The organism is Gemmatimonas sp. (assembly GCF_027531815.1).
Classification (GTDB): domain Bacteria; phylum Gemmatimonadota; class Gemmatimonadetes; order Gemmatimonadales; family Gemmatimonadaceae; genus Gemmatimonas.
This window is the reverse complement of the sequence record NZ_JAPZSK010000005.1, coordinates 1-56,775: the sequence shown is the minus strand read 5'-3', so window position 1 is coordinate 56,775 and position 56,775 is coordinate 1. Positions and strand designations below refer to the sequence as shown.

At 68.7% G+C, this 56,775-nt stretch carries 53 protein-coding genes (1 of these 53 only partly in view); 17 read left to right on the top strand and 36 right to left on the bottom strand.

Going from position 1 to position 56,775, the window contains the following annotated elements; translation table 11 throughout:
- Both O9271_RS06490 and O9271_RS06485 read left to right on the top strand, forming a co-directional pair.
- A protein-coding gene (locus tag O9271_RS06490; RefSeq protein WP_298267378.1) for an outer membrane beta-barrel protein crosses the window boundary here: on the top strand, positions 1–96 show its final stretch. Its footprint begins 531 nt before the window's first position; 96 of the gene's 627 nt are visible here — the last part of the coding sequence; its start codon lies beyond the left edge, outside the window; the stop codon is at positions 94–96.
- A gap of 136 nt (positions 97–232) precedes the next feature.
- Positions 233–2,023, top strand: coding sequence for a hypothetical protein (locus O9271_RS06485; protein ID WP_298267375.1), 1,791 nt, complete (start codon positions 233–235; stop codon positions 2,021–2,023).
- A 288-nt stretch (positions 2,024–2,311) separates the two neighbouring features.
- Here the strand turns inward: O9271_RS06485 and O9271_RS06480 are convergent, their stop codons facing one another.
- The 23 genes from O9271_RS06480 to O9271_RS06370 all read right to left on the bottom strand — a co-directional run bounded on the left by O9271_RS06480 (position 2,312) and on the right by O9271_RS06370 (position 22,793).
- Positions 2,312–3,712, bottom strand: a complete 1,401-nt coding sequence (locus O9271_RS06480; RefSeq protein WP_298267373.1) for a glycogen-binding domain-containing protein — start codon at positions 3,710–3,712, stop codon at positions 2,312–2,314.
- Between the two features lie 62 nt (positions 3,713–3,774).
- Complete coding sequence (locus tag O9271_RS06475; RefSeq protein ID WP_298267370.1) at positions 3,775–4,494, bottom strand: hypothetical protein; 720 nt, start codon at positions 4,492–4,494, stop codon at positions 3,775–3,777.
- On the bottom strand, positions 4,491–5,180 hold the full coding sequence (locus O9271_RS06470; RefSeq protein WP_298267367.1) for an isoamylase early set domain-containing protein: 690 nt from the start codon (positions 5,178–5,180) through the stop codon (positions 4,491–4,493). The genes O9271_RS06475 and O9271_RS06470 overlap by 4 nt, the downstream gene beginning before the upstream one ends.
- Before the next feature lie 96 nt (positions 5,181–5,276).
- Complete coding sequence (locus tag O9271_RS06465) at positions 5,277–5,822, bottom strand: RNA polymerase sigma factor (protein WP_298267365.1); 546 nt, start codon at positions 5,820–5,822, stop codon at positions 5,277–5,279.
- 114 nt (positions 5,823–5,936) lie between these two features.
- Entirely contained in the window at positions 5,937–6,542 is a 606-nt protein-coding gene (locus O9271_RS06460; RefSeq protein ID WP_298267362.1) for a hypothetical protein, read from the bottom strand.
- On the bottom strand, positions 6,539–7,597 hold the full coding sequence (locus tag O9271_RS06455; RefSeq protein WP_298267359.1) for an agmatine deiminase family protein: 1,059 nt from the start codon (positions 7,595–7,597) through the stop codon (positions 6,539–6,541). Before O9271_RS06455 ends, O9271_RS06460 begins: the two co-directional genes overlap by 4 nt.
- A complete protein-coding gene (locus O9271_RS06450) occupies positions 7,598–8,518 on the bottom strand; it encodes a carbon-nitrogen hydrolase (RefSeq protein WP_298267357.1) in 921 nt (306 codons plus the stop codon).
- A 132-nt stretch (positions 8,519–8,650) separates the two neighbouring features.
- Positions 8,651–9,742: a hydrogenase expression/formation protein HypE gene (gene hypE, locus O9271_RS06445; RefSeq protein ID WP_343213874.1), complete on the bottom strand. Its 1,092-nt coding sequence runs from the start codon at positions 9,740–9,742 to the stop codon at positions 8,651–8,653.
- Positions 9,699–10,814 (bottom strand): hydrogenase formation protein HypD, encoded by a 1,116-nt coding sequence (gene hypD / locus O9271_RS06440; RefSeq protein ID WP_298267352.1) that lies wholly within the window; start codon positions 10,812–10,814, stop codon positions 9,699–9,701. Before hypD ends, hypE begins: the two co-directional genes overlap by 44 nt.
- Positions 10,811–11,113 (bottom strand): HypC/HybG/HupF family hydrogenase formation chaperone, encoded by a 303-nt coding sequence (locus tag O9271_RS06435; protein ID WP_298267349.1) that lies wholly within the window; start codon positions 11,111–11,113, stop codon positions 10,811–10,813. Before O9271_RS06435 ends, hypD begins: the two co-directional genes overlap by 4 nt.
- A 2-nt stretch (positions 11,114–11,115) precedes the next feature.
- The gene (locus O9271_RS06430; protein WP_298267347.1) at positions 11,116–12,234 is read right to left on the bottom strand and encodes a hypothetical protein; all 1,119 of its coding nucleotides are present in this window, start codon (positions 12,232–12,234) and stop codon (positions 11,116–11,118) included.
- Positions 12,231–13,079 (bottom strand): NifU family protein, encoded by an 849-nt coding sequence (locus tag O9271_RS06425; RefSeq protein WP_298267344.1) that lies wholly within the window; start codon positions 13,077–13,079, stop codon positions 12,231–12,233. Before O9271_RS06425 ends, O9271_RS06430 begins: the two co-directional genes overlap by 4 nt.
- Before the next feature lie 35 nt (positions 13,080–13,114).
- Entirely contained in the window at positions 13,115–13,492 is a 378-nt protein-coding gene (locus O9271_RS06420; protein WP_298267342.1) for a hypothetical protein, read from the bottom strand.
- The gene (locus O9271_RS06415; protein ID WP_298267339.1) at positions 13,492–14,754 is read right to left on the bottom strand and encodes a hypothetical protein; all 1,263 of its coding nucleotides are present in this window, start codon (positions 14,752–14,754) and stop codon (positions 13,492–13,494) included. The genes O9271_RS06420 and O9271_RS06415 overlap by 1 nt, the downstream gene beginning before the upstream one ends.
- A 222-nt stretch (positions 14,755–14,976) precedes the next feature.
- Complete coding sequence (locus O9271_RS06410; RefSeq protein ID WP_298267336.1) at positions 14,977–15,279, bottom strand: hydrogenase maturation protease; 303 nt, start codon at positions 15,277–15,279, stop codon at positions 14,977–14,979.
- Positions 15,266–15,811, bottom strand: coding sequence for a hydrogenase maturation protease (locus O9271_RS06405; protein ID WP_298267334.1), 546 nt, complete (start codon positions 15,809–15,811; stop codon positions 15,266–15,268). Before O9271_RS06405 ends, O9271_RS06410 begins: the two co-directional genes overlap by 14 nt.
- Positions 15,808–17,418 carry a nickel-dependent hydrogenase large subunit gene (locus O9271_RS06400; protein WP_343213877.1) on the bottom strand — a complete coding sequence of 537 codons (1,611 nt, stop codon included), beginning with the start codon at positions 17,416–17,418 and terminating at the stop codon, positions 15,808–15,810. Before O9271_RS06400 ends, O9271_RS06405 begins: the two co-directional genes overlap by 4 nt.
- Positions 17,419–17,469: 51 nt before the next feature.
- A complete protein-coding gene (locus O9271_RS06395; protein WP_298267330.1) occupies positions 17,470–18,441 on the bottom strand; it encodes a hydrogenase in 972 nt (323 codons plus the stop codon).
- 153 nt (positions 18,442–18,594) lie between these two features.
- Complete coding sequence (locus O9271_RS06390; RefSeq protein ID WP_298267328.1) at positions 18,595–19,251, bottom strand: response regulator transcription factor; 657 nt, start codon at positions 19,249–19,251, stop codon at positions 18,595–18,597.
- Positions 19,248–20,951 (bottom strand): GAF domain-containing sensor histidine kinase, encoded by a 1,704-nt coding sequence (locus O9271_RS06385; RefSeq protein WP_298267326.1) that lies wholly within the window; start codon positions 20,949–20,951, stop codon positions 19,248–19,250. The genes O9271_RS06390 and O9271_RS06385 overlap by 4 nt, the downstream gene beginning before the upstream one ends.
- 17 nt (positions 20,952–20,968) lie before the next feature.
- Positions 20,969–21,631 (bottom strand): hydrogenase nickel incorporation protein HypB, encoded by a 663-nt coding sequence (gene hypB / locus O9271_RS06380; protein ID WP_298267324.1) that lies wholly within the window; start codon positions 21,629–21,631, stop codon positions 20,969–20,971.
- Between the two features lie 20 nt (positions 21,632–21,651).
- The gene (hypA, locus tag O9271_RS06375) at positions 21,652–21,999 is read right to left on the bottom strand and encodes a hydrogenase maturation nickel metallochaperone HypA (RefSeq protein ID WP_298267322.1); all 348 of its coding nucleotides are present in this window, start codon (positions 21,997–21,999) and stop codon (positions 21,652–21,654) included.
- A gap of 11 nt (positions 22,000–22,010) precedes the next feature.
- Positions 22,011–22,793: a DUF1641 domain-containing protein gene (locus tag O9271_RS06370; RefSeq protein WP_298267320.1), complete on the bottom strand. Its 783-nt coding sequence runs from the start codon at positions 22,791–22,793 to the stop codon at positions 22,011–22,013.
- A gap of 124 nt (positions 22,794–22,917) precedes the next feature.
- Here O9271_RS06370 and hypF point away from each other — a divergent pair, with 124 nt between their 5' ends.
- Together hypF and O9271_RS06360 are read left to right on the top strand one after the other, a co-directional pair.
- Positions 22,918–25,245, top strand: a complete 2,328-nt coding sequence (gene hypF, locus O9271_RS06365; RefSeq protein ID WP_298267317.1) for a carbamoyltransferase HypF — start codon at positions 22,918–22,920, stop codon at positions 25,243–25,245.
- Positions 25,242–25,916, top strand: coding sequence for a hypothetical protein (locus O9271_RS06360; protein ID WP_298267315.1), 675 nt, complete (start codon positions 25,242–25,244; stop codon positions 25,914–25,916). The genes hypF and O9271_RS06360 overlap by 4 nt, the downstream gene beginning before the upstream one ends.
- Positions 25,917–26,036: 120 nt before the next feature.
- On the opposite strand, the gene O9271_RS06355 is transcribed toward O9271_RS06360, so the two are convergent.
- The 3 genes from O9271_RS06355 to O9271_RS06345 form a co-directional block, all read right to left on the bottom strand.
- Complete coding sequence (locus O9271_RS06355) at positions 26,037–26,813, bottom strand: TetR family transcriptional regulator (RefSeq protein WP_298267312.1); 777 nt, start codon at positions 26,811–26,813, stop codon at positions 26,037–26,039.
- 331 nt (positions 26,814–27,144) lie between these two features.
- Positions 27,145–28,713 (bottom strand): DUF4147 domain-containing protein, encoded by a 1,569-nt coding sequence (locus O9271_RS06350; protein ID WP_298267310.1) that lies wholly within the window; start codon positions 28,711–28,713, stop codon positions 27,145–27,147.
- Positions 28,714–28,737: 24 nt separating this feature from the next.
- On the bottom strand, positions 28,738–29,304 hold the full coding sequence (locus tag O9271_RS06345) for a peroxiredoxin family protein (RefSeq protein WP_298267308.1): 567 nt from the start codon (positions 29,302–29,304) through the stop codon (positions 28,738–28,740).
- A gap of 231 nt (positions 29,305–29,535) precedes the next feature.
- Here O9271_RS06345 and O9271_RS06340 point away from each other — a divergent pair, with 231 nt between their 5' ends.
- Entirely contained in the window at positions 29,536–30,102 is a 567-nt protein-coding gene (locus O9271_RS06340) for a YMGG-like glycine zipper-containing protein (protein WP_298267307.1), read from the top strand.
- Positions 30,103–30,502: 400 nt separating this feature from the next.
- Here O9271_RS06340 and O9271_RS06335 read toward each other — a convergent pair whose 3' ends face one another.
- The 5 genes from O9271_RS06335 to O9271_RS06315 all read right to left on the bottom strand — a co-directional run bounded on the left by O9271_RS06335 (position 30,503) and on the right by O9271_RS06315 (position 36,129).
- A complete protein-coding gene (locus O9271_RS06335) occupies positions 30,503–31,393 on the bottom strand; it encodes a diacylglycerol kinase family protein (RefSeq protein ID WP_298267305.1) in 891 nt (296 codons plus the stop codon).
- A 97-nt stretch (positions 31,394–31,490) separates the two neighbouring features.
- Complete coding sequence (locus O9271_RS06330; RefSeq protein ID WP_298267303.1) at positions 31,491–32,051, bottom strand: peroxiredoxin; 561 nt, start codon at positions 32,049–32,051, stop codon at positions 31,491–31,493.
- 333 nt (positions 32,052–32,384) lie between these two features.
- On the bottom strand, positions 32,385–35,069 hold the full coding sequence (acnA, locus tag O9271_RS06325) for an aconitate hydratase AcnA (protein ID WP_298267300.1): 2,685 nt from the start codon (positions 35,067–35,069) through the stop codon (positions 32,385–32,387).
- A gap of 111 nt (positions 35,070–35,180) precedes the next feature.
- Positions 35,181–35,681 carry a MarR family winged helix-turn-helix transcriptional regulator gene (locus O9271_RS06320; RefSeq protein ID WP_298267298.1) on the bottom strand — a complete coding sequence of 167 codons (501 nt, stop codon included), beginning with the start codon at positions 35,679–35,681 and terminating at the stop codon, positions 35,181–35,183.
- Positions 35,671–36,129 (bottom strand): SRPBCC family protein, encoded by a 459-nt coding sequence (locus tag O9271_RS06315; protein WP_298267296.1) that lies wholly within the window; start codon positions 36,127–36,129, stop codon positions 35,671–35,673. Before O9271_RS06315 ends, O9271_RS06320 begins: the two co-directional genes overlap by 11 nt.
- Positions 36,130–36,315: 186 nt before the next feature.
- Between O9271_RS06315 and O9271_RS06310 the strand changes: the two genes are divergently transcribed.
- Both O9271_RS06310 and O9271_RS06305 read left to right on the top strand, forming a co-directional pair.
- Positions 36,316–36,993 carry a response regulator transcription factor gene (locus O9271_RS06310; RefSeq protein WP_291267128.1) on the top strand — a complete coding sequence of 226 codons (678 nt, stop codon included), beginning with the start codon at positions 36,316–36,318 and terminating at the stop codon, positions 36,991–36,993.
- A 28-nt stretch (positions 36,994–37,021) separates the two neighbouring features.
- The gene (locus O9271_RS06305; protein ID WP_298267293.1) at positions 37,022–38,401 is read left to right on the top strand and encodes an ATP-binding protein; all 1,380 of its coding nucleotides are present in this window, start codon (positions 37,022–37,024) and stop codon (positions 38,399–38,401) included.
- Positions 38,402–38,520: 119 nt separating this feature from the next.
- Here the strand turns inward: O9271_RS06305 and O9271_RS06300 are convergent, their stop codons facing one another.
- Positions 38,521–38,874, bottom strand: a complete 354-nt coding sequence (locus O9271_RS06300; RefSeq protein ID WP_298267290.1) for a hypothetical protein — start codon at positions 38,872–38,874, stop codon at positions 38,521–38,523.
- A gap of 183 nt (positions 38,875–39,057) precedes the next feature.
- Between O9271_RS06300 and O9271_RS06295 the strand changes: the two genes are divergently transcribed.
- The 8 genes from O9271_RS06295 (at position 39,058) to O9271_RS06260 (ending at position 51,237) form a co-directional block, all read left to right on the top strand.
- Entirely contained in the window at positions 39,058–40,383 is a 1,326-nt protein-coding gene (locus O9271_RS06295) for a TolC family protein (RefSeq protein WP_298267288.1), read from the top strand.
- Positions 40,380–41,621: an efflux RND transporter periplasmic adaptor subunit gene (locus O9271_RS06290; RefSeq protein WP_298267285.1), complete on the top strand. Its 1,242-nt coding sequence runs from the start codon at positions 40,380–40,382 to the stop codon at positions 41,619–41,621. The genes O9271_RS06295 and O9271_RS06290 overlap by 4 nt, the downstream gene beginning before the upstream one ends.
- 3 nt (positions 41,622–41,624) lie before the next feature.
- The gene (locus O9271_RS06285; RefSeq protein ID WP_298267283.1) at positions 41,625–44,738 is read left to right on the top strand and encodes a CusA/CzcA family heavy metal efflux RND transporter; all 3,114 of its coding nucleotides are present in this window, start codon (positions 41,625–41,627) and stop codon (positions 44,736–44,738) included.
- 108 nt (positions 44,739–44,846) lie between these two features.
- Positions 44,847–45,083, top strand: coding sequence for a hypothetical protein (locus O9271_RS06280; RefSeq protein WP_298267280.1), 237 nt, complete (start codon positions 44,847–44,849; stop codon positions 45,081–45,083).
- Positions 45,084–45,196: 113 nt separating this feature from the next.
- Complete coding sequence (locus O9271_RS06275) at positions 45,197–46,147, top strand: pseudouridine-5'-phosphate glycosidase (protein ID WP_298267278.1); 951 nt, start codon at positions 45,197–45,199, stop codon at positions 46,145–46,147.
- Positions 46,148–46,236: 89 nt separating this feature from the next.
- Positions 46,237–47,430 (top strand): tetratricopeptide repeat protein, encoded by a 1,194-nt coding sequence (locus O9271_RS06270; protein ID WP_298267276.1) that lies wholly within the window; start codon positions 46,237–46,239, stop codon positions 47,428–47,430.
- Positions 47,431–47,488: 58 nt separating this feature from the next.
- Entirely contained in the window at positions 47,489–48,580 is a 1,092-nt protein-coding gene (locus tag O9271_RS06265) for a tetratricopeptide repeat protein (protein ID WP_298267274.1), read from the top strand.
- On the top strand, positions 48,577–51,237 hold the full coding sequence (locus O9271_RS06260; RefSeq protein WP_298267271.1) for a pitrilysin family protein: 2,661 nt from the start codon (positions 48,577–48,579) through the stop codon (positions 51,235–51,237). Before O9271_RS06265 ends, O9271_RS06260 begins: the two co-directional genes overlap by 4 nt.
- A gap of 191 nt (positions 51,238–51,428) precedes the next feature.
- Here O9271_RS06260 and O9271_RS06255 read toward each other — a convergent pair whose 3' ends face one another.
- Positions 51,429–52,973 carry a hypothetical protein gene (locus tag O9271_RS06255; RefSeq protein ID WP_298267269.1) on the bottom strand — a complete coding sequence of 515 codons (1,545 nt, stop codon included), beginning with the start codon at positions 52,971–52,973 and terminating at the stop codon, positions 51,429–51,431.
- A gap of 68 nt (positions 52,974–53,041) precedes the next feature.
- Here O9271_RS06255 and O9271_RS06250 point away from each other — a divergent pair, with 68 nt between their 5' ends.
- Positions 53,042–53,581 (top strand): CDP-alcohol phosphatidyltransferase family protein, encoded by a 540-nt coding sequence (locus tag O9271_RS06250; RefSeq protein ID WP_298267267.1) that lies wholly within the window; start codon positions 53,042–53,044, stop codon positions 53,579–53,581.
- Positions 53,582–53,713: 132 nt separating this feature from the next.
- Here O9271_RS06250 and O9271_RS06245 read toward each other — a convergent pair whose 3' ends face one another.
- Both O9271_RS06245 and O9271_RS06240 read right to left on the bottom strand, forming a co-directional pair.
- Positions 53,714–53,977, bottom strand: a complete 264-nt coding sequence (locus O9271_RS06245; RefSeq protein ID WP_298267263.1) for a hypothetical protein — start codon at positions 53,975–53,977, stop codon at positions 53,714–53,716.
- Between the two features lie 124 nt (positions 53,978–54,101).
- Positions 54,102–54,956, bottom strand: a complete 855-nt coding sequence (locus tag O9271_RS06240) for an alpha/beta fold hydrolase (RefSeq protein WP_298267260.1) — start codon at positions 54,954–54,956, stop codon at positions 54,102–54,104.
- Between the two features lie 144 nt (positions 54,957–55,100).
- Between O9271_RS06240 and O9271_RS06235 the strand changes: the two genes are divergently transcribed.
- Complete coding sequence (locus O9271_RS06235) at positions 55,101–55,826, top strand: thioredoxin domain-containing protein (RefSeq protein ID WP_298267258.1); 726 nt, start codon at positions 55,101–55,103, stop codon at positions 55,824–55,826.
- A gap of 188 nt (positions 55,827–56,014) precedes the next feature.
- Here O9271_RS06235 and O9271_RS06230 read toward each other — a convergent pair whose 3' ends face one another.
- Positions 56,015–56,374 carry a hypothetical protein gene (locus tag O9271_RS06230; RefSeq protein WP_298267256.1) on the bottom strand — a complete coding sequence of 120 codons (360 nt, stop codon included), beginning with the start codon at positions 56,372–56,374 and terminating at the stop codon, positions 56,015–56,017.
- Positions 56,375–56,775: the final 401 nt, after the last annotated feature.

Genomic DNA, 56,775 nt, shown 5'->3' with positions numbered 1-56,775 from the left:
GGCCGGTTCAACTCGGAAGACGCCATCGGGTTTCGCGCCGAGGGCAACCTGGCGCACAACTGGGCGCTGACGGCGGGTGTGAAGCTGCGCTTCTGACGAGGCGCCGCGTGATCCCGGTGCTGGCGTCGGGTCGGTAGGTTGCATGTAGTACGTTCTGCAGCGGCAGACACTTTCTCCGGACAGTCACGTGGATCAGCTCGCGTTCACCACAGGATCGCATCGCGCCAGCGGCGTGCGACGCACCCGTCTCCGTCTGCTTCACCGGGTGCTGCCGGTGCTTGCCCTCGTGGCGGGCGCCGGCACGGCGCGTTCGGCCGTGGCCCAGGCCAACAACACGCCACCCGCCGCCGCCGACAGCGTCCGCCCGGCGCCGTCGCGTGATCCGCTGCGTGGCTCGGCGAGCAGTGTCGGCGCGGTGGGGTCGCAGGCGCGCGGGCTGCAGGATGCCTTCGAGCGCAACCATCGGTTGGGGCTGCGCTTCTACAACGGCGGCGCCGATGCCACCTGTGAAGTGCCGCTGGGACGCATCTGCTACTGGAACAACAACGGCGATGTGCCGCCGCCGGCCGAGCGCGCCGATGCGAAGCTGGAGCGTGAGCAGCTGATGGAGCTGCTGGGGCGCGCGCAGGCTGCGGACCCCAAGGATGATTGGGTGAGCGGCATGCGCGTGCGCTATGCCATCGAGGGCGGCTTCGTGGACACCGCGCTCGTGGCGGCGCGCGCCTGCGGCGGTACCGAGTGGTGGTGTCAGGCGCTGCGCGGACTGGCGCTGCACAACGCCAACCAGCATGTCGCCAGCGGACAGGCCTTCGAACGGGCCCTCACCGCCATGCCCGCCGACCAGCGATGTGAATGGACCGATATCACCATGTGGCTCGACCCGTTCCAGCACGCGAACTACAAGGCGCTGGGGTGCGAGGGTCGCCGTGCGCGCAACGAGCGCATTTTCCGTCTTGCGCAGCCGCTCTGGATGCTGCCGGGGAACGACCTGCGCAACGAGTTCTACGCGCGGCGCACCATGTCGCGGGTGCACGCGCTGGGGCGTATTCCGTACGACCTGCAGTGGGGCGACGACCTGCTCGAGTCGCAGGTGCGCTACGGCTGGCCCACGGCGTGGTCGGTGCAGAACGGTGGCGTGGCCGACCCGCGCCCGCCGCAGGTGATCGGGCACGAGCCCACGCCCAGCTACGACTTCATGCCCACGGTGGAGGCGATCGAGAACCCGCTCACCTCCACACCGGCCGACTGGGATCCGCGGCGCAAGAAGGCGCGCATGCGCTACAGCACGCGCTACGCGGCGGGCTACGGGGCGCTGCCCCACCAGTTCGCGCGTTTCCGCCGAGGCGACACCACGCTGCTGGCAGGTGGTTACCGGCTCATGCGTGAACTCGAAATGGGACGCGCGCCGTACACGGCGGGACTCACGGTGGATCGCCTCGATGGCACCGCCGCGCGCACGGTGACCAGGGACAGCGCCGGCGCCAACGGGGCGCTGCTGGTGCCGCTCACGAGTCAGGCCATGGCGAGCCTCGAGGTGCTGGCGCCGGTGGGCAAGCGTGCGGCGCGGGTGCGCACCACGGTGCAGCCGCTCACGGGGGAGGTGCGCCTCTCCGATTTTCTGCTGCTGCAGCGCGGTGACCCATCACCGACGCCCAGCCTCGAGCGCAATGCGGGGCAGGCGTATGGCTCGCTCGACATCGAAGGTGGTACGCAGATCGGTATCTATTGGGAGAGCTACCGACCGGCCTCGCCGGACGCGCCGCTGCAGGTGTCGCTCCGCACCACGCGTCTCGGCGCGAGCTTCATGCAGAAGCTCGGCGCCTCCGTTGGCCTTTCGAAGACGCTCACGCCCGTGTCCATCAAGTACAACGACAACGGGCGCCCCGATGGCGGGGCGGGACGCAGCCTCTCCTTCAATTTCCCCAGCGTGCCGGCGGGCGAGTATCAGCTTACGCTCATGGTGAGCGGCGCCGGCATCACCGATTCGACCACACAGCGGATACGCGTGAGACCGGGACGGTGAGGCGGGGCGGCGGGGCGGCGTGAGTCTGCGCCAGCGAGCAACCCGCCAGACGGCAGACGGCAGGAACTACAGCACGCAGTACGCAGGAATGCGGAAGAACAACACGGCGGCGTGCGCTGCGCGCCGCCGCCGATGTCCCCACCGCAAAGGAAATCGGGCGCCCTGCGAAGCAGTGGCGCCCGTTTTGTTCGACCACATCCCTGCCGTACTGCCCACTGTTGTTCCTGCCGTCTGCCGTCTGCTGTTTGCTTTTCGGCGCACACACGCCCCCGCCGCCTCGCCTCCCCCTCACCGCCGCACGATCAGCAGCCCCACGGGACTGCCGAACTCGTCGTTGCCAATGGGGAGCCCCGGCGGCGCAATCCAGGCGCCGCCGTCGGCGCGTACCGCCACACGATGCGCGCCCGGGGGCAGCTTGAGCTCGGCGCGCCAGCGACCATTGGGCAGGCGGCGCAGGCGCGTCACGCTCCACTGCGTGGCGTCGCCCATGAGCTCCACGCTTTCGGCGCGCGGCGCGTCCACCAGCAACACCACGCGCAGCGTGTCGCGCGTGGCCATGGCGCTGTCTTCGGGGCCATGGTCCACCTGCTCGAGTGACGCACTGTCCACCACGCCCAACGTGCGCGTTTCGAAGGCGAGAATGCCGGTGGGCGTACCGTCGTGGTCGCGCCACGGCAAACGCGACAGCCGCACCCCCAGCGCCACCACCGGGGAGAGTCGCGACCGGTGGCGATCGCGCAGCTCGTCGCGCAGCATCGCCCCGCCCAGCGTGGCCGGGTTGGTGGCGGCGGCGCCCACCAGCGACAGCCAGCCGGTGATGGGCTGCACCACGGCCAGCGAGGCCACGGTGGGCACTGCCTGCGCGCGTGGCGCGAGCGCGTCGTTGTTCACCCAGCTTGCCACGGGGGCGGTGACCGACATGAGCCACTGCGTCTGGCCGGTGTTGAAGCCCACCGACGCAATGCCGGTGGCCACATCGCGCCGCTGCATGGTGCGCAGGGAGGCCGTGTTGATCACCTCGCCCGCACTGGATGGCACGCTCATGGACACCCGCGGCACATCGAGTGTCATGGTTTGCGTGGTGACACGCGTGGCACGCTCGAACGACATGCCGAAGGCGAACTCCACGCCCGCGTACGTGGTGACCATGCCCGCCTCGAGTCGCGCCAGCTGTCCTGCATCCACGCGCCGGGTCACGGTGGTGTCGCTGGACATGGCACTCGAAACGGCCGTCATGATGCCCACGTCGCTGCCGCCGCGTGGCGACGGCATGAGCGCGTCGTTGTAGAGCCCCGCCGAAGGATTGCCGTTGAACGCCGAACGGCCGTAGCTCACCGCGCTCCACAGCCGGTTCTCACCCACTCGGGCCCGTGCGCGCAGCGTGAGCAGCCCCTGCGCGTTGGGGCCATTCGAGAAGCCGTCTTCCACGCGCACGTTGCCGCTGGCCAGCGCCGCGAAGCGCACGGGGCCCAGTCGACCCACGGCCTGCGTGGCGCCCAGCCAGACATCGTTGCGCTGCGACAGCGCGCTGCCGCCGCCATCGGGGAGCGACGCCAGTCCGAGCACCGAAAAGGTGGGGGCATCGGTGACCGGACCGATGGTGGCGGCGGGCACCATCGGGGCATCGCCCCGCACCTGCGCCAGCAGCCGCTCGGCAGGGCTACCGACGGCCAGCAGCGCACACGGCATGACCCATCCGCTGCTCGGCAGGGAGCGGCAGCGCGACGCGCGGATGGAACGGCGGCGAGGCGTCACGGGGTGGGTGGGCGGACCGGTTTGCGGTCGGAAGATGTGGACGCCGCCGCTTCGGGCGCCGTCACTACCACGGCCTTAACGTAACGATTCAGGGCGTCGACAGCCATCCCGGGACCGCGCTGCGCGTTCTTGGCCACCGTGGCCTGCAGCCCCAGCAGGGTGTCGTCGGCACGCGGGGCACGGCCAAGCGTGGCGACCGCCTCCTGGGCGGTGGCCGCCGGTACACCGCGGCGCACGAGGTCGGTGAGCACCACCAGGGGAACGACCACCGGCGACCTGGCGCGACTGCTGCGCACCATCTCGAGGGCGCGACGGTCGAGTCCGGCGCGCAGGGCAATGGCGCCGGCCTCGAGCTCATCGTCGCTGCTGCGGTCCCCCAACGCCTGCTTGGCATCACGCAGCGCCAGCGCATGCTCGCGCACCACACGCAGGATGCGCTCGCTCGTGGTACGTCGCGCCGCCCCTTCCAGTGCGCGGTTCACCAGCGGCCGCACCGGCAGTCCGGCTGCGGCCGCATCGTCGAACAGCGCCCGCAGCGCATTGGCGGTGAGCGAATCGAAGCGGCTGCCGTCGAAGGCCTGCTGGTCGCGCCGCGCCACCGCCGTTTGCGAGGCGGGCGCGCGTGCGGGGGGCACGAGAATGGTGTCGGCCGATCCCGCCGGCGTGGTGGCGCTGGCCAGTTGGGCGGCGAGCAGCCACACCGTGGACAGCGTCATTTGCCGCCTCGCCCGTTCACCACCATCGCGTTGGTGGGGCCGAACCCGGCATTCTCCACCTGCGGCGCCAGCGGATCGACCAGCCACCGCTCGCCGTCCACCACGAAGGCGTACTCGTGACGACCGGGTTCGAGCGGCACCTGCGCCGTCCAGCTCCCGTCGGTTCCCTGCTGCACCATGGGGGTCGCGGCGGTGTCCCAGCCGTTGAAATCACCCACGAGCGCCACCGCCCGCGCGTTGTCGGCCACCGACAAGGTGAAGCGCACAGTGCCCTCGCGCGCGGCGGGCGCTGCCGGCGCCGCGGGTGAGGGCAGCGAACGCGCACCCCCCACCGCCAGGGCGCTATCGGCCTCGCGCTGGTGCACGTCGGGGCGCCACGGCCGCGCCACCACGATCATGAGCACGGCTGCCGCCGCCGCTCCCCACCACCAGCGGGGGGGAGCGGTGCGCGAGGACACCCCGGCGGAAGGGGCGGCGCGTGGGACAGCGGCCGCGGGCGCGGCGGCCGCGGCCGCGGCGGCGATCACGGCCCGCACCACCTGCGCCACGTGCTCCCCGCCATGGGGCGCCTGCGCCTCGTACGAGCGGCGAAGCCGAGCGGTGATGGCCTCGGCGTACGGGTCGTGCAGATCGTGCAGATCATGCACGCCCTCGGGGGCCGGACCGTGTCGGTCGTCAGCGGTCACGACGCCTCCCGGGCCCCGCGATGGGCACCCTTGGGGATAGCGGCATGGCGGCGGTGCCGCCCGGGAACGCAGGCATGATCGCAATAATACGCCGTATCACGACGATTGCTCCGGCGAAGCCGACAGCATGGCGCGCAACCGCTCGCTGCCGCGCTTGACGCGCATCTTGAGCGCCGATTCGCCGGCCCCCGTCATGGCGGACATTTCGGCGTACTCGAGCCCCTCGGCGTACTTGAGCAGCAACGCCTCCCGCTGCAGCGGATCGAGTTGCGCCAGCGCCCGGATAAGCACGTCGTCTTCCACACCGGGCGCCAGCCCCGGCGGGGGCGCCGCGGCCGACTCGATGGCGAGGTCGTCCTGCACGAACCGTTTGGTGCGCCGTCCGCGCGACGTGAGGTAGTTGCGGCACTGGTTGGTCAGGATGCGGAAGAGCCAGCCACGGAACTGATCGCGCTCGTCGTAGCGGCCAATGGCCAGATACGCGCGCAGAAAGCTGTCCTGAACCACGTCCTCGGCATCGGCGCGCTCTCCCAGCATGTGGTACGCGAACCGCCAGCACGCGTCGTAATACCGTGCCACCAGCGATCCGAACGCCTCCGGATCACCGGCCCGGGTGCGGACGACCAACTCGGCGTCAGTCATCGTGGGACAACAGCGTACCCTGAGGGGGCGTCACCTCACCCTCGAGACCGACCTGCCCACCCCGACCGCCTCGCGCACCACGCGTGCGGCCGATCACCCCGGGGCCGCGGGCCGTCATCCCCCGAACTGCATGAGGGTGACCACGATCATGAGGACCACGAAGAGCGAGGTGGCCGTGCGGTTCACGCCGCCGATGCGCCGCATCAGGTCGAGCGCTTCGCTGCTGGAGACCCCCTGCATGGATACCAGTCGGCTGGCGGCGCGGGCACGTCGAAAGAGAAACCAGTTGGCGGTCCCCCCGGCGGCGAGGCTCGACGACACGAACACGGCCACGCTCATCACCTGCAGCCACTCGTTTTCCGGCTTCGACAGCTCCACCACCGTTTGCGGCGTGTCCGACCCGGTGAGCCACCGGAAGACGAATCCCGGCACCAGGAAGAAGAGCGTGAAGGGCACGTACAGCTTGCGGTACAGGAACCAGGCGGGCGGGAAGGCGATGGCCGCCGGCCAGTTCCACGTGGGCACGAAGCTGGGATCGGCCAGGAACGGCGCGAGCTTGCGCTTGTACGACGATTCCCACTTGGGACCGAAGTACGCGGCCATGCGCTCCTCGCTGAAGTCGTCGCCGGCGGGCGTCTGTCGCGCCCACCGCGGCAACTCCGGGTCGTTGGGCTTCGATGCCCCGGCGCTCTCCGGTTCGCGCATGTCGTCACCGTTCATGATCCGCTCCGTGCTGCGGGCTGCTGCTGCGACAGGCAGTGCAGTGTGCCCAGCCCCCACACCAGATCCACCGCATGAATACCCACGATCTCGTGCCGGGGCATGAGATCGGCAAGGATATCGAGCGCCCGCCGATCGTTCCGGTCGTTGAACGTGGGCACTATGCATACGCCGTTGGCTACGTAGAAGTTCGCGTAGCTGGCCGGGAGGCGCATGCCGTCCATGATCACGGCGCGCGGGAAGGGCAGGGTGACCACCTCGAGCGGCCGGCCCCCTGCATCGTGCGCCCGCTGCAGGCGATGCAGGTTGCCGAGCGAGCGCGAGTGGTTCTCGTCGCTCGCGTCTTCCTCGTGCGCGAGCACCACGACACCCGGCGCGACGAAGCGGGCGATGTCGTCGATGTGTCCGTGCGTGTCGTCACCCACGCACCCTTCGCCCAGCCAGATGGTGTGGGTGATGCCCAGATACTCGCGAAAGGCGCGCTCGTAGTCGCCGCGGGTGTACCCCGGGTTGCGCACCTGCACATCGCTGAGCAGCCACTCCTCGGTCACGAGCAGTGTGCCGGCCCCGTCCGTCTCAATGCCGCCGCCTTCGAGGATGAGCGGCTGGCCGTTGTCGTGGCGCACGGCGGTGATGACCGGCAGGCCGCTGATCGCCGCCATGCGCGCCGGCACCTCGGCGTCGAGCGCGAAGTTGTCGTACTTGGCCCACGCGTTGAAGCCCCAGCGCACGAGCGCGGTGCTGCCGTCGGCGCGGTGCACGCCGGTGGCGCCCGAGTCACGCAGCCACACGCGATCGGTGGGCTGCAGATGCAGGCGATACTGCCCCTCCTCAACGCCGTGCAGCGTGAGACACGCGCGCGCCTCCTCGGCCACCTGCGCGTTGTGGCAAAGAATTTCCACGCGCTCGAACCGGCCGAGGGCCCGCACGATTTCGGTGTACACCCAGGGAATGGGGGCGAACTTGCCGGGCCAATCGGGCTCGTGATGCGGCCAGCCAATCCAGGTGGCGTCGTGACGCTCCCATTCGGCGGGCATGCGCAGCGCGGTGCTCACCTACTTCCCCAGCCAGCGATTGAGGATGGGGCCGTACGCGTCGATGCGACGGTCACGCAGGAACGGCCAGTTGCGCCGCGTCTCCTCGATGAGCCCGAGGTCGCACGGCGCGGTGAGGATGGCCGACTCGGTGCCCGCCTGGGCGAGGTAGCGGCCAAAGGGATCGCAGATGAACGACTGCCCGAAGAACTCGAGCCCGTCGGTGCCGGGTTCAGGTTCATGCCCCACCCGGTTGGGTGACGCCACGAAGACGCCGTTGGCAATGGCATGGGCACGCTGCGCCGTACGCCACGCATCCACCTGCGCGTCACCGAACGTGGCCTTTTCGGCCGGGTGCCAGCCGATGGCCGTGGGGTAGAACAGGATCTGCGCGCCCAGCAGCGCGGTGATGCGCGCGGCCTCGGGGTACCACTGATCCCAGCAGATGAGCACGCCAATGTCGGCGTACCGGGTACGCCACACACGGAAGCCATTGTACCCCGGGTGGCGGTCGGCACGCTGGTCGCCCGTCACGTCGCCCGGGGCGAAGTAGTACTTCTCCTCGAAGAGCGGGTCGTGCGGGATGTGCATCTTGCGGTACGTGCCCAGCACGCTGCCGTCGGCATCAATGACCGTGGCGGAGTTGCGGTAGAGCCCCGGCGCCTCCCGCTCGTAGTACGGCACCACGATGACGACCGCGAGCGCCTTCGCGAGTGCCTGGAAGGTGTGCACGATGGGGCCGTCGGCGGGCTGGGCGATGTCGAAGCGCTCCGGCGTGACCGACTTGCAGAAGTAGGGGGCGTTGAAGAGCTCCTGCAGGCAGATGATCTGGGCGCCGCGGGCGGCCGCGTCGCGCACGCGCGCCACGGCCCGGGTGACGTTTGCCGTGAGATCATCGGATGCGGTGTCCTGCACGAGACCGATAGTAACGATGGGGGGCATACCCCGAAACTTAGTCAAATCGGAGCGCCGCGAGACCCACGGCACGCCAGCGGCGACCACCTGTCCTCGCGTCCGCACCTCGGCCCCTTCTTGCGGACGGGGCCGGGGCCTGGACCGCACACGGCTAGACGGTCAGCAAATCCGCGGGAGCTGCTCGCCAATCTGCATGGCGATCACCCGCTGGGCACCAATGGCTGTTCGGGCCACCAACATCCCTGGATGTGCGGACGTGACCTCACCGATAATGGCCGCGTTCGCGCCCCGTGGATGCGCCCGCATAGCGGCCAGCACAGCCTCCGCGTGCTCTGGCGGAACAATGGCCAGCAGCTTCCCTTCATTGGCAACGAAGATGGGGTCCATGCCCAGGATCTCGCACGCCGAGGCGACCTGCGGCAGCACCGGCAACGCCGCTTCGCGGATGACGATACCCACCCCGGCAGCACTCGCAATTTCGTTCAGCGATGACGCCACCCCGCCGCGCGTGGGGTCGCGGAGCACGTGGATGTCGGTCGTCACGCTCAGCATGGACTCCACCAGACCGTTCAGCGGCGCACAGTCGCTCACGATGGTGGTGTCGAACTCGAGTCCTTGGCGCACGCTCATGATGGCCATGCCGTGATCGCCAATGGTGCCGCTGACGATCACCCGGTCACCCACCTGCGCACGTTGCGGCGCAATGCGCACGTGGTCGGCGATCACGCCGATACCCGACGTGTTGATGTAGCAGCCGTCTCCATGGCCGCGTTCCACGACCTTGGTGTCTCCGGTGACGATGCGTATGCCAGCGTCCTTCGCGGCCTGCGCCATGTCACTCACGATGCGGCCAAGGGTCGCCATGGGCAGCCCTTCTTCCAAAATGAAGCCCACACTCAGATACAGCGGCGTGGCACCACTCATCGCGAGGTCGTTCACAGTGCCGTTCACAGCCAGCGCGCCAATGCTGCCACCCGGAAATTCGAGCGGACGCACCACGAAACTGTCCGTGGAATACGCAAGGCGGCCCGGCGGCAGTGTAAGCACCGCCGAATCGGCCATGCGATCCAGCACGTCGTTGCTGAACGCCGGCCTGAACAGGTGCTCGACGAGCTCGTTGCCCAACTGCCCGCCGCCGCCGTGCCCGATCACGATGGTAGGATAATCACGCAGCGGCAGCGGACACGTCCAGGTGGTGCCAATCGCTTCAGGCAATGGACGTGGCCCGTTCGAGGGTGTGGAAGCGACCATAATTGAAGTACGCGGCGCAGGCCCCCTCACTGGACACCATCGTGGCGCCAAGCGGTGCACGCGGCGTACACTGCTTGCCAAACGCCTCGCACTGACTCGGCTTGATCGCGCCCTGCAGCACCTCCCCAGCGCGACAGAGCGAGCTTTCCGTCGTGCGAATGGCACCGACATTGAACCGGTGCTCGGCGTCGTAGTCCGCATACGCGTCGCTGAGGCGCCAACCGCTGGCCGGAATGACACCAATGCCGCGCCAGGCACGGTCGGTGACCGCAAACACCTCTTCGAGCAGCGCCTGAGCGGGCGCGTTGCCGTCGAAGGTGACCACGCGTGCATAGGCATTGTCCACCCGCGCTTCGTCGTTCTCGAGGCACTGCACGGTGCGGCGAATCCCTTCCAGCACGTCCAGCGGTTCGAAGCCGGTAATCACGATCGGTACCTGGTGACGTGCGGCCAGCGGCGGATACTGCCAGAACCCCATCACGCTGCACACATGGCCAGCCGCAAGGAACGCCTGCACGCGGTTGCCTGGCGCCGACATGATCGCGTCGATGGCGGGTGGCACCAGCACGTGCGAGACGAGCATGGAGAAGTTCTTCAACCCTTCGCGCTTCGCGATATGTACGGCCATCGCATTCGCCGGCGCGGTGGTCTCGAAGCCAATGCCAAAGAACACCACCTGCTTGGCCGGGTTTTCGCGCGCGATTTGCACGGCATCAAGGGGCGAATAGACGATGCGGACATCCCCGCCGTCACTCTTTACGCGGAACAGATCGCGGTCGCTGCCTGGCACGCGCAGCATGTCACCGAAGCTGGTGAAAATCACGTCTGGCAGCGCCGCGATGGTCAGCGCCTTGTCGATCATGTCGAGCGGGGTCACGCACACCGGGCATCCGGGGCCGTGAATGAGTTCGATCTCCGGCGGGAGGAGCTGATCGATGCCGTTGCGCAGGATGCTGTGCGTCTGGCCTCCGCACACTTCCATGATCGCCCAGGGCTTGGTCGTCATGGCCCGGATCTCCCGGGCCAGCTTCTGTGCCATGTCGCCGTCGCGGAACTCGGCGAGATACTTCACGGCAGCACCAGGTCGCAGCTCTCGCCATGGGGGGCCGCGTACTCCTCCGGCGTTGCTTCCCCCAGCTCCTCCTCAAGGATGCCGAGCTCGCGGAAATGCCGCAGTGTTTCCTGCGCGGAGGCTTCGTCGATACGGCTGATGGCGAAGCCCACGTGTACGATGGCGTAGTCACCGACGATGGCATCGGGGAGGTACGCCAGGCAGACCTGCTTCTGGATCCCGCCGAAGTCGAGCTTCGCCATACGGGTCCCATTGGCTTCGAAGATATCCACGATTTTTCCGGGAACGGCGAGGCACATGGTCAGCTCTGTGACGTAAGAAGGTCTGCGGTGATGTCGGCGGTGGCCCAGAGCATCACGCGGTTGTTGCCGGAATCCGCGATAGCCATGCGGCCATCGTGCATCCAGAGTCCATACGGCCAACAGAGGGTGTCGTCCGCGACCGCCTTCCACCGGTTCTCACCAGCTGCATCGAAGTTTTCCTGCCCGATCACGCTCTGCGCAAGCGATCCTGCGCCCTGCGTAGGCGGCGCGGGCCAAAAGAGCACGCGGTTGTTGGCCGTATCCCCCACCGCGAGCAGGTCGCCGTTGCTGGCCAGTCCATACGGGAAACGCATGCGGTGTGCTCCCTGCCTGCGATGTGGCAGTTCTGCATTGGAGGTAAAGTCGGGCTGGCCAATGACCGCAGTGGCTGGCCCATCTACCAGCGGTACCGGATTCCACCCCAGCACGCGGTGGTTGCCCGCATCCGCCACGTACAGCGTTTCACCGATGCCGGTAATGGCGTGCGGCCAGCGAAAGGAGCTGGCGCTCACGTCGGCGCCACGATTCTCATCGCTCGAGGTGAAGTCAGGCTGGCCGAGCACAATGTCCGCCGGCTGGTCTGCGGTTGGTAGCCCATGCCACCCCAGCACCCGACGGTTGCCAGTGTCAGCGATCCAGAAGACGCCGGCGTGCCAGCCAATACCGTACGGCCAATAGAGGCCGGCCGCAGTGACGCTGCCACCGCGGTTTGGCTGCGCATCGGTGAGCTGGTGCTGGCCAATGGCATAGGCGGGCGCCGTGCCGGAGACGGTGGGGATGCCGTCCCACACCAGCACGCGGTGATGCCAGGCATCGGCAACACAGAGGTGGCCGCCCACCACGAGTACACCGGTGGGCAGGTGCACGCCGTCGATCGCGTCGCGCGGCCCCTCGGAGGTGAAGTCGGGCTGACCGAGCACTACGTCGGCGTCGGCACCATCGTGCCCGGGAATGCCGTGCCAGATCATCACGCGATGATTACCGGAATCGGCCACGATGAGCACATCGTCGTTGAACCAGACGCCGCGCGGGCCGTACATCTGCGACGCGGTCGGTTGCGCCGAGGGGAGAGCCAGGCCGAATGGCGATGCGGCGCCGAGGCGCACCAGCGGCTTCATTCCGGGCGCACCATGACCTGGCCACCGTCCACGCGGACGGGGACCTGCTCCAGTTGTGCCTGCGGTGCGGTAAGGCATTCGCCGGAGAGGCAATCAAAACGAAAGCCGTGCCACGGACAGGTGATGGTTCGCGATTCCATGTCCACCATCCCCCCATCAATTGGTAGCCCCTGATGGGCGCACGCGTTGTGGAAGGCGGAGATCTGGTTCTCGAAGCGCAGCAACACCAGACTCTTGCCGTTCGTGAGCTCCATACGGAACGGCTTCCCTTCCGTCAGGTCGGTCACCGCTGGTCCGGAGAGCCAGCCGGCGTTGGCGCCGCCGCGCTGGAGTGCCACCAGCGGGATCACGGCGGCCGTTGGCTCGTTAGGGACGACTTCGATGGCGGTGATTTCCGGGCACTGCTCCCGGAGGGCCTCTTCGACGCCATTGCGCAGGGTCACCGCGCTCATGCTGCAGCCGTTGCAGGCACCGGCCATCTTCACGTATACGGTGCCGTCCTTCACGTCGACCAGCTCCACGTCACCGCCGTGCGACTGCGTGTACGGCCGGACCGTCTCCACGACGTTGGCGACACGGGTGCGCAAGTCGGCCTTCACGATGCCGTGCATGGCAAAGAGGGCGTAGACATTCGGGTCGTCCACCAGTTCGAGCAGCAGTTCCATTCCGCGCGGATCGGCCTTCAGGGTGCGCACGATTTGGGTGAGCCCAGCCTTGTGGAAGGCCTCGACGGCATCTTTGAGTGCGACCGCGCGCGTCCGGTGGTCAATTGGCATCCCCTTCACGTCAGTGAGCGCTGCTTCCACCGCCTTGGCGCGCAGCGCGAGTTCGGAGTCTGCCGTCACGGGGGAGCTCGCTGGTGGGATCGCGGTGGCCTGACTCATTCGTCCACCACCTGAAACGCGAGGCGCTGCTCCAACTGCTCGTCGGTCTTGATGCGCAGCACTGCCGCGAAGGCACTCCGAGCCATGGCGCTCATGGCCTGCTCGACGGTCATGTCCGGCATGAGTGTGGCGGTGTTGGGCCGCCGTGCCAGCGCCTGCAGGATGAACGCTGACCCGGCGACGTTGTCGAGCAGAAAGTCGCGGAATAGCGCGGCCGTGAACTCCTCAAGCCAAACGCCCGCGCCATTGGGGTCGGTGCGCAGCCTTTCGAGCGCCGGCACGGGGCCCCCGCAGCGCTGCTCGACGCGGTCGACAAACCGTTCGATGGCCGCATTGAAGAAGAAATCGAACTGCTGCCGTGCGTGGATATCCATCAGGCGCCGCCTCCGGTGGTCGCGTCGCTGCCGGAAGCCACGGTGGACAGTTGGGCATTGATCCGCTCGAGCTGCTCGAGAATGGACGCGGCCAGCTCGGCTTCGCCATGCCAATGGAGCAGCTTGTGCGCTTCGGTGAATTTTTCGGTGGCGGGCTGAAACATCCCGAGGTGTGCGAGCGCGTTGGCCTGGTTGGCGAGGAGGCGGGCGTAGCCGAGCGGGTCCATGGCCCTATTGCGGACCTCGAGCAGCTGTTCGTAGGTCTCGACGGCCTGGATCAGGTGTTCTTCCGGGCGTGCCGAGGGCAGGTACTGCAGCGCGTTGGCCATGTTGAGCATCGTGCTGGCCCACGCTTCGAGATGTGTCTCTGGCGTGTACACCTTGAGCGCCTCGCGGAAGCTCTGCACCGCCACCGCGTGTCGCAGTTTGTCGCCTGCGTCGGTCATCGGCATGCTGAGATAGGCAAGCCCGATATTGTTCTGGGCCAGCGCGTACGTCTCCGGCGTGTCCTCCAGCGTGATGCCATGGTGCAGAGCATCCTGGTACGTCTTGACGGCCTCGACGAGCATGTCGCGGCGCTCGCCCGAGGCTTCGTGCAACGTGATGGCGAGCCCGATACGCAGGTCGCCGCGCAGATGCGGTAACGGTGTATCACCCGCGAGCGCGATGGCGCTGCGCCAGAGCGACACCGTGCGCTGCACCGAGGCTTCGGGAAGGTTGGGCTGGAGTTGCGCGAGCTGAGCGGTAAGCTGGGCGGCCAGTACGGGGGAGCTGTGTTGGCAGGCGGCGATGCCCTCGGCGAGCCGCGCCGCCGCGTCGGCCTCGTGCCCGGCGTCGATACTGGCCGCCGCACGAGCCATCAGCACATTGGCGCGGAGTTCGCCGTGAACGAGAGTGTCACTGGGCAGCTCGTCGACCGCGCCCTGCACGAACATCGCGGTGGCCGTCATGGCCTGCAGCACGGCATCGCCACTGTTCAGTGCGCGCCGGCAGCCCGCCTCATCGCCACCGAGCACGAAGCGGTTGTAGCCGGCCAGTGGCGACGGGTCGTCACGCAGCGCCGCCAGCGCTGCGTCGATCTGCCCCTCCAGCGCATCGCCCATGAAGTGCCAGGCGGTGGGCATGACGTCCGGTACGGCGCCGCGCATGAGGGCGGCGCGCGCCGCGTCAGCCGTGGGCTCGGTGCAGTCGGGAAGCAGTAGCAGGCCCGCCGGGTATGGAAAGATGCCGAGCGGCTGCGGATGCGAGAGAGACACAGACATCAGAACCCCAGAGGAGGGTGCGGGAGATTTCGGTTGGCGGCATTTACCGTCCACTTCGCGGCTACCTCGGCGCGCTGACGCGTGGGGTAGTCGGCAATTCGATGACGTACGATGTAGTCCGGCCGGTCTGGCACCATCAGAATCTCGAGGGTCAGCACAAAACGTCCCTGTTCCTCGGTGATAATCGCACGACAGTCGATGGCCTCGGATGAGCGGAGAGGCTCAGGCATCAGGCTCGACCAGGGCCACGCGCAACGCCCCGTTGGCGTCGTCCCAGAAGGCCGGCCGGGTGCCGTGTGGGATCACGTCGTCGAGCGTCTCGCGAACAAGCACGCTCCGGTCGCCACGCAGGTTGCGCTGCTTCAGGATCAGCCCACCGGCTGCGGCCCCGCGGGTGGGCAGCAACCACAGTTCCGGTCCGCGTCGCAGCGCGACCAGCACGTTGAACGGGAAGAACTCCTGCGCCACCTCGGCGCGCAGGACGAGGTAGCCGTGGTCCGTGAATTCGACGTCACGCCGCTGCATCGTGCAACTCCGCCAGCAGCAGGTCCGCCAGACGGTGCATGGACGCCTCGACGGCCGGCGACAGCGCCTCCCCCACGGTGAAGTGCTGTCCCTCGATCAGGTACACCGTGATGGTCTTCGGGTACTCTTCTTTCAGCAGCCAGCGCGCAAAGGCCAGCGCGTGGTCCCAACGAAAGGCATGCAGGTTGATGCCGGCCAGCGGTGGGAGATGCTCCACCTCGCTGCCAGGCAGTTTGAACAGTGCGCCGGGTTCCGAGCCGCTACGACAGGCGTCCACCAGGATGACGTGCGGCACACCTCGCATCTGAAAGGCGACATCCATGCCACCCGTGCCGCCATCGGCGCAGCGCACGCCAGCGGGCACGCCGCGTTCCCACAGGGAACGAATGAACACCGGCCCAACGGCATCGTCGCCGCGCAGGATGTTTCCACATCCGATGATCAACGTGCGAACGGGCCCGGCATCCTTCACCGGGCCCGACGCCTCGTGATGTACCGCCGAAACGGATGGCGCACGCACCTCCGGAGTCATCCCATCTCGCCGATACGGAAGCTCGACAGTTCCTTGCCGGTCTTTTCGTCGTAGGCGTGTACCGTGCACACCAGGCACGAATCGAACGAGCGGGCCACGATGCCCATCTCGACCGGATCGGTGGGATCCTTGATTTCCGCACCGATGAACGCTTGCTCCATGGGTCCGTTGATGCCGGTGCCATCGCGCGGGCCGATGTTCCACGCGGTCGGTGTGATCACCTGATAGTTCTCGATGCGACCATTGCTGATCACGATCCAGTCTGACAGCGAGCCGCGGGCCGCTTCCGTGGCACCAAAACCGCGCCCTTCGGTGTGCTCAATGGGCTTGGTATAGAACTTGTCGTGCAGGTCGAGCTGATCGAGCCACTGACGCACCCAGACGGCGTACTTGGGCGCTTCGTGCATGCGGGCCATGACACGGGTCAGCACGTTCGGACCGATGGTGTTGACCGCGTCGAGGATGAACGGATCGTAGTCCTGATGGCTGGCGTCAGCGGCGCGGCCGGCGATGATCTGGCGCGAGAGCGGGCCGGCCTCGAGTGGCATGGTCCCCACATTCGGCACATTGTAGCGCGGCGATTTGGCCCACGAGTACTTGCCCTGCTTGTGGCCATCGAGTGGATCGATGGGATCGGTCTCGCCTTGCCACGGGTGCAGCAGGCTCTGGCCACGGTAGAAGGAGTTCGTGATGTCTTCGCGTACGTTAAGGTGGTCGAAGTCATGGAACGCCTTCTTGCTGCCATCGTAGATGCCGGAGCGGCTGATCAGCGCCGCGTTCCGGCCATCGACGGTCGGGTTTTCGTACAGTTCCGGCTTGAAGTAGGTACCGGTGGCGATGAACGAGCCGCATCCCTGGCCAAACTTGTCGAGGCCCGCCCGCAAGGCGAAGCGCAGGAACAGGCCGCAGTCGGAATTCCGTTGGCTGTCGTTCTCGTCGGCCCACACCAACAGGTCGTTCCAGCTCTTTATCTCCATCCAGCGCTCGACCGAGCACCCAAGCCACTGCTTCTCCAGCCATTCGCGCTTCCAGTAGTCGAGGATCGCGATCGCGCGGGTGACATCAGAGAGCGTCGGGGCGCACATGACGCCACCGGGGATCATGAAGCTCGAGTGTGGCCACTGTCCACCGAACAGGGCGTAGATCTCGACTGGTTTGCCTGAGAGCGTGACGCCGGGCTCATAGCTGGTGCCGACAAACGGGGCGAAGCGGCGCACCACTTCGTCGTATTCCGGCAGGTGGGCGTAATTCTTGTTGGTGAGGTCGATCGCGAACAGGGCGTAAAACCAGCGCGGGATACTCAGCAGTGTCTCGCAGGCCTGCGCGATGTTGCGGATGAGCGTTGCGTTGCGCGGCACGTGCGTGCGCCACGCGGTGTCGAGGGCATAACACGCCTTGTACAGGTGCGAACCGCCGCAGATGCCGCAGATGCGTGGTGTGACGATCAGGCCGGCCTGCGGGTCCTTGCCGCGAAGAATGATTTCGAACCCGCGAAACATCGATGCTTCCGTCCACGCATCCGTGACAACACCATCTCGCAGCGTGACGCGCAGGTCGAGGTCACCCTCGACGCGTCCGAGCGGGCTGATGCGCATCTTGTCCGGCATGGGCAGTGTTGACGTTGCCACTGTGATTGAACTCCGGTGGGAATAGAGGGGTCAGACCACGAACATGTCTTCTTTCGACCACTTCGGCGCTGCGACGCGCGCGGCAGCGGCATGTGCCATGTAGGACACGTGGTCGGAGCCGGTCGGTACTTCCTTCGGGATCGTGCCACTGATCTTCTGCGTCTTGAACACGGTGCCGGGCTTGAGCTCGTGGAACGGGAACTCGGGTTCGGTGCAGCCGGTGCAGGGCATGCCGGCGCGCGTCTTGGAGCTCTGTCGGTTCCAGAGGATGCGGTTGCATGGAGAGCGCGTCATTGGGCCGCGGCAGCCCATTTCGTAGAAGAGGCACCCCTGACGCGTGCCCTGACCGAACTCCACGGTACTCTGCTTGTACTCGAAGTACTGCACCCGCGTGCAGCCGGTCTGCGTGAAGGTCTTGAAGAACGTCTGCGGGCGCTGCAGTTCGTCGAGCGCAATGTCGCCGGCACGGCCGGCCGCGATCGCCACGAGGATCTGCGTGATCCAGTCCGGATGCGCCGGACAGCCGGGAATGTTGATGACCGGGAGCCCCCACTTCGACACGAAGTCGGCGCCGAGGAATCCGCCCTGCTTTCGCTTCAGGTATTGCAGGCCGACGTTGTCCACCGGGTTCGGTTCCGTGGCGGGGATACCGCCCCAGCAGGCACAGTCGCCAATGGCCACGACGGCGCCAGCCTGCGCCGACAGCTCGGCCACCCAGTCCTTCATCGGGCGGTCAGCGAACATGTTGAACCGCCCCGTTCCGTTGGGGCCGAGGATGACGGTTCCCTCGAAGACGAAGATGTCGAGCTGCTTCTTGCCCGAGGCCAGGTCATGGAAGAGGCGCTGGGCGTTCTCGCCCATTTCCATCCCGATCGACGGGTGCCACAGTAGGTCGACTCCAAAGTCCGTCACGAGGTCGACCGCGGTCGGTTCCTCAGCATTCAGAAACGACATCGTGTTACCCGAACACGCACCGCCCTGCAGCCACAACACGGTCGCCATTGCGTCCTCTCCAGAACCTTCGAGGTTGAGCCATCCGTTGATTGCAGCACAATCGGCCCGTGCACAAAGGCCAGCAATAGCATGTTCTGGCTAGTCGGGTGAGCTCCGGCGGCATGTCACCGTGGCCAGCCCCGGACCCCGGACAGCCGGGCTTCACTCCCGTCCGCTGCTGGTGCGCCCAAAGACGATCAGCCCGCGCTGGACCGCCGTCCGCACCAGCTCGGCCTGATTGTGCACCCCCAGCTTCCGCATCAGGTTCGCGCGGTGCCGCGTGGCCGTGTGCGGGGAGATGGCGAGCTGTTCCGCTGCCTGGGAGGTCGTCTGCCCATTGGCAATCAGTTGCAGCACTTCACGCTCGCGCGCGGTGAGGTCGCTGGATTGCACCGAGACGTTTTCCAGGCGTCTCTGGTTGATGCCGGACGCCAGATACCGCTGCCCCGCCAGCACCGCGTTCATCGCCTCGAAGAGCTCGTCGTCCATCGCATCTTTCAGCAAGTAGCCGTCGGCACCATCGCTCATGGCCTGGGCGACAAACTGGTCATCGTCGTACATCGACAGCACCAGGATACGCGGTCGACGCGGCATCTTGCGGAGTTGGCGCAACGCCCCAAGGCCATCCAGCTTGGGCATCGACAGGTCGAGGAGGACCAACGTCGGCCGGTGCCGGGCGATGAGGTCCAGCGCCATCGCGCCGTTGCTCGCTTCCGCGATCACCCGATACCGTCCATCGCTGGCCAAGAGGAGTGCGAGGCCGCGGCGCACCAGGGCGTGGTCATCGACCAGCAGGACCGTAGGCCGTTCCAGTGTCATACGATAGGTGCCGTGACCCGAATGGTGGTGCCTTCGCCGGGAGCGGAGGTGACGGCAAACTGGCCCCCCAGCATCGTGATGCGCTCGCGCATGCCCAGCAACCCGAGACCGGACGATCGTTCGCTCGGGTCGAACCCCACGCCGTTGTCCGCAACGCACAGCTCGAGCGTGTTGCGGTCGCTGATGGCCACGCGGATCTCGACACGCGTCGCCTCGGCGTGGGCTGCCACGTTCGTCAGCGCTTCCTGCGTCACGCGAAAGAGCGCGGTTTCCAGCTCGGTGGGCAGGCGTTCGTCGAGTGGCTGCATCAGCAGGTGGATCTCGAATCCGAAATGCTCACCGCTCTCGTGGGCCAGCTGCTGCAGCGCCATGTCGAGACCGAGCCGATCGAGCGTCGGCGGGCGAAGGCGGCGGGCCAGGACCTTGAGGCGGGTGGCGGCGTTATTCACTTGCGTCCGGAGGTGCGCGAGCTGCTCGCGCAGCGCCGGCACTTCGGTCGGCATCAGCCGTCCCATCGCCTGCAGCGAGAGCTTGACCCCGACCAGTGCCTGACCGGCCTCATCGTGCAGCTCGCGGGCAATGTGCTGCCGCTCCTCCTCGAGCCGCATTACGTGACGGGCAGAGAGCGCGCGCATTTCCTGCGTCTTGTGCGCCAGCGCAGCCCCCAGGCGGGCATTCTCAATGGCAACCGCCGCCATGTTGGCCACCGACTCCAGGAAGGCCGCATCTTGCCAGTTGAAGGGGCCGTTGCTGTCCCGACGGTGCAACTCGAAGAATCCCAACACCACGTCCGCGCCGGTCCTGATCGGCACGGCAATCGCGTACATGATCTCCCCGAGGTCGTCGGGCGGCTCGCGCGCGGGATCCTGCGCGTAGTCGGCAGAGAGGTACGGAAACTCGGTTTCCAGCACCACCCCCGGGATACCGACGTTCCGGGGCCAACGGCGCCGCCGCTCCAGCCACATGCCGTCGCACCAGTATGCCAACGACTCCATGACGTTCTCTTCGGGACCGTCCCCTGGGACGACGAGTCCGCCATGGCCCCCGTCGGCCTTGAGCAAACGCGCCGCATGCTCCGCCATATCGCGCACCAGGCTGACCGGATCGCGTTCGCTGCTCACGGCCGCGCTGAACTTGAAGAGCGCTTCGAGGCCGCGCGCCCAGTTCTCAAGCTGCGCCAGCAGTTGCGCCCGATCGAACGCGACGGCTGCCTGCTGCGCAATCGTCTCGAGCACGCGCAGGTCGGGCGTCCCGAACCTCCCGTGTCCGCATCGCGCCGCCACCAGCAGGAGCGCGACGGGGTGCCCTTGGTGGTGCAGCGCCGGAACGGCGATGACGTCGGGCCAGGGTGACGCCGGTGCACGCGCCACTCGGGGGCTGTCGGCATGCGCCGCGAAGGGTTGCCGGTGTCGCAGCAGCCAGTCGATGAAGGTCCGTTCCTCACGAGTCAGGGAAGGACCCGACACCAGCATCTTGCGCCGGATGCGCGCTTTGCTGGAGAGGGTGCTGTCCACGACTGCGGCGACGATGACGTCATCCGCACGAAACGTCCGAACCAGGGCGGCCGCCAACGCCCGGGCCAGCGCCAGGACATCGGGCTCGCTGACGGATGCACGCGCGCACTCGTACAAGGCCTCGGTGACGGCGGCGGCCGTCGCTGTCCCAGCGGGTACCGCTGACGGCAGCGGAGGCTGCGTCACCTCTGCCGACCGTACCGTCACGCGGGCGTATTCGTGGCCGCCAGGGTGCGGCGACCCGAATACAGCGCATCGAGCCAGGTACCCATGCCCACGCCGGTCTTGGATGAGAGCGAAAGAATCCGCATCCCCGGCCGTACCGCCTCGATGGCGGCCTGCGCCGCTGCCGCGTCGAAGTCGCATGCCTCGGCCAGGTCCATCTTCGTGATGATCGCCACGTCTGCCGAGTTGAAGATCGTCGGGTACTTGAGTGGCTTGTCTTCCCCTTCGGTCACCGAGAGCAAGACCACGCGGGTGGCTTCGCCCAGGTCGTAACTGGATGGGCAGACCAGGTTGCCGACGTTTTCGATGAACAGATAGTCCAGTTGCGAGAGATCCCACGCATCGAGGAAGTCGCCGATCATCTCCGCTTCGAGATGGCAGCGTCCGTGTGTGTTGATCTGCCGGACGTCCGCACCACTGCGGGCCAGACGACGGGCGTCGTTGTCGGTCTCGAGATCACCCACGAGGGCCGCCACGCGTGACCCACCCGCGACCAGTTCACGCATCGTCCGTTCCAGCAGCGCGGTTTTCCCGGTACCGGGACTGGAGACGAGGTTGACCACATAGACGCCCGCCATCTCAAACCGCTGCCGCAGCGCCCGCGCCAGCTCGTCATTCTTCTTGAGGATGCCAGCGCGCACCTCAACGATCCGTGTTCCGCTCACAACTCCACCTCGATTGACGACACTTCCAGTTCTCTGCCGCGGCGAATGTCGCCGCTCGGGGTTTCACACACGGGGCAGCGAAAGCGGTTGACCCCGGCCAGCTCCCGCTCAGCATTGCACGTCATACACCAAATCGCCACCGGAACGTCGGTGATCACCAGCCGTGCACCGGCAACGCGGGTGCCCTCGGCGGCAATATCAAACGAAAACAGCAGGGCGCCAGCTTCAACACCAGCCAGACGCCCGACCAGCACATGCACGGCGGCCACCTTCGCGGCCGCCGCTTCTACGGCGGCCGCTTGAGCGAGGTCCACGATCCCACGGGCCAGTCCAAGCTCGTGCATGCCGAACGGTCCTACTTGTTGAGGTTCTTCCCGAACGCCTTGGCGAGACGGAGCGCGAAATTGATGGCACGATTCACGTCCGGGTCTCGGAGCTTCAAGGCCAGTCCGATCATACCATGCTGCCGGGGATGGGTTTCCTTTGCGGTGCTGTAGGCCCGAGCGAACAGGTGGCCCACCTCGGCCAGCTGTCCGACCACCACCGGGTCGAGGATACCGGATGCGACCAGCTCGTTTCCCGCCTGTACCAGCTTGGGCAGGGACTGCATCGTCCGCCGCATCTCCGCCAGGTCCAGCGTCGAGCCGGCATTGCGCAGGTCGTTTACGCCGTCAGCGATCCCTTCGGCGATCTCGTCACCACGGCGCAGGAAGCCGTCCATCGACTCCAGTGCAAAGGCCGCCAGATCGAGCTTGGCAATGAGGGCGCGCACCGTTTCGATCGTCTTGGGCTCTCCGAGCTGGTCGATCAGCCCCGAGCTGGCCAGCCGCTGAAAGGCCGGCGTGGCCGAGATGTCAGCCACCTGGGCGCCGGCGCGCGCCAGCTGCGGCAGCTTCTCCATCAGCCCGGTCGTCCCAGACTCTGTCATCAGGGTCCGGATATCACCTACCGAGTCCGATACGTTGTCGGCAATGGTGTCCGCTCGGCTGAGAAAGCCATCCAGCGCCTCCACCGCGAAAACGATGATGTCCATCCGATCGAGGAGCTTGTTCAACGACTCCACCGTCTGCGGATCCGACAAGCGAGCGAGTAGCTGCTCTTGTCGCTCGGTGTTCCCGTCTGCCAGCCCGAACGCCATGATTGATCTCTCCATTCCTGCTGGGGTGCCTGCCATGTTCACACACGGTACGCACCGGTACGGCGGCTGGTTATAGCGTGATATTGCTATTCCCGTGGTCGTCCCTGATTCCCAGACTCCCGCCATGTTCGGCACTTCCTCTTCTTTGGCCGCCGTCGCGCGGCGGGCCGTGCGTGTCCGTGGCGGCGTGCAGGGGGTGGGTTTCCGGCCGTTCGTCTATGGATTGGCGGGCCGATTCCGTCTGGGTGGTTTCGTGGGCAACGACTCGGACGGGGTCTTTATTGAAGTGGAAGGCGACCTGGGGGCGATCGCCAGCTTTCTCGACGCGCTGCGGACCGACGCCCCACCGCTCGCTCGCATCGATGCCATCGACGACGCGCCACTGCCCATCACCGGCGCGTCCGGCTTTACCATTGTCGATAGCCGACGTGACCCGGCGCACATCACCCCGGTCGCCCCCGATGTGGCGACCTGTGCCGACTGCCTGCGCGAGCTGTACGATCCCGCCGATCGCAGGCACCGCTACCCGTTCATCAACTGTACCAACTGCGGACCGCGCTACAGCATCGTCACGGCGCTGCCGTACGACCGGGCCTCGACGACGATGGCCGGCTTCATGATGTGCGCGTCGTGTGCGACCGAGTACGCCGACCCCGCCGATCGACGCTTTCATGCCCAGCCGAATGCCTGCCCTGACTGTGGGCCGTCGCTGTCGTGGTGCGATGGTATCTCGGGCACCTTCAGCCTCCGAGGGGAGCACGCGCTCGCTGCCGCGGTCGCTGTACTGCTGGAGGGCGGGATCATCGCGGTGCAGGGGATTGGTGGCTTTCACATTGCCTGTCGCGCTGACCAGGACGCCGCTGTTCGGCGGCTGCGGGAGCGTAAGCGCCGCCCAGAAAAGCCGCTGGCGGTCCTCGTGCGCGACGTGGCGGCGGCTGGCCTGCTGGCCAGGATGTCGCCGGCAGAGGCCGCACTCCTCACCTCACCGGCACATCCGATAGTGCTGCTGGAACGCCGCCTCGAATCCGGCCTCTCGCCCTCGGTTGCTCCAGGGCAGACCACGATTGGGGTGATGCTCGCCTACGCTCCAGTGCACCACCTGCTAACGGAAGCGGGGCCCCTGGTCTTCACCTCCGGAAACCTCGCTGACGAACCGATCGCTTTCACCACCAGCGATGCGCAGCAGCGATTCGCCGGGCTTGTGGATGGCATGCTTTGCCATGACCGACCGATTCACGCGCCCGCTGATGATTCGGTCATGCGCGTTGCTCTTGGTGCGGAGCTCCCGATTCGCCGGTCGCGCGGGTACGCGCCCTATCCCGTATCCCTGCCGGCCCCAATGCGCCCTGTGCTGGCTGTGGGCGGGGAATTGAAGGCGACCGTCTGTTTTGTTCGTGACTCGTACGCTTTCCTTTCGCCGCACGTTGGCGATGTGGAGAATCTTGAGACTGAGCGGGCCTTGACACGTGCGGTAACGCACCTCGAGCAACTCTTTGAAGTACGCCCACAGCTGGTGGCGGCGGACCAGAGCCCGGTGTACCGCAGTGCAATATGGGCCGACCGATTCGCCACCGAGCGCGGGCTCAGGCTCGTTCGCGTGCAGCATCATCACGCGCACGTGGCATCGCTGATGGCGGAGCACGGGCTCATTGGTGACACGAAGGTACTGGGCGTTGCTTTCGATGGTACTGGTTATGGCAGTGACGGCACCATCTGGGGCGGAGAGTTCCTGCTGGCGGACTATCGCCGCTTCACCCGGGTCGCCCACTTCGCGCCGACCCAGCTGGCTGGCGGCGATATGGGGGTGAGGCACCCGTCCCGCCTTGCTTTGGCGCATCTTCACACCGTCGGTATTCCGTGGTCCGACGACCTGGCGCCGGTACGTGCGCTCAACGAGGAAACGCGCCGTATTCTGCGGCAGCAGTTCGCACGGCACCTGCACACTTCTGTCACCACCTCGGCGGGGCGCCTGCTTGACGCATGCGCCTCACTCTGTGGTGTCCGGCAGTCGGTAAGTTACGAGGGCCAGGCGGCCATCGAGTTCGAGGCGCTGGCCGCGCAGGCGCCACTCGGCGTCGGTCGGCATTATCCAATGGCTGTTATTGAGCCGGAGAGCAACGAGGCCCCAATGCAGCTGGAATTGCATGATTTCTGGCGTCAGGTTGTGTATGACGTTCGGAAAGGACGCGACCGCCGGAGTATCGCGCTGGATGTGCACGGCGCCCTGGCCGAGGCCATCGTGACCGTCGCGCGACGCGTGCGCGACATGACAGAAACGCAGACAGTCGGACTCACCGGCGGAGTGTTTCAGAACGTGCTCTTGCTCACACTTACTGTTCAACGTTTGCAAAAGGCAGGTTTCACCGTGCTCACGCACCGCGCTGTCCCACCCAACGATGGCGGGATCGCGCTGGGGCAGGCGATGGTTGCCGCGCAGGCGGAGCCGTCATGAACTTCGGTCATGTTGCCTTCATCGGCATCGGCTTCCTGGTTGGTTTCCGTCACGCCTTCGAGCCCGATCATCTCGCTGCGGTGAGCATGCTGGCTACGCGCGAACGCGGCCTGCGCTCGGCGGCCATGCTCGGGCTGTCCTGGGGGGCCGGGCACACGGCGAGCGTCGCCGTCGTCACGATGGTCATTGCGGTGCTCGGCATTCGTATGCCGCCTGCGATTGCCGCCCTGTTCGAGTTGGTGGTAGCGGCCATGCTGATCTTCCTTGGCGTCTCAACGCTCATGGCAGAAGCGCGACGGCACCGGCGCGGATTGGGCGATGCGCACGCGCATGCCCATTCGGCGCACATCGCACACCAGCACCCCGACCGAATGCGGAGTGCGCGTGGCGCCTTTACCTTTGGCATTGCGCATGGTCTCGCGGGCAGTGGTGCCATGATCGTGCTCCTGGTGGCTGCGGCCTCGACTATCCAGGCGCAACTCACCTATCTGCTGGCGTTCGGAATTGGCACGATAGGCGGGATGAGTGTGGTGTCGCTGCTTGTGAGCGGTCTCGCTGGTCTCGCCGTCGCGAAGAGCCGGCACTGGGCGACGTCGATACGTGTGCTGGCCGCGATGGCGAGCACGGTCGTAGGCGTGATGCTTGGGTGGAGCGTCATGATGGGCACGTGATCTGGCGGCCATGCTGCATCCCTTCCCCGCCCCGATCGGTCTCGTCGGGCGTGGACGGAGCCGCGCTGGCTGAGGGCACGGCGTTTCGCGGTGACGGGGACCGGGAACAGGGTGCCCTCTTCAGTTCACTTTCCTACGTGGGCGTTTCGCGGCGGGGGCCTCCGGCCCCAGCAGCGGCTGCAGATAGGCCAACAGCACGCGCCGCAGATCGTCCACGAGTGGCTTCTTCTCGGCAGCCTGCGCGCGGGCCCGTCGCGCGAGCAGCACCTGCCCAATGCTGGCGGCCACCAGGGCGGCGCGGCGCCGTTCGCGGGTTGCCAGGCGCGGATTGCGCGAGGCGAAGAGCACATCGAGGCGATCGACGAACGACTCGAACAGCTGCGCCCGCAGCCGTGCCGGCGCCGATCGCGTGTCGTCGGCCGGACCGTCGGCGCTGGCGAAGACGCGCCGGAACGCCGGATTGCGGTCGTGGAATTCGGCGAGCGGCTTCACGATGCGATCGATGAGGCGCTCGAGTGGCAGGTCGTGCGCATCAATGGGGAAGGCGCGCTCGTGAATGGCGCGCATCTCGTCGGCGTAGCGCAGCGCGAGCGCCGCGAGCACGGCGTCGCGGTTGGGGAAGAACTGGTAGAGCGACCCCTTGGCGGTGCGGGCCTTGGCCGCGATCGCTTCGGCGGTGGCGGCCCCCAGCCCCTGCTCGGCAATGACGGTGGCCGCGGCGTCGAGCAGCAGCTCCACGCGCTTCTGGCCGCGCGACTGGCGGGGGCGCCGGCGATAGGCGTCCGGAGCACCAGGCTCGACGGCCGCTGAGCCGGTGTCGGGGTCGCCGACCGGACGGGAAGCCGTGCCGGAGGCCCGCGCCGGCGGTGGTGCGGAATCGTCGGGGCGAGGAGGCATTCGGCACGTTACGGCCGGCAGCGGGCGTTGACAACATGACGCGACCGTCAAGATCTCCCCGTGTCAGGTCACGGCGATGCCCCGTTGTCGACCGGGGCAGAGCTGGGGTCCAGAGCTGGGGTCAGAGCTGGGGTCAGAGCTGGGGTCAGAGCTGGGGTCAGAGCTGGGGTCAGAGCTGGGGTCAGAGCTGGGGTCAGAGCTGGGGTCAGACCCCGACTACCGGGTCAGAGCTGGGGTCAGAGCTGGGGTCAGACCCCGACTACCCCGACTACCCTGACCCCGACTACCCCCCGACCACCTGTACTCGACGAATTGCCAGTACGGAGCGGGGTTATCCCCGTACGAGGACCGCCACCACGTCCATGACGTTGGTGCCCGTGGGGCCGGTGCGCAGCAGCGCGTCGGCCCCATCGAGTGAATACCAGGAGCGTCCGGTGGCCAGATCTTCTTCCGGGACGCGACCGGCGCGGCGGGCGAGGGCGGGCACCGCGGCATCCACGATGGCGCCGGCCGCATCGGTGGGGCCGTCGCGGCCGTCGGTGCCGGCGGCCAGCACCATGGTGCGCCACGCATGGCGGTCACCACGTGCGGTGGCCTGCTCGAGCGTGAGCGCCGCCGACAGGGCGAGCACCTGCATGCGGCCGCCGCGCAGGGGCTCGTCGGCCACGGCCGCGGCGCTGGCCACCATTGCGCCGGGCGGCAGCAGGGCGTCCAGGTCGTCGGTGAGCGGCAGGTGCGCGGCGTGGGCTTCGCGCTCCGCTGCATCGCGGCGCGCGTCATCGTCGTCGCTGACCTGCAGCGCCCGTTCGATGGTGTCGCGCAGATGCACGACCGGTTCTCCCCCGGCCACGAGCAGCGCCGTTTCGCCGGCGGGGAGCAGGCGCGCAATGGCCAGGGCGCGGCGGGCCAGCAGATCGCCCAGCGCGGCCGCGTCGCCCGCCAGCGGTTCGTCATCCACCTGCACGTGCGTAAGCCCCGCCTCGCGGGCGCGCGTGGCCAGGGCATTGACGGCGTCGGCGTTGCGCGCCACGAGCGTGTAGGTCACACGCGCAAAGGCGGGGTGCGACGGCGCGGCGGTGGCGGGCGGTGTACCGGTGCCGGTGAGGCCCAGGACCTGCGACGTGGCTCGCTGCAGGCGCGCGCGCATGTCATGTGCGTCGAGCAGCGCCAGGAACGTGGCATCGTCGAGCGGATCGGGGGAGCAGGGACCGGAACCGATCACCGCCGGATCGTCGCCAATGACATCGCTGATGGCGAACGTGGCGATGCGGCGCGCGTCGCGCGCGGCCAGCGCGGTGGCCAGCCGTCCGGCGCCGAAGCGCAACACGCGACGGCGAATGGCGTTCATCTCGTGAATGGCGAGCCCGCTTTCGAGCAGCGTCTGCGCCAGATTGGCGAGGTGCGCCTGCGCGGCCTCGGCAGAGCCCACGGCTTGCGAGAGCGCGGCAATGGGGGCCGCGCACAGCGCCGTGGTGCCTCCCGAGAGGAGAACCAGCACCACCGCGTCGGGCTCCATGTTCTGGAGCAGATCCTCCAGTGCTTCGGCGGCGGCCAGCGACCGCGGCCCGGGCACGGGGTGATCGCCCTGCATCACGCGCAGCGTGTCGGTGACCGGCAGGCCGTGCCACTCGCTGCGCTGGGGTTCATGTGCGGCCACGACGATCCCGCCGGTCACCGGCGTGCGCTGCTCGGTGAGGGCGGCGAAGGCACCGGCGGCCATCGCCGGCGCGGCCTTGCCGAGCGCAATGAGGTACACCGGTTGTGTGAGCGCCGGCGTGAGTGCCGCGGCGCTCCACCAGGCATGCACGGCGTTGCGGGTGCGCGCAAACGGCGCCGCGCCCTGCACGGCCGCCTCGTGCAGGACGGTGAGCAGGGCGCGGGGGTTGGACAACTGGGTCACGGCAGTGTCGACACCGCTACCCGGTTACTTCGTGCCGGCGGACTTGGTGATGGCGTCACCCAGCTGCGTGTAGGCATCGGCCGACATCTGATTGAACGGCGTGGTGATGTACGCGATCTTGCCCTGCGGGTCGATCACGTAGAGGTGCCGCTTGTGGTAGCCGGTGCCGGCATTGGCGCCGTAGGCCACCCCCACCTTGCGCTCCGTGTCGGCGGCGAAGTGGAAGGGGAACTTGGCGTCCTTGGCCCACGAAACGAGCGCCGTGTCGGGGTCGATGCTCACGCCCACCAGCGTGACCTTCTTCCCCCCCTTGAACAGATCGGCGTACTTGTCACGGTACGACTCCATCTGCACGGTGCACCCGCTGGTGCGTGCCTTGGGGAAGAAGGCCAGGACGACCGTTTCGCCCTTGTGCTCGGAGAGCTTGAACGGCTTGGCGTCCACTCCCTTGGCGGTAACGGTGGTCACGGAGAAGTCGGGTGCGGCATCGCCGACCTTGAGGGCCGTCTGTGCCCCGGCGAACGCGGGAACCATGGTGACGGCGGCCACCAGCACGGCCAGGCGCGAAACGCAACGCGAACGGAAGGACATCGGAACTCCTGAAGGTTGAGACGGACCGGAACGGACTGCAGGAAGGCTACCCCACAGGGGCGTCGATTGTCCACGTGTGGAACGGGACCGTGACCGCGCTGGAGGACAACGACCGCCCGGAAACAGGGGTTTCCGTGGCAAAACCGGCGATTTGGCGGTGGCATGACCCCTGCCTTGGACGAGGATGTTGGCGGTGCACGGTGCCCGCCCCGATCTCTCGAGGAGGATTCCATGTCCGCGCTCGTTTCCCGTCTTCGCTTGGCGGCGATGCCCCTGCTGGCTCCCGTTGCCTTTGGCGTGCTCACCGCATGCAGTGGCAATGACCGCCGCGTGGACGATCAGCTGCGGGCCGACCTCATGGCCGCGTCGCAGGCCCCGGCGAACCGTCAGCAGTTCATGAGTCCAGCGGAACTTGGGCTTCCGCAGGGGTACGCTCCTGGATACCCGCAGGGCTACGCGCCGTATCCAGGCGCGTATCCGCAGGGGTATCCGCCACCGTATCCCGCGCAGGCCTATCCGGCTCCGTATCCGACGCCGGCGCGGGTGGTCTATGTGCCGCAGCAGGGTACCGTGCGCCGCGCCGGTACCGTGGGGGGCAGTGGCGGCGCGAGCGACGGCCGCGGCGTGGTGTACGAGGAGCGTCGCAACACGCAGAAGGGCGCCATCATCGGCGCGGCGAGCGGTGCGGCCATTGGCGTGATCTCCTCGCGTGACCGGGCGAAGGGCGCGGCCATTGGTGCGCTCGGCGGTGCGGTGCTGGGGGGCATGATTGGCCATCAGGTGCGCACGCCGCGTTGACGCGCTCGGCGCAGGGCGTGTTCGCGACGGGGATGTACGTCACCAAACGGGCGGCACGTCCCGTGTGCCACGGGTACAACCAGGGCAGTGGGAGCTGACAACGGCAACCGTCCAAGCGGTTGTGGTGTCAGAAGAGTTGCAGGGAGAGGACAGCAGGTGTTCGGCCGCTTCGTGGAGGGGGCACCGAACGGGGGACGACCCGGAACGACCAATCGCGTGGGGGCGAGGTCGTCACCCGGGTCGTTTGCCGTTCGCCGTTCGCCGTTCGCCGTTAGCCGTTTGCCCCTGCTCCGGGCCGCAGGGGTGGCCGACCGTCCGTGTCGCTCCGTGAAATTCCGTGGTGTCGGTGCTGCGGTTTTCGGCGGGTACGTGTCACGTCTCACGTGTCACGTCTCACGTGTCACGTGATCACGGTGAGTCGTCGCGGTTCCACGCGAATGTGAATCTTGGCACCGCGACTGCGATAGCGCTCACCGTCGGCTTCAAAGGGGAGCGGGCCAGGGGAAACGATGGTGAACGTGTCGCCCGTGTCGTGCGTCACCGAGGCGTGGGCGAGATGCGTACCGCGCACGGCGCGCAGGAACACCCCGGGGCGTTGCAGCGGCGACACGGCGCGAATGTTCACGCACGCGAGCATGCCGTCATCGAGCCGGGCGCGCGGTGCAATGCGAAACGTGCCCCCGAAGGTGTGCCCGTTGGCAAAGACCGTGAGCAGATGCGGTCCGTCCTGCCGAGTCTGCGGCGTGACCAGCGAGGCGTGGTAGCCGGTATAGCCGAAGAGTGCGCGCAGGGCGGTCACGACATAGGCGGCGGTCCCCGACAGCCAGCGCTGGTGCTGCATGCGTTCCAGCACCTCCACGTCGAAGCCCAGCCCGGCGGCATTCACGAAGGGCACGTCGTCGATGTATCCCACGTCGAGGTGGCGGGTTTCTCTGCGAGCGACCAGCTCGGTCATGGCCCGCACGTCGTGTGCAGGCGTGCCGAGCGACTTCACGAGATCGTTGCCGGTTCCCGCGGCGTAGATGGCGAGCGGAATGGTGTGCGCCGGTGCCGGCCCCGCCGCCTCGAGCAGGCCACGCACGGTGTGGTGCACCGACCCGTCACCGCCCACTACCGCCACCACGGTGGCGCCATCCTCGCAGGCGGTGCGTGCGCAGCGACGTTCATCACCGGCGGCGCGCGTGTCGTAGCGCCGCAGCGGCCCCAGCGTGCGCAGGGCCTGCTCGACCGCCGTGGCCCGCGCCTGTGCCGCGCCGCGTCCTGCTGCCGGGTTCACGATGAGGGCAATCACAGGGGGCGGGATGGGAACGGGTGAAGTGGAGGGGCTCGGTGTTACGAGCCAAGCTGCCGCCGGAACGGCAAGGACGCGACGACCGCTGAACGCCGCGTCAGCGGGTGTGTGCCGGGCTCGCCGCCGTCACGGCGGCGGCGAGCGCGTCATACGCGGTTTCGGACATCTGGTTGAACGGCCGCGCGATGTAGGCAATGCGCCCCTGCGGGTCGATCACGTACAGGTGCCGCTTGTGCCAGAGCATGCCGCTGGCGCCGTAGCTCTTGCCAACCGCCTTGTTGCCGTCGGTGGCGAAGCGGAACGGGAAACTCTTCTTGCGCGCCCAACCGGTGAGGTCCGCAGCGTCGTCGGTGCTCACCCCCACGAGCGTGACCTGCTGGCCACCCTTGAACAGCGTCGCGTAGCGGTCGCGGTACGCCTCCATCTGGGTGGTGCACCCGGGGGTTCCCGCCTGCGGGAAGAAGGCCAGCACGACGGTCTCACCACGGTGCGCCGACAGCGTGAACGGCACCGTATCGGCGCCCTTGGCCGTCACGGTGGTGACGGTGAAGTCGGGCGCGAGGTCGCCCACCTTGAGCGACTGGGCGGCGAGGGGATGCGCGGCGAACAGCAGCGCCAGCGGGAGCAGTGTGCGGAGTGTGCGGAGTGTGCCGGGCAACGGATCAGTTCCGAGTTATGAGTTGGAGTGCTGAGTTTCGAGCCTAATGCACCAGCGGAAACGTCCGCCCGCCGGTTCCCGCGCGCGAGGCAGCCCCGCCAGCCCCGCCGCCCCGTGAGCGGATCCCTGAGGGGGTGACGCCGGCGCCCGGAGGAGCGGAGCGACGGAGGGCGCACGGCCACCCCCGAAGAGAGCAGCGAACGGGGTGAGCGGGAGCAGGCGGGGCGTGTCGCCCGCACACGCCACGACCTACGACCCACGACCAGCAAACGGCTGAAGACACAACGGGCCCCGAGCCGAAGCCCGGAGCCCGTTGTGTCGCCATCGCAACGATCAGCGCGAGACCAGCGACCGCAGCACGTACGGCAGGATGCCCCCGTGCTTGTAGTACTGCATCTCCTCCGGCGTATCGATGCGGCAGCGCACACTGAACGTCTTCACCGCCCCGTCCATGGCCGTCGCCTTCACCGTGAGCGTCGCCCGCGGCGTGAGCGATTCGTCGAGACCCACGATTTCGTAGCTCTCGAAGCCCGTCAGCCCGAGCGACTGCCGCGTCTCGCCGTTCACGAACTCGCACGGCAGCACGCCCATGCCCACCAGATTCGATCGGTGAATGCGCTCGAAACTCTCGGCGATCACCGCGCGCACCCCCAGGAGCATCGTGCCCTTGGCTGCCCAGTCGCGCGACGAGCCCGTGCCGTACTCCTTGCCCGCGATGACGATCTGCGGCACCCCGGCCGCCTGACGCGCCGTGGACACGTCGTAAATGGCCTCCGGCTCGGCACCAGGTGCCGTGGCCGTCCACCACCCTTCCTTGCCGCCCGTGAGCTCGTTCTTGAGGCGGATGTTCGCAAACGTGCCGCGCATCATCACTTCGTGGTTGCCGCGACGCGCGCCGTAGGAGTTGAAGTCCTTTTTCTCCACGCCGAGCGAGGTGAGGTACTTGCCCGCCGGGCTCGCCGCCGCGACGGAGCCGGCGGGGGAGATGTGGTCGGTGGTGATGGAATCGCCGAACATGCCCAGCACCTTGGCGCCGGCAATCGGGCGAATGCCCGGCGGCGTCATGGTCATGCCGTCGAAATACGGCGGGTTCTTCACGTACGTGCTGCCGCCGTCCCACGCGTACTGGTCACCAACCGGCGCGGCGATCTCCTGCCAGTACTTGTCGCCCTTGAACACATCGGCGTACTGCGTGGTGAACTGCTCCCGCTTCACGCTCTCGAGAATCGTGTGCTCCACTTCCTGCGGGCTGGGCCAGATGTCATGCAGGAACACCGGGCCGTCGGTCCCCATGCCCAGCGGTTCGGTGGCCATGTCAATGTCCATGCGGCCGGCAAGCGCGTAGGCCACCACGAGCGGTGGCGAGGCCAGATAGTTGAAGCGCGTCTGCGGATTCACGCGCCCCTCGAAGTTGCGGTTGCCCGAGAGCACCGCCGCCACGTTGAGCTTGCCCGCGTCGATCGCGTCACTGATGGCCGTTGGCAACGGGCCCGAGTTGCCGATGCACGTGGTGCAGCCGTAGCCCACCACGTTGAACCCGAGCGCGTCGAGCGAGTCCATGAGCCCCGCCTTGTGGAAGTACTCGGTGGCCACCTTCGAACCCGGGGCCAGCGACGTCTTCACCCATGGCTTGGTCGTGAGCCCCTTCGCCACGGCCTTCTTGGCCAGCAGCCCCGCCGCGAGCATCACGCTCGGGTTGCTGGTATTGGTGCAACTCGTGATGGCGGCAATGACCACCGCGCCGTCGGCGAGATCGAACGTGGCCCCCTTGTACGTGACCGACTGGGGCGTGCCGGCGCCGGTGGCCGCATGCTGCGCCGCCAGCGCCTCGGTGTACTTGGCCTTGCTTTCGCTCAGCGCCACGCGATCCTGCGGCCGCTTGGGGCCGGCGAGGCTGGGCACCACGGTGGACAGGTCCAGCTCGAGCGTGTCGGTGAACACCGGATCCGGCGTATCATCGGTGCGGAAGAGCCCCTGCGCCTTGCAGTAGGCTTCCACGAGCGCCACCTGTTCCTCGCTGCGCCCCGAGAGACGCAGGTACTTGAGCGTTTCCGAGTCGACCGGGAAGAAGCCCATGGTCGCGCCATACTCGGGCGCCATGTTGGCAATGGTGGCGCGATCGGCGAGCGCGAGGCTCGAGAGGCCGGGGCCATAGAACTCCACGAACTTGCCCACCACCTTCTTCTTGCGCAGCATCTCGGTGCAGGTGAGCACCAGGTCGGTCGCCGTGGCGCCGGCGGGCAGCTTGCCGTGCAGCTTGAAGCCAATGACCTCGGGAATGAGCATGCTCACCGGCTGCCCCAGCATGGCCGCCTCGGCTTCGATGCCCCCCACGCCCCAGCCCAGCACGCCGAGGCCGTTGATCATGGTGGTGTGCGAGTCGGTGCCCACGAGTGAGTCGCAGTAGGCCAGCGTGTCGCCGCCATCGGGCGCCGTGAACACCACCTGCGCGAGGTACTCCAGGTTCACCTGATGGCAGATGCCCGTACCCGGCGGGACCGCGCGGAAGTTGCGCAGCGCCGTCTGCCCCCACTTGAGGAACTGGTAGCGCTCGCCGTTGCGCTCGAACTCGAGCTCGGTGTTGAGCAGCAGCGCCGCGTCGGTGCCGTACTCGTCCACCTGCACCGAGTGGTCGATGACGAGGTCCACCGGCTGCAGCGGATTGATGCGGGTGGGGTCGCCGCCGAGGGCCACCATGGCGTCGCGCATCGCGGCCAGGTCGACCACGCAGGGCACGCCGGTGAAGTCCTGCAGGAGCACGCGCGCCGTGCGGAAGGCGATTTCCTTGTCCACGGGCGCCTTGACGTTCCAGCGCGCCAGCGCTTCGACGTCGGCCTTCTTTACGAAGGCGTTGTCTTCCCCACGCAGCAGGTTCTCGAGGAGGACGCGCAGGGAGAACGGCAGCGTCTTGGCCGTGCTGCCCGCGAGGCCATCAAGGGCGGCGAGGCGGAAGTACGCATACTGACGGTCGCCCACCGTGAGGGTGGCGCGGCTGCCGAACGAATTGGGATGCGACATGCAGGGGGAGTGTCCGGCGCGCGCCGACCCCTCGGGCGGCCACGCGCGTTCGCAGTGGAGCCACTCATCGCGCCGCCGCCCTCCCCGCGGAAGGGCCCGGTACCGACGAGGCTACCGGGAAATATCGGCGGGTGCGCGGGAATTCGCTGCGGGGGGGGCGGCGACCGGGCTCAGGAGACCGGCCAGGGCCCGGAGCTCGGGCGTGGCAGTGGCAAAAAAGCGGGCATCGACGGCCTCAACGACCGGGAAGGCCCGCCGGGCGAGACGGCGGCCGGTGGCGGTGACCTCGATGCAGCGGGCGCGGGCGTCGTCGGGGTGCGGTTGTCGCTCCAGATACCCCATCTTCTCGAGGGCGCGCAGGACCTCGGAGGTCATGACGGCGTCGGTTCGGGCGTGCTCGGCGATGTCGCGCTGCGTCACCGGCGGGTGGCCCCGCTCGCGGGTGAGCCACGCGCTGCTGGCCAGCAGCACGAACTGGGCGTGCGTGAGGCCGAGTGGCTCGAGGGCGTGCCGAATGGCACGCTGCCAGGTGATGGCCACCTGCCAGAGCACGAATCCCGGGCTGGCACTGGGCTCGGGGAAGCGGGAGAGGGACGCGTTGTCAGCGGGCATGGTCAGGCGCGGTGCGCGCCGCCGCATACTCGGCCAGCCTGCGCACGGTGTGAGGAAGCCCCCGCTGAAAGCCGGGGCCCATGAGGCGGGCGAAGAGCGCGGCCAGCGGGCCCGCCATCTCCACCCGGTGCATGATCTCGCAGCCGCCGCCGGCGAGCGGCGTGAGCTCGTGGCGAAAGCGGATGCGAACCAGGGGCAGTCGGCGATGCGGCACGAGGGTCAGGGTGTCGAACCCGTGCCCAGGGTCACAGCGCTCCATGAGGAAGCGCAGCGGGGGGCCGGCTGCGGGGCGCAGGGACCCGGTGACGCCGGTGGCGAACGGGCCGTCGATGGAGGCGCCCTGGACATCGTCGTCCCAGGCCGCCCAGGTGGCCGGGTCGCGATAGCAGGCCCAGACGGCGTCGGCCGAGGCCGACGTGGTGGCGGTGGCAGCAGTGACCCACGGCACGGTGGCTCCTAGATGATACGTGTACGTAGTGTTGGGTTCGCATAGTATTACGTACACGTAGCGAATGCGCAAGCCCGGCGTGGCCGGCGCGGGTGGCTCCGGCTGCGGCGGGGCCCATGGGCGTGGCCTCGCCCCGGCATGCCAGCCGACATGCGGGCCGGCGCTACCGGCCCTAGATTCCCAGCGATGCGCGTCCTGCTGGTGGAAGACGACGATACCTTGCGCGACAGTGCTACGGCGTACCTGCGCGCGTCGGGGTTTGCCGTGGATCCTGCCGCCACCGGGACGATGGCGCGAGAACTCGCCGCCGTCAGCCCCTACGACGCCGTCGTGCTGGATGTGCGGCTCCCCGACGACGACGGGTTTGCCCTGTGTACCCTGTTTCGGCGCCGGGTACCAGCCCCCCGCATTCTCATGGCCACGGCGCGGGACGGGGTGGAGGATCGCATTGCCGGCCTCGATCTCGGCGCCGACGACTACCTCGTGAAGCCCTATGCGCTCGGGGAGCTCGTGGCCCGCGTGCGCGCGTTGCTGCGCCGCCCCGATCATGCCGCGCCCACGGTGTTGCGGGTGCACGACCTGGTGCTCGATCCGGCCACGCGAGAAGCCCGCCGCGGGGCGCGGGTGATGGCCCTCACCACCAAGGAGTTTGCGGTGCTGGAGGTCCTCATGCGCGCCGCCGGCCGCGTGCTCACCCGCGAGTACATCGGCGAGCACGCCTGGGACGACAACTTCGATCCCTCGAGCAACGTCATCGACGTGTATATCGCCCGGCTGCGGCGCAAGGTGGACGGCCCGGAAGACGAACCGCTGCTCAGTACCGTGCGCGGGGCCGGGTACCGGCTGGCGGCGCCGCGCCCGTGAGTCGCCGCGTCGTGCCGGAGTTGGTCTCGTGAGTCCGGTCGCCACGGAGGCCAGCCGCCCGCGCATTCGCCTCCGCTTCACCGCGCTCTATGCCGCGACGCTGCTGGTGGTGCTCGTGGGGGCGGCCACGGTGCTGCGCTTTGCCCTGCGCGCCACCCTGCAGCGCGAGTTCGAGGAATCGGTGCGCGCGTCGGCGGGGCTGGTCACCCAGTTCTTCCGCACGGAGGTCAACGAGTATCGCACCATCGAGGCCACCCTCACGCACATTTCCGGTGAGCTGGTCTTCGAGGACCGCATCATTCGCTACCGGGCGCCCGACGGGCGGCGCTTCCGCGGCAATCGTGTGCTGGCCACCCCCGCGGTGCCGGCGCTCCGCACGCCCCTGCAGTCGGTGCGCTTCCCCCTCGACGCCGACCTGGCGCCGGGGTGGCAGGTGGAGGTGGATGCGAGCATGACCAACATGCTGGCCCTGCAGGCGCGCATCGACCGCTGGTTCCTCTTTGGCATTCCCCTGCTCGTACTCACGGCGGCGGTGGCCGGGTGGTGGCTGACCGGGCGGACGCTCTCGCCGATGGGAAGCATGGCCGACGCGGCGGCGCGTATTGCCCCCGCCAGTGGTACCCGCCTGCCGGTCACCAATCCCGACGACGAGCTTGGCCGGCTCGGGACGCGCTTCAATGCGCTGCTCGACCGGCTCGACGGAGCACTGGCGCAGCAGCGGCAGTTCATCGCCGACGCGGCCCATGAACTGCGCACCCCCATTGCCCGCATGCGCGCGCGGGTGGAGCTCGCCCTGCTCAAGGCCCCCGACGTCGCCACGGGTGCCGATCGCACGGAGATTCTGCGCGCGCTCGACGCCGAACTGCGCGCCATCACGCATCAGGTCGACGAGCTGCTGCAGCTGGCCCGCGCCGATGCGGCGGGCGACGAGGCGGTCGCCCACGCCGAGCGGCTCTTTCTCGACGACCTCGTCGCCGATCAGCTGCCGCGCTGGCAGCCGCAGGCCGAGCAGCTCGGGGTCACGCTCACCGTGGGCGCGCTGGAGGAGGCCGCCGTGCGCGGCGACGCCGTGCTGCTGGCGCGCCTCTGCGGCGTACTCATGGATAACGCGTTGCGCTACAGCGGTACGCCCGGCGCGGTGCGTGTGTCCGTGCAGGCACGCTCCGACCTCGTGGTGCTCACGGTGGACGACAACGGCCGCGGGGTGCCAGTGGCAGACCGGACGCGCATCTTCGATCGCTTCTTCCGCGGCGAGGAGGCGCGGCATCGCCGGGCCGACGGCAGCGGGCTCGGCCTCGCGATTGCTGCGTGGATCGTGCGGCGTCACGGTGGCACGATCCGGGTGGACGACAGTGCACTCGGCGGGGCGAGCTTTGTCGTGGAGTTGGGGCGGGGAACCGGCGACTGATGATTGTCGCTTCGGAACTTTGAACTACCGACTAGAACCAGGAACTACCAACTTCTCGCCGACCGCGGGGAGTTTCTAGTTCGTAGTGAAAGTTCTTAGTTGTCAGTTCTTTTCCCCCCTCAGCACACCGGCAAATCGCACCACCGTGTCGGCGAGCCCACCGGGGGCATCTGCCCTGCGCGGCGCCACGCATCTCGCAGCGTGCGCAGACACTGCGCGGCGGCCACGAAGTCCCGGACATCCACGCACTCCTCGCACCAGGCGTACAGCGCGTCGAAGCTGCGCGACGCCGGCGATTCGAGGTCGAGCGCTTCGCGCAGCACGGCAATGGCCTGCCGCGCTCCCGCAAGGTCGAACATCTCACACGCGCCGATGGCGCGGTCGTAGGCGCGAACGAGCAGGACGAGTGGGTCGGGCGCGTGATGATCGGCATCGATCACCGCGTTGGCGAGCAGGGGCGTAGGTACGGGCACGTCGGGGGGAGCTGGAGAGAGCACACGGCGGTAGGAAACTCCGCCACACCTGAAGAGATCGGCGCTCGTCGCGCACTTCTTGAGTGCGTCATCGCCCGCCGTGTGACGAAATGCACGATTGGCCGTCGGCGACCGCCATGTGGTATTCACGAGCCGTTCATGATCGACTCGTACCTTGGCATCATGGACGCTCCCCCTCTCGTTACCCCACCCCGGTTCCGTCGGGGCATCAGGCGCGCTGGCACCTGGGTGCTGCTGGCGGCCCTGCTGCCGGTTGCCGCCGCCGCCCAGGCGCCGCCAGCGGCCTCTGCCGCCTTGGATCTGCCGCAGGCGCTTGCGGTGGCACGCAACACCGGACCGCTCAAGCGGCTCACCGAGGCGCGCCGTCAGGTGGGGCTGGGCCAGGTGGGCGAAAGCACGCAGTGGCTCAACCCCACGTTCGAATGGCGGCGCGAGAATCTCGGCAGCCCGCTGCTGCCGGACATCTTTGCCACGCTGTACCTGCCGTTCGACTTCTCGGGACGGCGGTTTGCCTTGCGGCAGGCCGCATCCGCCGGGCGCGAACGCGTCACCGCCGATGCCGTAAACGACCTCCGCGACGCCGAGTTGCAGGTGGCGCGCGTCTGGCTGCGCGCGGCGCTGGCGCAGGGGAGCGTGGACATCGTGGCGCAGCAGTACGAGGCGCTGCGGGAAATCGCGCGGGTGGACGCCGAGCGGCTGCGCGAGGGGCTGGTGAGCGAGGCCGTGGGGCTGCGCACCTCGCTGGAGGCCGACCGCTCGCGGGTGGCACTCGTGGCGGCCCGCAACGAGGCCGCCGCGGCACGTGCCGAACTGGCGCGCCTCATCGGCGTGGCCGATGCGTCACCTCCCGCGGTCGCGCCACTCACCACGCCGGCCTTCCCGGCGGCCCCCGACACCGCCGACGCCCTGCAGGCGGCCATGATGCGGCGCCCCGACGTGCAGGCGCGCGACGCCGCGTTGCGCGAAACCCAGAAGCGGCTGGCCGCCGAGCAGCGTGCCGTTTTGGGGGAGGTACAGCTGCAGGGGGGCACCAAGGAAACCGGTGGCTTCATGACCGGACAGCTGGGGTTGGCCATGCCCATGCCGGTGTTCAACCGCAACAGTGGCGCGCGGCAGCGGGCGGCGGGGCAGGTAAGCGAAGCGCGGGTGCTGCGCGACGATCTGCGGTTGGCGGTTCGCGTGACCGTCTTGCGCGCGCTCGCGCACTACCGCGACGTGCAGGGGGCCGCTGGCGCGGCGGCCTCGTTCGATGCCCGCGGCCGCGAGGTGGCCCGCATTGCGCGGCTCTCCTACCGCGAGGGTCACGTCACCCTCACCGAACTGCTCGACGCCGAGCGCGCCGCCGCGGAGGCGTTGCAGCAGCAGCTGCGGTGGGCGGCCGATGCCTGGCTGGCCCGCCTCGAACTCGAACGGGCGCTCGGCGCGCGCCTCGACCGCGACAGTCCCCTGGATCTGCCCGTCCTCGCTCCACTTCCTCCCCGTCCATGACCATGACCGCCCACTTCGTCCTCCCGTCGTCTGCCACCGGACGACGCGCCCTGCTGGCCGGCACCGCGTTGCTCGCGGCGTGCAGCGGGGCAGCCGATGGCGGCGGTGACGGCGCCACGGCGTTGGCCGGGAATGCGCCGCCGGCCATGGATACGGCCACCCTGTCGGCCGACGCCGTGCAAATCGCCGGCTTCACCATCGACACCGCGCGCACCGTGCCGTGGCGCGCCGCGGTAACCGTACCTGGGCGGCTGGAGCTGGATCCAAGTAGCCTCGAGACCATCGGCTCCATCACCGAGGGGCGCATTACGCACGTGACGGTGCGTGTGGGCGACCGCGTGGCCGCGGGGCAGGCGCTCGTCATGGTGCACAGTCACGAGATCATGGACGCCCGCAGCACCCTCAAGGCCAGTCTGGCGCGGGTCACGGCCATGGAGGCCGAGCGCGATCTGGCCATCTCGGCGGCGGAGCGTGCGCAGCGCCTCTTCGACAACAAGGCCATGTCACGCGCGGAACTCGAGCGTGCCGTCGTCAACCGGCGGGTGGCGGAATCCCACTACACCGAGGCGCTGGCCGAGCGCGACCGCGCCACGGCGCTTGTGGAGCACCTGGCGGGCACGGGGCCGCTGCCGGCAGGCGCCGACGAGCACGACGTCATCGTTCGCACGCCCATTGCCGGCGTGGTGACCGGCCGCGAAGCGCAGCCGGGCACGGTGGTGCTCCCCGGCACCCCGCTGCTCACGGTGGGCAGCCCGGATCGGCTGCAGCTGGAGATGCATCTCCCCGAGCAGCAGGCGGTGGGGATCGAGGTGGGGGCCAGCGTGCGCTACGCCCTCACCGACCGCCCGGACCAGCGCTACGACGCGGTGGTCATGCGCGTGGCGCCCACGGTGGACACGCTCAGTCGCACCGTGCAGGTCATCGCCCGGCTCACCGGACGCCCGGCAGGGCGCGCGGAAACGTTCGTGCAGGCGGACATCAGCGGCCGCGGCACCACGCCGGCGCTGGTCATTCCCGATGGCGCGCTGCAGACGATCGACGGCGACACCGTGGTGTTCGTGGCCGGGCAGCGGGGGGCGGGCATGCACGTGCGCGCGACGCCGGTGCGTATCGGTCGGCGCTCGTCGGAGCGGGTGGAAGTGCTGGCGGGGCTGCAGGAGGGGGCCATCGTGGTGGTACGCGGCGTGGCGATTGCCAAGGCGGAACTGCTGAAGCGTCGCAGCGCTGGCGGGGAGTAGCGCATGAAAGCCCTCATTCACTTCGCGCTCCGGCGACGGGGCGCGGTCGTGGGTTTCACGCTCGCGCTCATGGCCGCGGGGTTGTACGCCTTGCAGCACATTCCCTTCGATGCCTTCCCCGACCTTACGGGCACGCGGGTGGAAGTCATCACCACCGCGCCGGGGATGGCACCGGAGGAGGTGGAGCGGCTGGTCACGTATCCCATCGAGTCGAGTCTCATGGGAGTGCCCGGCGCGCAGGGGGTGCGCTCGGTCTCGAAGTTCGGGCTGTCGCTCGTGATCGTGCCCTTCCCCGACAACGTCGACGTGTACTTCGCGCGCCAACTGGTGCAGCAGCGCCTCACCGACGCCAAGGGCGCGTTGCCGGTGGGGGTGGAACCGGCGCTGGGGCCCGTGTCCACCCCCATGGGCGAGCTGTACCAGTACGTGCTCACCAGCGACTCGCTGTCGCTCACCGACCTCAAGACGCTGCACGACTACGTCGTGCGCCCCCGCCTGCGCACGGTGCCCGGGGTGAGCGAGGTGAACTCGTGGGGCGGCCTCACGGAGCGCGTGGAAGTGGTGGTCGACCCGGTTCGCCTGGCCGGCTATCAGCACACCGTGGTGGATGTGCACGAGGCCCTCGCCCGCAACACGCTGGCGTTCGGCGGCAGTTATCTCGAGCATGGCGGCGAACGATTCACGCTGCGCGGCCTGGGGCGTGTGGAGAACGCCGCGGAGGTGGAGCGGGTGGTCATTGGCTCGCATCGCGGGGCACCGGTGCGTGTGGGTGACGTGGCCACGGTGCAGCTGGGCGCATTGCCCCGCAATGGCGCCGTGACCAAGGGCGGGGAGGGTGAGGTGGTGAGCGGCATGGTGCTCAAGCTCAAGGGCGCCGATTCCCGCCGCGTCATTGCCGACGTGCGCGCACGCATGGAGGAGATCAAGAAGGCGCTGCCGGCCCACGTGAAGGTCGTCCCCTTCTACGACCAGACCGACCTCGTGGCGCGCACCACCAACACGATCGTCAAGAATCTCATCGAGGGCGGGCTGCTCGTCATTGCGGTGCTCTTCCTGTTCCTGCGCAACGTGCGCGCGGCGCTCATCGTGGCGTCGGTCATTCCCATCTCCATGCTCATCGCCTTCGTGGGCATGGCGCTCTTCGGCTACAGCGCCAACCTCATGAGCCTGGGCGCGCTCGACTTCGGGCTCATCGTGGACGCGTCGGTGGTCATGGTGGAGAGTTTCATCCGGCGCATGGAAGGACACCGCGGCCTCAACCGCGACGGGCTGTTCGAACGTGCCGCCGTGGAGGTGGGACGCCCCATCCTGTTCGGCATCGCCATCATCGTGGCCGTGTACATCCCCATCTTCACGCTCGACGGCATGGAAGGGCGCATGTTCAAGCCCATGGCCTTCACTGTCGTGTGTGCCGTGCTGGGGTCGCTCTTCCTCGCGCTCACGTACGTGCCGGCGGTCTCCAGCTGGGCGCTGCGTGGCGGCCATGGGGAACCGGCGGCGTGGATGCGACGGCTCACCGAGAGCTATCGGCGGGTGCTGGGTAACGTGTTGCGTGCGCCGCGTCCGGTGCTGGGCGTTTCGGCGGTGCTGGTGGTGGTGGCGATCTACTCGCTCACCCGTATTGGCACCGAGTTCATGCCCAAACTGGACGAGGGCTCCATTCTCATCACCACCCGGCGCATGCCGAGCGTGGACCTCGCCGATGCGACGCGGCTGTCACTGGCCGCCGAGCGCATCGTGCAGCGGTTCCCCGAGGTGATCACGACGGTCACCAAGGAAGGGCGCCCCGACCTGGCCACGGAGGCCATGGGGCTCTTCGAAGGCGACATGTACGTCATTCTCAAGCCGCGCGAGAAGTGGACCAGCGCCTCGAGCACCGAGGAGCTGGTCACGAAGTTCGACTCGGCGCTGCGCGTGGTGCCGGGGCTCGAGGTGGCGTTCACGCAGCCCCTGGCCATGCGTCTCGATGAGGCGGAGAGCGGCATCAAGACCGATCTGGGGATCAAGGTGGTGGGCCCCGATCTTGGCCAGAACGAGGCATTGGCCGAGCGGATTCGGCGCGTGGTGGCCACGGTGCCGGGGAGTGCCGACGTGGCCGTGGAGGTGGCGGAGGGGAGCGGGCAGGTCCGCATGCAGATTCGCCGCGAAGCGCTGGCGCAGTACGGGCTGTCGGTGGCGGATGTGCGCGACGCCATCGACATGGCCATGGGCTCGCAGAAGGCGGCGGAGCTGATCGATGGCTTCCGGCGCGTGGACATCGTGGTGCGTATGCCGGAGGCGTATCGCAGTGATGCGGCCGCCGTGGGGCGGCTCACCATTCGTGCGCCCGGTGGAGAGCTGCTGCCGCTGACGGCGGTGGCCAGTGTGCAGAGCACCACGGGGCCTGAGCTCATTGGCCACGAAGATGCGCAGCGTCGCTCCCTCGTGCTGAGCAACGTGCGCGGGCGTGACCTGGGGAGCTTCGCGGAAGAGGTGCGCGCCCGCGTGGCGCGCGAGGTGCCGTTGCCGGCCGGGGTGTTTCTCGAGTGGGGCGGTCAGTACGAGAATCAGCAGCGGGCCATGGGGCGGCTGACCGTGGTCGTGCCGCTCGCGCTGCTGCTCATCTTCGGGTTGCTGTACCTGTCGTTCCGTTCGGTGTCGCAGGCCGTGCTGGTGCTCTCCAATGTGCCGTTCGCGCTGGTGGGCGGCATTGCGGCGCTGTGGCTGCGCGGACTCAATCTCAGCCTGTCGGCCAGCATCGGCTTCATCGCCCTCTTCGGCATTGCGGTGCTCAACGGCGTGGTAATGGTGGAACATCTCAACCACCTGCGTCACGAGGGGCAGGGCGATGGCGGGGAGGTTCCGGAACCGGTGGATGACCGCGTGGAGCGCGGGGCCTCCGACCGGCTGCGCCCGGTACTCATGACGGCGCTGGTGGCGAGCCTGGGGTTCGTGCCCATGGCCATCAGCACGACCCCGGGCAGTGAGGTGCAACGGCCGCTCGCGAGCGTGGTGATTGGCGGGCTCGTGACGAGCACGGTGCTCACGCTGTTCGTGCTGCCGGTGTTGTACGCATGGCTCGAGACGCGGCGTGGGGCTGCCCGGGCGGCGCGCGGCCACCGGCAACCGGCAGCATGAACCGGGGGGCGGCCGCGGGGGCAAAGCTGCCAGTCCCCGCTGGCGGGATCGACGGTTTGGCGCCAACTTGACCTGTTCCTTCGAGTCCCCTTGCCCCCGAAGACGACGATGAGCCTCCAGCCCCCGAAGAAGCTGCGCAAGCAGTTCACCAACTCCACGCACCCGCTGATCGTCCTCAAGTTCGAGAGCGGTCATCAGATCAAGGTCTACCAGAACGAAGGCAAGGAGTTCGACGCCTGGGCCGGTGAGACGATCAAGCTGCTCGCCGTCACCGATCCGACGTCGAGCGACTGGGAACTGATCGAGAATCGCAAGGCGGATGCCTTCGAGGACGCCACGTCCTGACGGGTGACGCCAACGGCCACGCGCGGGCCGTTGCGCGCATGGCGTAGCAGACAACGCGGTGCACCGTGTGGCGGCCGTTGCCCCACGGTGCACCGCGCTGTAGTATGGCCAGTGTGAGTCAACGCCCGCTGCGCCTCCGCAGTACCGACATCATCACGGCCGCGCTCGAGCGCGGAGGCGCGGTCGTCGCGCTCGAGAGTTCCGTGCTGGCGCAAGGGCTGATGCCGCCCTTCAACCGCGAGGCCGCGGCGCGCATGATGCGCGCCGTCGAGCAAACGGGAGCCACCCCCGCCATCACCGCCATCGTGCGTGGTGAACCGTCGCTGGGGCTCGAAGCAGCCGACCTCGAGCGGTTCCTCGCCCGCGACGGCGTGCGCAAGGTGTCGGCGCGCGACCTCGGCATCGCCATGGCTGACGGTGCCGATGGGGCGACCACCGTGGCGGCCACGCTGGCGCTGTGCCAGCGGTCCAACATCGAGCTCTTCGCCACCGGGGGTATTGGCGGCGTGCACCGAGACGCCCCCTTCGACGAATCGGCCGACCTCGTGGAGCTGGCCCGGAGCCCCGTCATCGTGGTGTGCGCGGGGGCCAAGTCCATTCTCGACCTGCCGGCCACGCTCGAGCGTCTGGAAACCCTCGGTGTCCCGGTGGTGGGTTACGGCACCGACGAGTTGCCCGGCTTCTTCTCGGTGACCACCGGCCTGCGGCTGTCGGCGCGCCTGGATACCCCGGCCGCCATTGCCCGCGCCTGGCGGGCGCACCGCGCGCTGGGGCGCACGAGCGCCATGCTCGTGGTGCAGCCCCCGCCAGCGGAGCATGCCCTCCCCGAGGAGGTGGTGGCGCAGGCCACGGCGCAGGCGCTCGCGGCAGCCCGGGAGGCCGGGGTGCGCGGCGCCGCCGTGACGCCCTTTCTGCTCGCCCGCATCCAGCAGCTCACCAACGGGCGCTCGGTGCATGCCAATCTGGCGCTCCTCGAGCACAACGCCCGGCTGGCCGGCGAGATTGCCGTGGCGATGCAGTCGGATCCCTCCACCTCCGCCGGTTCCCCCCGTGCGGAGCCGTAAACCCCGCTCCATGTCGGTCCAGCGTTGAACGAAAGCCGTCGATCACGGTACTATCCGGTAACCCGCTCGATCCGGAGGCCAGTCTCGCAATGACCAACCCGTTCCTGAGTTCCGAGGAATACGACGAGCGCGCCCATGCCCTCTACAACGAGGCGCGGTACGACGAGGCGCTTGAGTTGCTGCGCGAGGGACTCACGCGGTACCCGCAGGCGGTGGAGTTGCACGTGGGCGCCGGCTACGCGCGCCTGGCGCGGGAAGAGTATGCCTGGGCGCGCCGCAGCTTCGAGGAGGCGCTCATGCACGACCCCGAACACGAAGACGCGCTGGCCGGCCTTGGCGAAGTGCTGCTCAAGTTCGGCCAGGTCGAGGCGGGGCTGCGTGCCTACGATCGCACCATCGAACTCGGCTATGAGGACGATGTGGACCTCATGCTGCAGATCGGCCGGGCCCTCTTTCGCGAGGGGTTCGTGGAGCACTCGCTGACCTTCTTCGAGCGCGCCGTGCGCAACGCCGAGGACTCGGCCGAGGCGGTCGCGTGCATCGGGTATGCGCAGCACCGGCTGGGGAACGATGTCGAAGCCATGGTGGCGCTGCGCCGCGCGCTCGTGCTCGATCCCAAGTTCGCGGAAGCGCGGGTGTACATCGCCAACCTGCTCTACGACGCCGGCGATCTCGACGCCGCGCTGCTGGAGTTCGAGCAGACGACACCCGAAGATCACTGGGACGAGCTCGGCATCTGGCGGCTCATCGAGCTCAAGAAGTCGGTGTACAAGCTCAAGGACTCCGACGGCGAGCTGAAGCCGTGGGAGGCCCGTCTGGTGGAGCTGGCAGGTGAACCCGACCCCATCGATGAACTGCTCGCCGAGGTGGAGCAGGCGGCCGTCGAGGCCGACACCGAAGACGGGCACCCATCGCAGGATCAACTGGAAGCGCTCGGCTCGCTGCTGACCGGCCTCGTCGGTCAGCAGCAGGCCGGGGAGTCTCCCGGCGAGCAGGGCAGTGGGCAGGCCAATGAACCGGGCGCGGCCACGACCGATGTGCTCATGGCCGACAATGGCACGCACCGCGTGATCATGCGCGACGGCAGCGCTTTCGAGGGCTCGTGGGAGGAGATCGTGCAGGCGCTGCGCGACGCGCGCGATGCTGGCCGCCCACTCGACGAATACATGGCCATGGAGGCACGCCGCTTCTATGGTGCCACCGGCATGCGCGTGGCGTCGCATGCACCCGAAGCGTTCCTCCGCGGCAGCGCCGACGCGGGCATGTTGCGCATCGTGCGCTGAGCTGCGGAACGCCGCGTGAAGCGGTGACCATGGGTCGCCGCCGTCCGCACCCCTCCTCATGACTGCCGCACCCGACGCCTCTCCTCCCACCCCTCGCGCCGCGCTCGATGCGGCGCGTGTCGTCTTCGGCAATTCCGCGGCGGCGCCGGCGCTGTGGAGCGCGGCGCAGCACGTGCTGCAGCAGGTCATCGCCCGCCCGTCGCTCACCGGGCAGGCACTGGTGGCCGAGGTGCGCCAGCAGGGGGCCATCACCCTCAGTGATGCGCACGCCCTCGTGGCGCTGGCCACGTGGGCGGACCGCTCGGCGGTGGCCGCGACGAACGAGTCCGAGCGACTCATTGCGCGCGAAGCCTGGATGGCGCTCGATCACGCCGTGGCCAACGCCGCGGCACCCAGAGTGGCCGCGCCCGTGTCGCCGTTTGCACCGCCGGTGCCCGGGGCCTCCGCGCCGCCGTCGCCGTGGGGCGCTGCCGCCGCCGCCGGGAACGCTGGCCCCGCTGGGGCTGCTGGGGGGAACGCCACCGCTGCCAACGCGCCAGCGCCCGATCCCGCCTACGAGGTGGTGGCGGCCACGGCGCCCCACCGGAGGCGCTTTCTGCTGGCACTCAGCGCGCTGGTGGTGATCGTGGTGGGGGCAGCGGGTTGGGTGTGGTGGTACAGCGGTCGCGCCGGGCGTGAATTCCAGGCGGGCGCCGAGGCGTATCGGGCCGGCTCGCGTGAGGCCGCGCGGGTGGCGTTCGCCAAGGCGGCGCAGCTCGATCCCAATGACGCCCGCCCGCTGATCTACCTGGGGCGTATTTCGCGCGAAGAGGGTGACCTGGCCCGGGCGCGGCGTTTTCTCACCACTGCCGTGCGCGTGGCGCCTGGCAGCAGCCTCGCTGCCCGTGAGCTGGCGGCACTCATGCTGGCTGATGGACAGCCGGAAATCGCGCGCCGCTTCTACGTGCGCGCACTCGAAATCGACCCGGCCGATCGCACGGCACAGGGATTCCTTGGCTGCGCCCTGTACCGGCTGCAGCGTTACGACGAAGCCCGGCGATGGGTCGAGCGCGCCGGTCCGGGGGAGTGGCAGCCGTGTGTGCCGCCGCTGCCACCCCCGGCACCCGGGCCCTCCGGCGCGCCCGGCTATCCGCCACCTCCCCCGGCATGACCGACACGCTGCGGCGTCCCAGCGACGCCATTGCCCTGCATCACGACACCCATCGGGAAGTGCTCCCCAACGGCCTCACGCTGCTGGTGCGCCGTGATGCGTCGGCCCCCGTGGTGGCCATCGTGACGTATGTGAAGGCCGGCTACTTCGACGAAACCGACGACATCGTCGGTATTGCGCATGTGCTGGAGCACATGTTCTTCAAGGGCACGCCCACGCGCGGCGTGGGACAGATTGCGCGCGAGACCAAGGCCAACGGCGGCTATCTCAACGCGCACACGATCTACGATCACACCAGTTACTACACGGTGCTCCCCTCGGCCAGCTTCGTGGCGGGGTTGGAGATCCAGTTCGATGCCTACGCGCGCAGCGTCATCGATGCCGACGAACTGGCGCGGGAGCTCGAGGTCATCATCCAGGAGGCCAAGCGCAAGCGCGACACGCCGCAGGCGGTGGCCATCGAAACGTTGTACGCACTGTTGCACGACCGGCATCGCATCCGTCGCTGGCGCATTGGCGAGGAAGCGCCGCTGCGGGCACTCACCCGCGACCAGCTCATGGGCTTCTACCGCGCCTGGTATCGCCCTGACAACACGGTGTTGTGTGTGGTGGGCGATGTGCATGTCGACGACGTTCGCCGGGAGGTGCTGGCGCGGCACGGCACGCTCGCGCCGGGAACACCCGCGCGCGATCGTGGCCCGCGGGAAGCGGGATTGCCGGGGGTGCGGCGGCAGGAGTGGAGTGGTGATGTGACCCAGCAGCAGCTGGCTCTCGGGTGGCGCGCCCCCGCGCTCGATCACCCGGACACCCCGGCGCTGGACCTCGCGGGCATTGCGCTGGGTACCGGCCGGGCGTCGCGTCTCTACCGGGCCGTGCGTGAACAGCAACTCGCCAGCAGCGTGAGCGCCTGGCATTACACCGCGGGCGACGTGGGCGTGTTCGTGACGCACAGCGAGGGCGCCGCCAGTACCGCGCGTGACGCGATGCGCGCCACGTGGCGCGAAGTGCAGGCCGCCCGCCACGAAGGGTTCCGGCGCAGCGAGATCCTGCGCGCGCAGCGCATCCTGGAGGCGCGCTGGCTACGTCGACTCGAAAGCATGGATGGCCAGGCGCAGTATCTGGCGGGCTGGGAGGCCGACGGCGGTCTTGAGGTGGCGTCGCAGTACTACGACGCGCTGCTCTCCCTCGACGCCGCGGCGGTGCAGGCGGCCGCGCAGCGTCACCTCGATGCGGCGCAGGTATCGCTGGTGTCGTACCGTCCCGACGGCAGCGAGCCGCTCGTGCTCAGCGACGAGGCGCTGCAGGCGCTGCTCCACGAGGAGGCCGGGTTGGGGAGCGCCGTGATGCCGTCGTCGGGTGTGGCCACGCCCTCCGCGTCGCCGCGCGTGGTGGCGGCGCCGGCGGTGCATGTGGCGCTCACCGCCGAGAGGCAGGGTGACGTGCATGTGTACCGCACCACGCAGGGCGTTCCGGTGCTGGTGCTGCCGCGCGCGGGGGCGCCGCTGGTGCATGTGGGCGTCTTCCAGCGTGGGGGCGCCACGCTCAACGACGAGGCGCACGAAGGGCTGGCGCGTCTGGCGCTGCAGGCCTCGCTCAAAGGCACGCGGGTGCGCTCGGGGGCGCAGCTGGCCGAAGCCGCCGAGGAGCTGGGCAGCAGTATCGGGGTGAGCGCGTCACTCGAGAGTCTGGGGTGGAGCATGTCGGTGCCGGCGCGCCATCTCCCGGCCGCCACCGAGCTGCTGGGTGACGTGGTGCTGCACCCCACCTTCGCGGCCGACTCGATCGACACCGAGCGCACACTGGCGCTGGCCGAAGTGGCGCGACTGCGCGACGACATGCAGCGCTGGCCCACGCGGCTGGCCACGTTGGCCGCGTTCGACGGCCATGCGTACGCGCGCTCGGTGCTGGGGAATGACCACTCCCTGGCGGCGCTCACCGGCGAGATGGTGCGCGACTTCCATGCACGGCACGTGCAGCGTGGGGCCTCGGTGGTGGCAGTGGTGGGCGACGTGCAGCCCGACGATGTGGCCCAGCTGGTGCAGCGGCACCTGCGCCCGCTGCACGACGCGCCTGTCGCCGCGCTCCCCATGCACGTGTGGCCGGCCGCGCATGTGGTGCGCGCCGACACGCGCGCGCGCCAGCAGACGGCGCTCGCGCTGTTCTTCCCGGGTGCCTCGCGCGGTGACGTCGCGCGGTTTGCCGCGCGCGTGCTGGCGGCCATCGCGAGTGGGCTGGGGGGACGTTTCTTCGAGCAGCTGCGTGACAAGCAGTCGCTGGCGTACACGGTGCAGGCGTTTCCCCTGGAGCGCGTGGCGGGCGGCGCCTTCGGGGCGTACATCGCCACGAGCCCCGCGCGCGAAGAGGAGGCCCGCGCCGGCCTGCTGGCGGAGTTCGCGAAGTTCGTGGAGCAGCCCCCCACCGCCGACGAACTCGCGCGGGCACGGCGCTATCTGATTGGGACCCACGCCATTGCCCAGCAGTCGGGAGGCGCCGTGCTCTCCGAGCTGGTGGACGCGTGGATGTTCGGCGAAGGGCTGCACGAACGGCACGAAGTCACGGCACAGTTGGCCGCGGTCACCGCGCACGATGTGCAGGCGCTGGCGGCGCGGTACTTCGATCCGTCGCGACTGGCGGAGGGGATCGTGCGCGGGGGGTGAGGAACGGCGCGTCGGGGACGCGCCTTTATATGACAAGGAAGGGGGCAGGGGGCAGGAAGCAGGAAGAAGGCACCCGGCTCCCTGCTCCCTGCTCCCTGCCCCCTGCTCCCTGCTCCCTGCTCCCTGCTCCCTGCTCCCTGCTCCCTGCTCCCTGCCTTGCGAACCCATCGCGCGCGTCAGCGCGCATCCGCCTACGGCGTCGCGCGCACCTCGCGCATACGGCGGGCGGCCAGGCCAATGGCGCTCACCGCGGCGCGCTCGCGGCCATTGGCGGCGCGTAGTCCCAGCCAGCCGTCGTAGTCGGCGGGTTCGCCGATAATGGCGGCACCGATCCACGGCTGACGGGAGCCCCAGGCGAGGGTGCGGCGGATGGCGGCGGTCTGGGCGGCATCCCCGTGCGCGTGCGGCAGGCCACCCACGTTCACAAGCCAGTGCGGCTGCGCGCCCCCCCCGCGCTGCACGGCCTGCGCATGCCAGCGCTCCAGGGCCCGCAGGCGCCCATCCACGGCGGGGAGCCCCGAGAAGCTGGGGTAGATGGACGCCCCCACCAGCTCCACCGGCGACTGCGGCTGGGTGGCCCAACGGTACACGGCGCTGTCGATGACGTCGAGCCGGGCCGCGCTCCACCCCAGCACGGTGCGCGGGCGTACGCGCTCCACCTCGCGCGCGCTGCGCGTGAGGATGTCGCGCCACCACGTCACGGACGGCGGCGCGGCGAAGAACCAGCGCGGCAGCGGCGGCGCCACGGCGGGGAAAAGCACATCGGGGCGCACGCGCTGCAGGACGCGGGCAAGGCTCGCCACCCGCTCGGCGTCATCGGCGGGGCCGGGGCGCCCATCGACCCGCAGGCCAATGGCAATGCGCACGCTGTCTGCGCGCAACGGGTCCAGCACCCGCGAGAGTGAGTCGAGCGCCGCGGCGCGCGTGCCGTCATGCTCGAGCAGCAGGAACACCACGTTGGGGGCAAACGCCTCCACCAACGCGCCGTCTGCCCGCACGGCCCGCGCCGGCGGCGCGCCATCGAGGGCGGGGTAGAGGCGCACCCCGAGCACGAAGTCGCCACGGGGGCGCGCCTGCATGGGCTCCGCGTAGGCCACGCGGTAGCTGCGCACGGCGGCCACGCCGCGCGGCCATTCGATGACCAGCAGCGTGGTGAGCGCCGTGGCCGCCAGCACGAGCAGGGCGCGCACCGCCCCCGACAGCCGCCAGCGCGCCGGATACGCGGGCGCGAGCATGGGCACCAGTGCCGTGAGTGGCGAGACGAGCGCGGCGCGCCCCACCGTCATGCCCACGACCACGTCGCGCGCCGAGAGCACCGCCTGCAGCGCCTCCGGAGCCTGTCCCCGCTGCGCCACGAGATAGTCCCCAATGGCGATGGCCACCAGGATGAGGTCGTAGAGCAGGATGGGGATGCCCACCAGCACCGACACCAGTCGCGCCACCAGCGCGTAGCTCACCTGCAGGGCAAAGGCGATCGCCACGGCAGGAATGATCCACGTGATCCCGGCAATGGTGCGCGAGCCGGTTTCGGTGGCCGACGCGATGCCTACCACCAGGGCTGGCACCACCAGCAGCCCGCAGAAGGCCGCCAACTGCGTGAACGCCCGCGGCGCCTCGCGGCGCGCCGACATCCACCCGGCGAGCGCCACATCCCAGGCGAGCACGGCAGCGGCAATGCCCACCACCACCAGCGGCAGGGGATCACGCAGAACGTTGCGCAGCAGCGGTTCGAGCATGTGTGGTGACGATAACGGCCACCGGGGATCGCTGGCACCCCGGGGGCGTGCCCGGGTAGCTTACCTGCATGACACGCGCGTCGAATGGCACTGCACTCGTCACGTTGCCCAATCTCGTCTCCACCTCCCGGGTGGTGCTGGGGTTCGGGTTTCTCGTGACGGAGGCGGTCATGCCGCGGTTGGCGCTCATCGCCATCGCGTCGCTCACCGACTTTCTCGACGGGTGGCTCGCGCGACGTACCCAGGCGTCGTCGCGCCTCGGCGCACTGGTGGACCCGGTGGCCGACCGCTTCTTCGCGCTGTGCGTCGTGATTGGCTTCGTGGCCAGCGCGCAGCTGAGCGTGTGGCAGGCCGTGGCGCTCATGTTTCGCGACCTGATGTCCATCGTGGGCTGGTTCGTGGCCCGCAATGTCAGTTGGCTGCGCCCCATCACCTTCAAGGCGCGATTGCTGGGCAAGGCCGTCACCGGCCTGCAGTTGGCCACCTTTCTCGTGGTGCTTCTCTGGCCCGCCGCCACCGACGGCATGGTGTGGGTGGTCTTTGGCGTGGGGGCGGCCGCCACGATCGACTACACGCTCATGCTCTGGCGGGAGCGGGTGCGGCGGTAGAAGGGCGAGGCGCGGAGACCGCGAGGCACGGAGAAGGGGAGGCGCGGAGAAGGGGAGGCGCGGAGCAAAAGAACGCCCCCGGGGGAAACCCGAGGGCGTTCGCACATCTACTGGCGTCTATGTCTGCGGCGGTCAGACCGAGGCGGGTTCCTGCTTCTTGGCCGGCTGCGCGAAGCGCTCGCCAAGCGTACGCAGTTCCGCGAATTCCGTCGGCTTGAGCTCGGAATACCGGTCCTGAAGGTAGACCATGGTGGCGTCAAACCACTCCTTCTGATCTTCGGGATGACACCCGATCACACCGCACTGCATGATCTGCTGGAAGAGCTCGTCACGGGCCTCCTGATAGGGGGAGGGGACCATGGCGTCACGACGCGGACGAAGCTTGGGCTTGGCCATTTCCTCTGGGTAGTGCGTCGAACAGGCTGCCCGGCGTATCCGGTGCAGAATGGAAAATCTAACCGATGAGAAACGGGGATCCTAGGGGCGAAGGGTGCCGCCGGGGCTCAGTCACTCCCACTCCTTACGCGCTCCACGGCAGGAGCGCTGCCACGAGGGCGTCGGGGGTGTCCTCGGCGACCAGCATGCCGGGGGGGCGCGCCGTGATGAGGGGCGTCACCCGCGCCCGCGGGAGCAGGCGCTGCCATGCCACCGACCGTGCCGCCGCATCCTCGCGGCTGCGGGGCGGGGTATCGCCGCCGCACCAGAGCAGGACGTCGCCGCGCACCGCCGCCAGATCGGGCTCGGGCTGTCCTGGATTGGGGGTCATGGACACGCTACTGGCGAGCTGCAGCAGCTCCGCCGCCCCGTTGCCCCCAACCCACGGGGCCAGGTAGCGCATCACCAGGCGCTCGGGCATGCGCTCGCGCTCCCCCACCGCGTCGGTGAGCAGCGGCTCGAGCAGGGGGCGGGCCCCGAACAGGCTGTTGGCGCTCAGCGCCGAAAGCGCCGAGGTCCGCTGCAGCGACCGGATGGCCGCTCCCGGGAGATCGTCGGGGGCCGGCGGTTCGAGCAGCGCCAGCTTCCGCACCCGGTCGGGCGCCTGCGCCGCCAGCAGCAGCGCCACCAGCGCCCCCGTATCCTGTCCGGCCACGCACACCGCGCCGAGGCGGAGCGCCGTGAGTGCCCGGTCCACGTATTCGGCCTGCGCCGGCAGGGAGTAGGGCACATCGGCCGGGCGATCGGATTCGCCGAAGCCGAGCAGGTCGATGCTGACCACGGTGCGCCCGGCGCTGGCCAGCGCCGGCGCGACGGCCCGCCAGAGGAAGGCACAGGTGCCGAACCCGTGCAACAGCACCACCGCCCGTCCGGCGCGTCCGACGCGCTCGACATGCAGGGCGCCGCTGCCCACGGGAATGCGCAGGTGTTCGGTGTACACGTGGGGAGGATAGTGCACCATGGCGCACCGAACCACCGGGCGCGTAGCTTCCCGCATGCTATTTCGGAGCGATGGCGCCCGGCGCCGCCGCTCTGCAGGTCCTGGACCCCACCGGCCGCGGCCGGATGACGACGAGGAGAGCGAGTGGCCAAGGTGACGCCGAAGAAGAAGTCGAACACCGGATTCCTGGCGGTGATCGGGGTGCTGTTGCTGGTGGGTGGTGGCGTGCTGTGGGGCACGATGCAGAACAAGCCCAAGCCCATTGAGCTGCCCAAGGATGCGCCGGCGATGAAGGCCGAGGGGTACCTGCGCGGCAACCCGGATGCGCCCATCACGATCATCGAGTTCGCCGACTTCGAGTGCCCGGGGTGCGGCCAGTTCGCCACCATTCAGGGCCCCGACATCAAGGCGCGCATCATCGACGCCGGGCTCGCGAACTTCCGCTTCTACGACTTCCCGCTCACGTCGATTCACGCCAACACGCTCTTCGCGCACCTGGCGGCGGCGTGCGCGAACGATCAGGGGAAGTTCTGGGAGATGCACGACCAGCTCTTCGCCAACCAGCCCGACTGGAGCACGATGGCCACAACCAACCCGCGCAAGGTGATCGAGGCGTACGCCACCGCGGTTGGGCTCGACATGGCGACGTACAACAGCTGCATGGATGAGCAGAAGCACCTCCCGCGCATTCAGGCCAATGCTACCGAGGGGCAGTCGCGCGGCGTGAACAGCACCCCCACCATCATTGTGGCGAACAAGATCTACCCGGGCGGCCTCACCGCCGACGGCATCAAGAAGCTGGTGGATTCGCTGACGGCGGCGGGCGCGGGTGCGGCGGCGCCGGCAACGGACACGGCGGCGAAGCAGTAAGGACGGCGGCGCGCCACAGGGCGCGCCGCTTGGGTTGACACGGCAGGGGGCAGGGGGAAGGCCATCCGGGGGAAACGGGAATGCCCTTACCCCCTGATTCCTGTTTCCTACTACCTGCCTCCTGCTACCTGCCTCCTGCTACCTGCCTCGTATACACACGGGCCGCGCGACAGCGCGGCCCTTCGCCATTACGCCCGCCTCCGCCGCGCGGCCGCCTCGTCCAGCCGCAGTGCCGGCATGGGCGCCGCCTGTTCCGCGGTTGCGCCGGCGTCGGGCACCAGCGCCTCGCCCAGCGCTACCAGCGCGCGGGTCACGACCACACTGGCCAGCGGCTCCGGCACGGCAAGCTCCCGCACGTAAATGTCGAGTGCGCGCTCGTAGCTCACGTCGGTGGCGAGCGTATCCACGAACAGCAGCGCGTTGTCCACGTGCGCCCGAATGAGCGCCTCTTCCGCGCGCGCCTGGGCGAGCCGCAGCCGCTGCTCGGCGTCGGCCGACAGCTTGCGGGGGAAGAGGGTTTCCGGAAAGAGCTTGCTGAGGATGGACATATGTATGCTGACGAAATAGCGCGGCTGCGGGTTTCGTGCCGTGATACACCGCACGGACGGGTGGAGTTGCCGCGCCACGCGGCGCGGTTTTGATGACCAGGGAGGGGGGAGGGAGCAGGGAGCAGAACGCCGGAAGCAGAGTCGCACCGTCTGCCCCCCGCCTCCTGCCTCCTGCTCCCTGCCCCCTCCCTTTTCACCCCCAAGCGGGGCGCCCCCCGGGGGGGCCGGCCCACCCAACACACCCCCGCCGCCCGGCGCGTTGGGGGTCCCTTTCGTTTGTTGCGGGGTTTATGTAAATTTCGGGGGGGCTTTTGTGTTTTTTTTTGTGGGGCGCGCCGGGGGGGGCCCCCGCTTGGGGGTGAAAAGGGAGGGGGCAGGGAGCAGGAGGCAGGAGGCGGGGG

What these genes read in the sequence shown, in the direction of transcription:
- O9271_RS06480 (WP_298267373.1), bottom strand. Translation starts at nt 3,712, where the DNA reads ATGCCGTGTGCGCTGCTGGCCGTCGGTAGCCCTGCCGAGCGGCTGCTG.
- O9271_RS06475 (WP_298267370.1), bottom strand. Translation starts at nt 4,494, where the DNA reads ATGACGCTGTCCACGGTGTGGCTGCTCGCCGCCCAACTGGCCAGCGCC.
- O9271_RS06465 (WP_298267365.1), bottom strand. Translation starts at nt 5,822, where the DNA reads ATGACTGACGCCGAGTTGGTCGTCCGCACCCGGGCCGGTGATCCGGAG.
- O9271_RS06460 (WP_298267362.1), bottom strand. Translation starts at nt 6,542, where the DNA reads ATGAACGGTGACGACATGCGCGAACCGGAGAGCGCCGGGGCATCGAAG.
- O9271_RS06450 (WP_298267357.1), bottom strand. Translation starts at nt 8,518, where the DNA reads ATGCCCCCCATCGTTACTATCGGTCTCGTGCAGGACACCGCATCCGAT.
- hypE (WP_343213874.1), bottom strand. Translation starts at nt 9,742, where the DNA reads ATGGTCGCTTCCACACCCTCGAACGGGCCACGTCCATTGCCTGAAGCG.
- O9271_RS06435 (WP_298267349.1), bottom strand. Translation starts at nt 11,113, where the DNA reads ATGTGCCTCGCCGTTCCCGGAAAAATCGTGGATATCTTCGAAGCCAAT.
- O9271_RS06430 (WP_298267347.1), bottom strand. Translation starts at nt 12,234, where the DNA reads ATGAAGCCGCTGGTGCGCCTCGGCGCCGCATCGCCATTCGGCCTGGCT.
- O9271_RS06420 (WP_298267342.1), bottom strand. Translation starts at nt 13,492, where the DNA reads ATGGATATCCACGCACGGCAGCAGTTCGATTTCTTCTTCAATGCGGCC.
- O9271_RS06415 (WP_298267339.1), bottom strand. Translation starts at nt 14,754, where the DNA reads ATGTCTGTGTCTCTCTCGCATCCGCAGCCGCTCGGCATCTTTCCATAC.
- O9271_RS06410 (WP_298267336.1), bottom strand. Translation starts at nt 15,279, where the DNA reads ATGCAGCGGCGTGACGTCGAATTCACGGACCACGGCTACCTCGTCCTG.
- O9271_RS06405 (WP_298267334.1), bottom strand. Translation starts at nt 15,811, where the DNA reads ATGACTCCGGAGGTGCGTGCGCCATCCGTTTCGGCGGTACATCACGAG.
- O9271_RS06400 (WP_343213877.1), bottom strand. Translation starts at nt 17,418, where the DNA reads ATGCCGGACAAGATGCGCATCAGCCCGCTCGGACGCGTCGAGGGTGAC.
- O9271_RS06395 (WP_298267330.1), bottom strand. Translation starts at nt 18,441, where the DNA reads ATGGCGACCGTGTTGTGGCTGCAGGGCGGTGCGTGTTCGGGTAACACG.
- O9271_RS06390 (WP_298267328.1), bottom strand. Translation starts at nt 19,251, where the DNA reads ATGACACTGGAACGGCCTACGGTCCTGCTGGTCGATGACCACGCCCTG.
- hypA (WP_298267322.1), bottom strand. Translation starts at nt 21,999, where the DNA reads ATGCACGAGCTTGGACTGGCCCGTGGGATCGTGGACCTCGCTCAAGCG.
- O9271_RS06370 (WP_298267320.1), bottom strand. Translation starts at nt 22,793, where the DNA reads ATGGCGTTCGGGCTGGCAGACGGGAACACCGAGCGACAAGAGCAGCTA.
- hypF (WP_298267317.1), top strand. Translation starts at nt 22,918, where the DNA reads ATGTTCGGCACTTCCTCTTCTTTGGCCGCCGTCGCGCGGCGGGCCGTG.
- O9271_RS06360 (WP_298267315.1), top strand. Translation starts at nt 25,242, where the DNA reads ATGAACTTCGGTCATGTTGCCTTCATCGGCATCGGCTTCCTGGTTGGT.
- O9271_RS06355 (WP_298267312.1), bottom strand. Translation starts at nt 26,813, where the DNA reads ATGCCTCCTCGCCCCGACGATTCCGCACCACCGCCGGCGCGGGCCTCC.
- O9271_RS06345 (WP_298267308.1), bottom strand. Translation starts at nt 29,304, where the DNA reads ATGTCCTTCCGTTCGCGTTGCGTTTCGCGCCTGGCCGTGCTGGTGGCC.
- O9271_RS06340 (WP_298267307.1), top strand. Translation starts at nt 29,536, where the DNA reads ATGTCCGCGCTCGTTTCCCGTCTTCGCTTGGCGGCGATGCCCCTGCTG.
- acnA (WP_298267300.1), bottom strand. Translation starts at nt 35,069, where the DNA reads ATGTCGCATCCCAATTCGTTCGGCAGCCGCGCCACCCTCACGGTGGGC.
- O9271_RS06320 (WP_298267298.1), bottom strand. Translation starts at nt 35,681, where the DNA reads ATGCCCGCTGACAACGCGTCCCTCTCCCGCTTCCCCGAGCCCAGTGCC.
- O9271_RS06310 (WP_291267128.1), top strand. Translation starts at nt 36,316, where the DNA reads ATGCGCGTCCTGCTGGTGGAAGACGACGATACCTTGCGCGACAGTGCT.
- O9271_RS06295 (WP_298267288.1), top strand. Translation starts at nt 39,058, where the DNA reads ATGGACGCTCCCCCTCTCGTTACCCCACCCCGGTTCCGTCGGGGCATC.
- O9271_RS06290 (WP_298267285.1), top strand. Translation starts at nt 40,380, where the DNA reads ATGACCATGACCGCCCACTTCGTCCTCCCGTCGTCTGCCACCGGACGA.
- O9271_RS06285 (WP_298267283.1), top strand. Translation starts at nt 41,625, where the DNA reads ATGAAAGCCCTCATTCACTTCGCGCTCCGGCGACGGGGCGCGGTCGTG.
- O9271_RS06280 (WP_298267280.1), top strand. Translation starts at nt 44,847, where the DNA reads ATGAGCCTCCAGCCCCCGAAGAAGCTGCGCAAGCAGTTCACCAACTCC.
- O9271_RS06270 (WP_298267276.1), top strand. Translation starts at nt 46,237, where the DNA reads ATGACCAACCCGTTCCTGAGTTCCGAGGAATACGACGAGCGCGCCCAT.
- O9271_RS06265 (WP_298267274.1), top strand. Translation starts at nt 47,489, where the DNA reads ATGACTGCCGCACCCGACGCCTCTCCTCCCACCCCTCGCGCCGCGCTC.
- O9271_RS06260 (WP_298267271.1), top strand. Translation starts at nt 48,577, where the DNA reads ATGACCGACACGCTGCGGCGTCCCAGCGACGCCATTGCCCTGCATCAC.
- O9271_RS06255 (WP_298267269.1), bottom strand. Translation starts at nt 52,973, where the DNA reads ATGCTCGAACCGCTGCTGCGCAACGTTCTGCGTGATCCCCTGCCGCTG.
- O9271_RS06250 (WP_298267267.1), top strand. Translation starts at nt 53,042, where the DNA reads ATGACACGCGCGTCGAATGGCACTGCACTCGTCACGTTGCCCAATCTC.
- O9271_RS06245 (WP_298267263.1), bottom strand. Translation starts at nt 53,977, where the DNA reads ATGGCCAAGCCCAAGCTTCGTCCGCGTCGTGACGCCATGGTCCCCTCC.
- O9271_RS06230 (WP_298267256.1), bottom strand. Translation starts at nt 56,374, where the DNA reads ATGTCCATCCTCAGCAAGCTCTTTCCGGAAACCCTCTTCCCCCGCAAG.